This is a genomic window from Pseudomonas sp. PSPC2-3, from assembly GCF_049898265.1.
Taxonomy (GTDB): domain Bacteria; phylum Pseudomonadota; class Gammaproteobacteria; order Pseudomonadales; family Pseudomonadaceae; genus Aquipseudomonas; species Aquipseudomonas veronii.
The window spans coordinates 510,503-551,028 of the sequence record NZ_JAFCXJ010000004.1 but is presented as its reverse complement, the minus strand read 5'-3'; the positions used below and the strand labels follow the sequence as shown (position 1 = coordinate 551,028).

Below are 40,526 nucleotides of genomic sequence, written 5' to 3'. Positions count from 1 at the left end.
GGGACGACTAACCCGTTCCCATGGATGAGCGAGATCATGGACTTGAAGAAAGAGAAGAATTTCTTTGAGACCCGTGTGATCGAGTACCAGACTGGCGGTGCGTTGAGCTGGGATTGATTTTAACGGACGGTACAAAGGAGCTGCCCATTGGCAGCTCTTTTTTTTGTAAAAAACTCAGTGATTTGGAACAGCAGATGGATTACCTGTAATCCGGCCAAATCCCCATCAGAACGCCAGCATCAAGGGTGACGGTGCCCGCGTATTTGTGCCAACGAAGCCTCTATGCCACCCCCTTTGGCCCTCGCACTTAAACCAAGTCCGCAGGCTGCATCGTCAGGATGATTTTTCCAACGTTTTCAGACGACTCCATTCGGCGATGGGCATCGGCCGCGTGTGACAGCGGGAAAGTACTGTCGACGACCGGCTCCAAACTTCCAGCGCCATCGAAGCCCTCGGGAATAGCCGCGGCATGCATGATCAGTTTTTCTCCGGTTCGGTAAACGTGGCATTAGCGATAGCAGAGGCGGTAATGGCGCCTGGAAAGCCTACGTAGAACGCCAGGTGAGTGATCGCGGCGGCGATTTCGTCATGGGTCACCCCGTTGCTCAGCGCCCGTCGCAGATGCGCGGGCAACTCTTCAGAGTGACCACCGGCAATCAATGCGGCCACTGTGATCAGACTGCGGTCGCGTGGGGACAATGCCGGATCGCTCCAGATCTGCGGATACAGCGTCGAATCAACGAATTGCGACAGCTTTGGGGTAAACGCCCGGGCCGCTTCACGAGGACTGCTGAAGTTGAGATTGGACATGATGCTGTCTCCTTAAACCTGGCTGATGAATTTGTGGGTGAGGTAGTGCTCGATGCCTTCAATGCCACCTTCCGAACCGTGGCCGCTTTCTTTCATGCCGCCGAAGGGAAGCTCTGTGGCGACGATGCGGTATTGGTTGATCCCGATCATCCCGGCCTCTAACCCGTCAGCGACGTCAATGGCCGTTCGAGCACTCGACGTGAACGCGTAGGCTGAAAGCCCGTAAGGCAGACGATTGGCCTCCTTCAAACCATCAGCCAAGTGATCGAATGGCATCAGCACGGCGATAGGCCCGAACGGTTCTTCATGCATGACTCGGGCATGCATAGGCACATCCGCCAACACGGTGGGCTCAAAAAAGTAGCCGCTGCATTCCAGGCGTTTACCACCGGCCAACACGCGTGCGCCTTTGGCAACGGCATCTGCCACCAGCTCTTCCATCTTGGCCAACTGCCGTGGATTGGCGAGCGGCCCAACCTGGGTGCCGGGCGTCAGGCCATCGCCAATGTTCAACGCGAGGGTGGCCGTCACAAAGTGCTCAACAAACGTTTCATAGACGCCACGCTGAATCAGAAAGCGCGTTGACGAGATGCAGACTTGGCCAGTCCCGCGGAACCGATTGGCAACGCCTTCGACGGCTGCTTTTTCGATTTCTGCGTCATCGAATACCAGCACCGGCCCGTGTCCTCCCAGTTCAAGGGTGATGGGCTTGACGCCCTCGGCAGCACGAGCGGATAGCAGCCGACCGATGGGGACCGAACCGGTAAAGGTCACCTTGCGAATGATGGGAGAAGCGATCAGGTGGCTGGAAACTTGGTCCGGCACACCAAAGACCACTTGCAACACGCCTTTAGGCAATCCTGCATCGTCGAGAGCACGCGCCAGGGCCAGCGCGGTGGAGGGGCTTTCTTCCCCTGGCTTGAGGATGACACTGCAACCTGCGGCCAAGGCTGCCGAGAGCTTGCGGGCGGGTGTAATGGCCGGGAAATTCCAGGGCGTGAACGCAGCGACAGGGCCGATGGCTTGGCGTTTTACCATTTGCAGCACACCGGGACGATTGGCCGGAACTACACGCCCATCGATACGGCGCGCGCTTTCGGCAAACCACTCGAAGTACTCAGCCGCACGCGTGACCTCATCCAGGCTTTCCGCAAGCGGTTTGCCTTCTTCCAGCGTCATTTGCTCGGCGATGTGTGGGGCCCGTTCCAGGATGAGATCGGCAGCGCGTTTGAGAATTTTTGCGCGCTTGTCGGGTACGGTCTGGCGCCATTGTTCAAAGCTCTGTTGAGTCACTTCGAGCGCGTGATTGAGGTCGCCTGCGGTGGCGAGTGGAACACGCCCGATCTCACGTGCGGTTGCGGGGTTGACGACAGCGGCGGTCGCGCGTCCTTCGGCACTGATCCATTCACCACCGATAAAGAGATAAAGCGGGTCGTAAGACGTGTTCATGAGGTTGCCCTTCGGTTGGTTTATCAACAAGTTCGTACAAGACTCAGCGCCTGGGTTGCCGTGTTCAGGTGCCCTGTGCAACCAAGTCTATGGAGTACGAACCGTTTGATTTAGCCGACCAGAAGGGAATCATTGTTGTGCCTGGAGGTAATATCGAGCACCGCCAGGAGCGTGTAGCATCTGCAAATACCGCCCACGTCATGCGGCAATGACAGCCTGGCTCGTCGTTCCAGGCTTGATTGTTTTTTGGGGTGGGGACTTCTGCAGTGAAGAACGTTTGCAATCAGATCGACAGGTAGAGTTGGATGGATAAGCTTACGAACATGTCCGTGTACGTCAAAGTTGTTGAGATGGGCAGTTTTACTGCGGTGGCTAACCATCTGGACTCTACGGTCGGCAATGTCTCGCGTGCGGTTTCCGCGCTTGAAAACGTGCTCGACGCCCGCCTGTTACAGCGCTCGACCCGCCGCCTTTCGGTGACAGACGCTGGCCGGCGCTTTTATGAGCGCTGTACCAAAATTCTGGCAGACCTTGAAAATGCAGAAGCCGAAGCGAGCAACGCCGCGTTGAAACCCAGGGGGACGTTGCGTGTGCATTGTGTGCCGGGGCTAGCACGGCAGTTGGTTACTTCGGCCGTGCTGGATTACCGCCGGGAATTCCCCGATGTCACCGTGGACTTAATGCTTTCTCAGCGAATGCCTAACCTCCTGGAAGACCAACTGGACGTCTCGATTCTGATTGCCCGAACGCTGCCAGATTCAGCGTATGTCAGCCAAAAGATCGGCATCAGCCATTGTGTGCTGGTGGCGTCTCCAGCATATCTGGAGCAACACGCTGCCCCTGTAACGCCAGAAGATCTCAGCGATCATCAGTGTTTGCTGTTGGGCACCGTCGATTATGTGCGGGATGAATGGCAATTAAAGAGCAAGACCGGGGATGCGCTATTTACCCCCAAGGGCCCGAGTTTCAGCGTCAATGATATGGACGCAATGGCAGTCGCCATTCGAGAGGGAGCAGGCATAGGTTTGCTGGCCGGTTTTTCAGCCATTGAGGACTTGCGTTCAGGCCGGCTCGTGCGTGTTTTGCCCGAGTACCATACCTACGAGCGTAATGTTTACGCCGTCTACACATCACGTCAGTTCATCGATGCAAAAGTTACTCGATTCATCGATACGTTAAAAAATCGGGTCGGTACTGAGCTGATGATGACCGCTCAGGAGCTCATCGCTTGAAGGACGCCAACCAAGGCCCGACGGGGAGGCAGTATCAGGATGGGTGTCTTCCTCATTTCGAGGCATTTCGAAACAGAAGACGCTAAAGACAATCAGGCGGGCTAAGGTTCGGTCATACCACTTGAAGTGTTTGTTTTGCCATTTTTTGCAGTCCATCACGAAGGGTTCGGATCGCATCACCAATGCTGTAGCCTTGTCCGCCAATTGCTATCAGCACTGTCACCGCTCGAACGACCGGGATGAATTCACCGCCGGGCTCTACTCGACAATCGGCCGATTGATACAGGAGTAAACTCTTGCGGTCACAGCTGATGCATTCTCAATCAATACTAGCCAGGACCGAGGCCACCCCGTGAACCCAGATATGCTCGAAGCCGGCCCCGTGGATGCCAAAGTACTTTCCGTCTTTGACTTCGACGGCACCCTGACCCATCACGACAGTTTCGTGCCCTTCCTCAAGTTTGCCTTTGGCGCCGGCGAGTTCTATGGCCGGATGGTCAAGCTGGCGGTGCCTGGGCTGCGGTTTCTGGTGCGGCAGATCAGCCGGGACGAGTTGAAGGCGCAGTTGATCCGCACCTTTATGACCGGGGTGGAGAAGGCGTGGGTGCAGCAGAAGGCCGAGGAGTACTGCCAGCGCAGTTGGGCGCGGTTGATGCGGCCGGCGGGGGTGTTGTCGGTGGAGCAGGAGCTGGGCTCGGGGGCGGTGGTGACGTTGTGTTCGGCGTCGCCGGCGTTGGTGTTGCAGCCGTTTGCCGATCGGCTTGGGATCAAGTTGATCGGGACCGAGCTTGAGGTGGTCGACGGCGTGTTGACCGGCAAGCTCACCGGGAACAACTGCCGGTGCGAGAACAAGGTGCTGCGGCTTGAAGCGGTGTATGGCGACCTGGGGGAGTATCGGCTCAGGGCCTGGGGCGATACGCGTGGGGACCGGGAGTTGTTGGCGGCGGCGCAGGACGCGCATTTTCGGCATTTTCATGGGAAGAAGCAGCAGGCCAGGTTGCAGCGCTGATAGGGGCGGTGGGGGATGCCATCGCAGCCTCGCTGGGATACGCGAGGTTGCGGTTTCCTAGCGACATCTGCGTAATATCCGGCTATCAATAGCCAAACCTCTCACGGACCCGAGCCCATGAAATTCGACACGGCCTACAGCCTGAGTCTCGACGACAAGCTGTCGATCTACGACGTGCGAGAGTTGAATTTCGACGAAACCGACGCCTACGACTCCGACACGGACCGTTTCCTCTGCCCCAACGAAACATGCCGCGCGGCCTTTGACGCAGGCAATGTGCTGAGCACATTCAACGCAAAAAACGTCAACTACCGACGCACCCCGCATTTCAAGAACACCCCAGGCACCCGGCACATCGAGGGTTGCCGTTACGCCAGCAGCCACAAGCCTGCCACGGGCGAAAGTGAGGACGAGCGCGAGGAACACTTCCCATCGGAATTCGTCCTGACCCGCCGCACCTACCCGCGTAAAACCCCGCAGGCCGGCACTGACGGGCAAGTCCCACAAGCCCCGGCGAAGCCCCCTTCAACCCGCACCAGCGCGTCTGTCGGCGCCAACGACACCACCCCGGATAAAACCAGCGTGTTCGCACACCCGGTGGAATGTTATGTGTCGAACCTCGACGACAAGGACAAGCTCAAGGCGATGCCCTTGAAGATCGGCGACCATACCGCGACGTACTGGACGTTTTTCAAGAAGATCGAGTACCTGCAGGACAATCAGGGCCTGATCTACTGGGGCCGGATCAAAGCGATCAAGGACTACACCAGCAGCTTTCGCATCGACTTCGAAAAGAAGGTATGGCTCGACAAGAAGCCCTATTCGGTCAACGTCTACCTGAGCAAGAAACTCATCGAGAATTACCGCAAGCGCACAGCGTTCCTCGAGCAGATCAAGGCCGCGGCCAGCAGCGCACGGCCGTTATATTGCTTCTTTTACGGGGTGACGCCGGCACTTAGACAGGTGCCCAGCAAGAAAAACCCCGAGCAGACGTTTGGGGTGTTCAGCGCCGACATCGAGAATCTGGATCATTTGATTATTCGCGAAGTGCCGGCGGCTGAGGCGGGTTAGCCGAGACCGTGCCCGACCTCGCACACGAATACCCTCGTGCAAGCCTCAAAATAGAACGGTGTCGGCGCCGGAGAACATTCCAGTTGATGAGCGGTCAAAACAACTGTACAAAAACACAGTATAGTTTGTCCTCCCCGTCGAACCCTGGAGACACCCCATGTCCTCTCTGGCAATGAGCTCTTTCGTAGAACAGCAGATCGTCCTGCATCAATTCACCGCCAAGCACAGCGTGCAGGCCCGCGTCATGCTCGGCTGGAGCCGCGAAGAGCTGTCGCGCCAGGCCGGTGTGACGGTGGATGCGATTCAACGGTTTGAAACCCAGGGCACCGTGGAGGACGACGTGCGCCTGACCCTGGCGTTTCGCCTGGAAGCCGAGGGGTTGGCGTTTTTCCCAGGGTTTGCGCCTGGCTGGGGGATGCGTGCGCGCAAGTTGGGAGCCGCCGCAACGGAACCCGCTGCACAAAACATCCTGTCTCGATTGATGGGTTCAACAGCGACGTCAATTGATTCACCAACCCCGCAGGCGCAGTAAGGCGCTGAGTGCGAACCCCAACGTTGGCCACGCCAGGGTGTGAACATTGCCTGACGGCTTAGAGGCTGGGCTTGGCGACCTTCTGTGCCGCCTGCTCATAGCCATGGCCCACAGCAAGCAGTGTGGGTTCAGACCCACGGGCACCAAAGAAGTACGCACTGGTCGGCACGCCGTCCTCATTCTTCCCGGATGGCACGCTGATCCCTGGGTAGCCGGCCACCGCAACCGCGAAGTAGCTGTTCGTATCAAAGTCCGACACCATGACGTCGAGGTTTTCCTGCGTGATCAGTTCATCCACCGTGCCACGAAAATCCTCGATCATTGCGTCCCATAACGGCTGGCGCTCATCGGCTGTGAGGGTGGACGCGTTGATCTCCTTGAGTGTCGGTTGGTGATCGGTGTCGGTGCCATCGCGCTTTTCATTGAATGCGATCAACTCGGACACCGACTTGACCGGCAACCCCTCGCGCTTGGCCAGGTAGTCGTTCAATTCATCCTTCACATCGGCGTACAAGAGTTCGCCATAGCGTGATGCGTCGGCCAAGCGCATATCGACCGGCACCAGAACCGCGCCTTGCGCGCGAAGCACTTCAAGCGTCTTGCGAAATTGCGGACTGTTGTCCACCGGTAAGCTTTCGCCATTCGCGGAAAAGGTCACGGGATAGCCGATACGTTTGTCCTGCAACGCACCGGGCTTGAGCAACGCGGTGTAATCAATCCCTTGGGGCGCATCCACACTGGCGGCATCATGAGGGTCCCTGCCCGACATCGCGTTAAGCATCAACGCAGCATCAAACACCGAACGCGTCATCGGGCCCGGCGTGTCCTGCCGATGGCTGGCTGGAATGATGCCGCTGCGGCTCAACAAACCCACGCCGGGCTTGAAACCGACCACCCCGTTGAACGCCGCCGGCACGATGATCGAGCCATTGGTCTCGGTGCCCACCGCCAAGGGGGCGAAGCCTGCGGCGACCGCGGCGGCCGACCCCGAACTCGAACCACCCACCTCTGCGCCCGCTTGATGCGGGTTACGCGTCTGCCCGCCCCGCCCACTCGAACCATCGGGGCCACCGCGAAAGCCCGCCAGTTCAGTCAAGTTGGTTTTACCCAGGATCACGGCCCCCTGCTCGCGCAAGCGCTCGACGATGAAGGCATCCTTGGGCGCCGCACTGCCCACCAAGCCAAAGGCGCCAGCGCTGGTTTGCTGGGTATCTCCCGTCTCGATAGTGTCCTTGAGTAACACGGGAATGCCATGCAGCGGGCCACGCACCTTGCCATTGGCGCGCTCCAGATCGAGCTCGCGGGCGATCTGCAAGGCCTCGGGGTTCAGTTCAATGATCGAACTCAATTTGGGGTCCAGCTTATGAATGCGCTCCTGCAGGTAACTGACCAGATTCGCCGAAGTGAGCCCACCCGGTCGGGCCATTTGCTCGCCGAGCTCACGCACACTGGCGTATTCCGTTCCCGGGGGAACCGGCGCTGAAGCCCCCGATGAAGACTGCGCAGGCAGCACTCGCTGCACCTGGTGAACAAACACACCCATGCCATAACCAATACCCAACATGAAGCACCTCCCGGAAGGCGTAAGAAGTGATGAAGGACCCACATTGATCCGTACACCAGTCTAAAAACCCCCCTCCTTCCAGGCTGCGCGACGCAGGTTGTTCAAACCGTGGGATTGTTCAGCGCAGTTGGTAGCTTTGCCTACCCATTAGTCAGGCCACGGGCGTTGCGATAGCCCTGCACCAGCACCTTCAGCGAGTCTTTCGACCACTGCGCGCCATAGAACCACAGCGTCACCCCGTCCCCCAGCGGCTCACCAAGGCTCGGGTAGCCACTCCAGCACGCGGCATGGAATGCAGCGCTATGGCTCTCGGACACCAGCGCATCCAGCCGATACTCACTCACACGCTCATCGATTTCATTGCGCGAATGCAGGGTGAAGCGCAGGCCGTCATCAGCCCGCTCTGCTGGCACCGCCACCAGTTGGGCACCGGCCTGACGCAGGAAGCCCAACGCTTCCAGGAAGGATGCGCTGTGTTCAATCGGCTCCTGATCATTGCCACGCACAAGGCGGTCGGCGAACCCCACGCGAGTGCCCGCCAACGTGTAGGGGACGGCGCAATTGCTGGAGTGTTGCACCAAGGCAGCTTCCACCTTGCCCGATTCAGTGGGCTCGACACCACTCAAGGCGATCAATGACAGCGCGGGGTCGCGCACAGGTTTCAGAGGCAGGGCCGGCACGTTATAGCCAGGGATTACAACGCCGGCACCAAGATGTGCATCGGGGACGTAGCCGATACCCAGTGCCGTCGTGGTCCCCGTTTCGATGTGAGCGTTGGAGGGCGCCTGCGCCAAACAAACCGGTTCCGCAGAGGGGGGTAAAAACGCTTCCCGCCGACAAGACATAGGCGATAGCAAAGACTTCCCACATTTATTGTCCATCAGAGCCGACTCCCGGAAATTGACCTTCCCGAGATCATCGCACTCTCATCTGGCGTTTGTCGTAGGCCTGCAACACCTTGAAAATTCCTTTTTTTCCGTTTTTCCCAACCGTCAGTTCACAAGCGCTTCCTTACCGCTCTGAACCTCCACCTCCAACCACCACGCGACACCTCGCGCGGGCTGGCTCAAACTGAACGCCTGCCCCATGGCCGGTGTGGTAATCGACACGTTACGCTCCCACGCCAACGCCATGATACGGTCGAAAGGCTCGTGCCAGGCATGGAAGGCCAGGTCGAAGGTGCCATTGTGAATCGGCAGCAGCCAGCGACCTTTGAGGTCGATGTGCGCCTGCAGGGTTTGCTCCGGTTGCATGTGTACATGGGGCCAGTCGACGTTGTAAGCACCGGTTTCCATCAGCGTCAGATCAAACGGCCCGTACTGTTCGCCGATGCGTTTGAAACCGTCGAAATAACCGGTGTCGCCGCTGAAAAATACGCGACGCGCGCCATCGATCATCACCCAGGAACACCACAGCGTCTGGTTGCTATCAAACAAACCACGCCCGGAAAAATGCTGCGCGGGAGTGGCGACAAAATGAATGCCATCGACTTCGCTGCCCTGCCACCAATCCAACTGCCGCACTTGGCCGGCGTCCACACCCCACTTCACCAGGATGTCGCCGACGCCCAGCGGCGCAAGGAAGTAGCGGGTCTTGTCGGCCAGTTGGATGACGGCCTTGCGGTCGAGATGGTCGTAATGGTTGTGGGAAAGAATCACCGCTTCCAACGGCGGCAGGTCTTCGAGACTGATCGGCGGGGCATGGAATCGCTTGGGGCCGGCCCAACTGAACGGCGAAGCGCGCTCGGCGAATACCGGGTCGGTCAGCCAGAATTTGCCGCGCATTTTCAGCAGCACGGTGGAATGCCCCAGGCGGAACACACTGTGGTCGGGGGCGGCCGACAGCTGTTCGCGGGTCAGCGAATGTACCGGAATCTCCCCCACCGGCCGCGTGCTGCGCGGCTTGTGAAACAGCATCTTCCAGAAAATGCGCAAGGTTCTGCCGAAGCCGGCGCGCTGTACGGCAGCATGGTTACTGAAGGTGCCTTGCTCCTGTTCAGCAGCTTTGCGTACCACAGGCGAGGGATCGAGACGGGTTGAAATCGTGGCCATTACAAGGTGACTCCTACGGACCGCTCATGGAATTACACTGCACAGTGTAGTTTCAAGATTGCAACAAAACCCGGAGCAAGTAAACTACCGAGTGTAATTTTCCTTTTAGAGTCGATCACTGTTCATGACTGCGCCTCAACGCCTCACCCAACGCAAACGCGAAGCCATCCTGGCCGCCGCCATCGCAGAGTTTCGGGTCAATGGGTTCGAGGTCACCAGCATGGACAGGATCGCCGCCACCGCCGGCGTTTCCAAGCGCACGGTGTACAACCACTTCCCCAGCAAAGAAGAGTTGTTCGCCGAAATTCTCAACCAACTCTGGGCCAGCAGCGTCGCGCAACTCGACGTGAGCTACGCCGGCGACCGCCCGTTGCGTGAACAACTGCGCGGGTTGCTGGAAGCGAAGATGAAGATGATGTCGGACGTTAACTTCCTCGACCTGGCCCGGGTCGCCATCGCCGCCACCATTCACTCGCCGGAACGCGCCCAGGACATGGTCAACCGCTTGAGCATGCGCGAAGAAGGTTTCACTCAATGGGTGCGCGCCGCCCAGGAAGACGGCCGGCTCACGTGTGCCGACCCGGCCTTCGCCGCGCACCAGATTCAAAGCCTGCTCAAGGCGTTCGCCTTCTGGCCGCAGATCACCCTCGGCCAACCCACCCTCGACGCCGCCGACCAAGCCCGCGTGATCGAGTCGGCAATCGATATGTTTCTGGCCTGCTACGACGCCGATACTCGCCGCCCGCAGTAAACGACCGTTGCAGACGCGACATACCTGGTCGTTTTTGGCCTATTTGCCCTCTGTTTTGCGCGAATGGCCTGGAAGGACACTGATTATTCCTACATGAATAATCGACAATATTCACACACATTATCCGATCAACGGTTATCCCTGCACACGCGCGCGGCTGAATCTGTGAAAAAGAGCTGACCTGGGAATCTATGGAAAACAGACGAGGCAAAGGGCTTTCATTTGCCAGGCGTATTTACAAGCCAAGGATCATCGGCCTGGGTATCGGCTGCATCAGTGTCATCGGCGGCTTGTACCCGCTCGCGATGCCGGGCTGGGTGTGGGCGTTCCTGCTGTTCAATGGGTTGGCGTGGGCACATGTGGCGTACCAACTGTCAATCCGCTCACCCTTCCCCTACCACGCCGAACAGCGCAACATTTTGTATGACTCGTTGTGCGGTGGTTTCTGGGCCGCCGCTGCCCAGTTCACGCCGCTGACGGCCGTGACCATCCTCTCGATGATGACCATGAACAACTTCGCCGCCGGCGGCAAGCGCCTGTTCCTGCGCGGTTTGCTCGCGCAAGGGGTGGGGATCGGGGTGGCATGGGCGCTGTTCGGCGTGCGGTTCAACCCCGACGTCAGCCTGCTGCAGGTCTACACCTGCCTGCCGATGTTGACGTTGTACCCCATGGCCATCGGCATGGTCTGCTACGAGTTGGCGATCAAACTGTCGGAACACAAACGCGCCCTCAGCGCCCTGAGCCGCACCGACAGCCTCACCGGCCTGCTCAACCACGGTTCCTGGAAAGATCTGCTGCACCTCAAGTTCCACAAGTGCCGGCAACAGCAAAGCCACGCCACCATCGCGCTGATCGATATCGATCACTTCAAACAAATCAATGACACTCACGGCCATATCGTCGGCGATGCCGTACTGCGCCAACTGAGCCTGGAGATACGGCGCAACCTGCGCGAAAACGATCTGGCCGGACGCTACGGGGGCGATGAGTTCTGTGTGATTCTTCCGCAAATGCCCTTGGAAGAAGCAGCACGGGTGATGGAGCGTATCCGCGAAAACTTCAGTAATTATCGCAACCCGCAGATCCCCGAGTTGCGCGTGAGCCTGAGCATCGGCCTCGCCGATTTCCAACGGATCTTCACCGATGCCGCCACCTGGCTGAACGCGGCGGATCGCGCGCTGTACGCCGCCAAGGACACCGGGCGCAACCGGGTCAATGCGAGTAACTACGCGGTCGCCCATTCCGCCTGAGGCGGTCATACGGCATCTCGTAGGCCCCCCAGGTCGTCCTCGGGTTATTCATGCGTAAGACAGGTCGCCAAGGCTATAGTGGCCGCCTGTCTTAAACATTGATGACCCGAGTTTGCCATGAGCCCAACCCCCGACAACCCCAAAGCCGTCCCCGTCGATCATCTACGTTTCCATCGACGCCACGCGCACCTGGCGCCGACCTTTGGCAACGACACCTTCGCCCTCAAGGCCGAGGCTTTCGCACGCTTCTTCGGCACGCCGATGTTCCTCGGTGCGCAAACCTTGATCGTGGCCGTGTGGATTGCGCTCAACGTCAGCGGCATCACGCACTTCGACGTCTACCCGTTCATCCTGCTCAACCTGGCCTTCAGCCTGCAAGCGGCCTACGCGGCGCCGCTGATTCTGCTGGCCCAGACACGCCAGGCCGCGCGCGACAAAGCCCAGTCCGACGCCGACGCGCAGCACCGTGAAGCGCTGGCCGTCGCCAATGCCGAGCGCCAGGCCGAGGCGCAGAACACCAGCAAACAGCTGCTGGAACTGCTGGAGCAGAACACTCGGCTGACGGAAATGACCAAGCAACTGACCGAGCGTATCGAGACCCTGACGTGTGAAATGCATGCGCAGTTTGTGCGAAAACCTTAAGCACCCCATGCCCGCCGGTCTCAGGGGCTCAGTCGGACATGCCGCCCCAGTTGATCAAACAGCGTCACCACCGAGCGCAATGCCCGGCAATCGGGGCGCGTCAGCAGCCATAGCGCCGTGTCATGCCCCGCCAACGCGGGGCCCAGCGGTTGCAGGTGTTCATCCAACAGGAAATCCGGCAGCGCCGCCACGCCCAGCCCTGCCCGCACCAGTTCGGTGACCGACAACATGCTGTTGCAGCGATAGCCGGGACGCACACCCGGCAGCTGCGCGCGGCGCCAGACGACGGTGGGATGATCGGGCAGGAAATCATCCGGTGCGATCCAGGCCAGCTCCGCCAGCTCGCGTCCTGCGTGCTGCCGCGCAAAATCTGTGCTCGCGCACACCTGATACCTCACGGTGCCGAGGCAACGTCCGACCAGATGCTGCGGCGGTGTCCGGGTCAGGCGCAAGGCGATGTCGGCATCGCGGCGGCTGAGGTTGGCGAAGTCATTGGAGGTGCTCAGCTCCAGGGTCAGCGCCGGGTAATCCGGCATGAACTGCGCCAGCGCCGGCAACAATAAGCCTTGCAGTACCGAGTCGGTGCAGGTCAGGCGCACGGTGCCGCTGATCACTTCACCGCCTTGCTCGACGCCGACCCGCGCCGCTTCCAGGGCTTGTTCGGCGCGTTCGGCCTGTTGCGCCAGATGACTGGCCAGGCCGGTGGGCAGGTAACCGGCGCGGCTTTTTTCAAACAACGTCTGGCCCAGCGCGGCCTCCAGGCGCCGCACGGCGCGGAACACCGTCGACACATCCACCCGCAACAACGCGGCGGCCCGCGCCAGGGTGCCACCGCGCACCAGGGCGAGGATCAGCGACAGGTCGGGGTAATCGATTCGATAGTGCGTGAGTGCATTGAGCATGTGGGTAAACGCCAATATTGATTGCGTGAACGCCAATCTATAGTGCGCGCCAGGACACAACAAGCCAGGGGATGCCTAAGATGAACGCCAGCACGCTGCACCTCGCCCTGATCGGCGATTACAACCCCGATGTCATTGCACACCAGGCCATTCCCGTGGCGCTGCAACAGGCCGCCGACGCCTTGGGCCTGACGGTTCGCACGCAATGGCTGGAGACCGACACCCTCAACACCACCTCCGCGCTGCAGGGTTTCGATGGCTTTTGGTGCGTGCCCGCCAGCCCGTACCGCGACATCGACGGCGCACTGCGTGCGATCCGTTTTGCCCGCGAGCAGCGGCGCCCTTTCCTCGGCACCTGCGGCGGTTTTCAACACGCGGTGTTGGAATATGCCCGCAATGTGTTGGGCTGGGCCGATGCCGAACATGGCGAACTGGCCCCCAACGCCCCACGTGCGGTGATCGCGCCACTGAGCTGTTCTCTGGTGGAAGCCACCGACACCGTGCGCCTGGCCGCCTACACGCGCATCGCCGACGCCTACGGCACACGCGATATCCACGAAGGTTATCGCTGCCGCTACGGCATCAACCCCGACTTCGCCAGCGCGCTGCTGGACGGTGCTCTGATCCCCTGCGGCCACGACTCGGCCGGCGACCTGCGCGCGGTGGAGTTGCTGGACCATCCGTTCTTTGTCGCCACGCTGTTCCAACCCGAACGCGCCGCCCTCAGGGGCGTCACGCCGCCGCTGGTGATCGCTCTGCTCAAAGCCTGCCAGGAGACCTCGGTATGATTGCCCACACCCCCGCTCCGCCTTACTACGCAGTGATCTTCAGCTCACTGCGCACCGCCGGTGACCACGGTTACGCTGAGGCTGCCACGCGCATGCTGGAACTGGCGCGCGAGCAGCCGGGCTTTCTCGGGGTTGAGTCGGCGCGGGAGGATGGCCTGGGGATCACCGTATCGTACTGGCGCAGCGAAGCCGACATCCTCGCCTGGAAACAACAGGCCGAGCATCGGGCGGTGCGCGAGCAGGGGCGTTCCACTTGGTACTCGGCGTTTCACACCCGCGTATGCAAGGTGGAGCGGGCCTACACATTCCAGAACTGAACGGCAGCCAGAAGCCCTCCCGCCGTTGATCTTCATCGATGCCAAAACGCCGCTCAGGCTAGCTGACGAGACTGCGCAACGCACTGATCTGCGGGATCTCCACACGCCGCATGTACACGCGCAGCGGCTCCGTGATGTTGATGCGGTCGTCGATGTTCTGATCGAGCAGCAGCTGCAGACGCTCACGGGACAACGTCATGACGTGCTCGGGGGCCGGCAGCCAGACAAATTCGGCAGTGGGGATGATGCCGTCATCGGCGACATCCATACCGAAGGAGTCCTCGCTGAAACGCACGATGTACTGGCCGGTCTTGCGGTTGAGGCCGACAAAACCGTGAAGCTGGTCGGCGGCCTGGCAGATAAGCTCGGAGGTGATTCGCATGGTAAACCTCACTGAAAAGTCCCACAGGGACTGGAAAGATGGTTTACACGCGTGGCGGAAAGTACTGCCCTCTTACGGGGCGGTTCGCGGCAAGAGTACTGCAAAGCCACGCAAAAAAAACCCAGAAAATTGGCGCGCACACACGTTAATGTCGGTTTGGTGATAGCGCCTTTCGTTATCAATTGTTAAAAAGGAAGCCTTCTCAAAGCTCCCTCCACGAAAGGACTCCACATATGCCTGTCACGTTCACCAAGAGTGCCTTGCTGCTCGCCCTGATGCTTGGCCTTGGCCAGGCGCAGGCTGCCGACCCGATCAGCCCGGCTGAATTGGCAACTAACGAAGGCATTCCCTACCCTGCGGTGATCGCCCACCGCGGTGCGTCCTACGACGCCCCCGAGTCCACTGCCGCAGCCTACAAGGTCGCGCGCGACCTGGGCGCCGACTACCTGGAGTTGGACCTGCAGCGCAGCAAGGACGGCGTGCTGTTCGCCCTGCACGACAACAACCTGCAACGCACCACCGACGTGGCCACCAAGTTCCCCGAGCGCAAAGACGCCCCGGCCAACGAGTTCACCTGGAAAGAACTGCAAACCCTCGACGCCGGCAGTTGGTTCAACGCCGCCTACCCGGACCGCGCCCGCCCGGGCTTCGTCGGCCTGAAAATCCTCAGCCTGGACGACATCATCAAGATCGCCGAAGGCAACCCGCAGCACAAACCGGGCCTGTACATCGAAACCAAAGAACCCAAGCAATTCCCGGGCATCGAAGCCGACCTGAAAAACAAGCTGCTGGACAAAGGCTGGTTGAGCTCCGCCGGCTCCAAGCTGGGCAAGAGCAACACCGGTGTCGGCCAGGGCAAAGGGCGCGTGGTGCTGCAGACCTTCGAAACGGCCAGCCTGAAAGAGCTGCAGAAAGAAATGCCCAACACCCCGAAAATCCTGCTGCTGTGGGTGGGTGAAGGCAGCATCGAGCCGAAATCCAAGCAAACCTTCGCCGAATCCGGCGAAGCGACCAAGGCCGCTTACTACGCCAAGCAAGAGCCCAAGGACGCCGCCGAGTTCGAAAAGTGGGTCGACGAAGCCAAGAGCCTCGGCGCCATCGGCACGGGCCCGTCGGCGGAGCTGACCGCCCTTGGCGACCAGAGCTACACCGACCTGGTGAAGCCTGGAATGAACAAGCTGACCCACGACAAGGGCCTGCTGGTACACGTCTACACCGTGGATGAACCTGTGGACTTCGAGAAAGTGATGAACGCCGGCGTCGACGGTATCTTCACCAACCGCGCCGCCGAACTGCTGAAGTTCTACAAGCGCTGGCCGTCGTCCAGCGTGCAGGACCTGCTGAACGACCACAAATACTGAGCGAGTCAGTGTGCCATTAAGGATGAATTAAGTTGCGCCGGTTAATCTGGCGCCACTTAAACAGCTCACCGAAAAAGGATACACACCATGAAAACCTTGACTGCTCTGTTTGCCGCGACCGCCCTGACCCTGGCCGCCGGCCTGGCCCAGGCCGATGTCCGCCCGGATCATATCGAAGGTCTGCTCAAATCCGGTGCCGTGATGCCTTTCGACAAGCTCAACGCCGCCGCCGTGGCCAAACACGCCGGCGCCCAGATTACCGACACCGAGCTGGACCACAACAACAGCGGCGTCCTGGTCTACGAAGTTGAACTGACCGACACCGCCGGCAAGCGCTTTGAAGTGAAACTCGACGCCAAGACCGGCACCGTGCTCGAAGACAAGCAAGACACCTGAGTCAAACCCATAAAAAACCGCGCCACCTTCGGGTGGCGCGGTTTTTTATGGGCGCTTGATCAAGCGCTCAGTCGCGCCGTCACCTCGTTCAATTCGCCGGACAAACCACGCAGATTCTGGCTCGCCGCTTCGGTGCGCTTCACGTTGTCGAGGTTGGCGGTGGCCACGGTGGTGATCTGGGTGATATTGCGCGAAATATCCTCGGCCACCGACGTCTGCTCCTCGGCCGCCGTGGCGATCTGGCGGTTCATGTCGCGAATCGCTTCGACGGCCTGGGTGATGTGAGCCAGCATCGCGCCGGCCTGAGTGACTTTTTCCACGCTGTCATCGCTGCACGACTGGCCAGTGACAATCGCCTCGGCCGCGTCGACCGCGCCGGTTTGCACCGCCTGGATAATCTGATTGATCTCGATGATCGACGCCGCCGTGCGTTGCGCCAGGCTGCGCACTTCATCGGCCACCACCGCAAACCCGCGCCCCGCCTCGCCCGCCCGTGCCGCCTCGATCGCGGCGTTGAGCGCCAGCAGGTTGGTCTGCTCGGCGATCCCGCGAATCACTTCGAGCACCTTGCCGATCCGCACGCTGTCGGTTTCCAGGCGGCGGATGATGGTGCCGGTGTTGAGGATTTCAGTACGCATCTGGCCGATGGTGGCAATGGTGACTTTCATCACTTCGCCGCCCTCGCGGGCCGATTGGTCTGCATCATCGGCCGCGCGGGACGCACTGGCGGCGTGGTGCGCCACTTCCTGGGCGGTGGCCGACATTTCGGTCATGGCCGTGGCCACCTGGTCGGTACGGTTGAATTGTTCGTGGGTACCAGTCGCCATTTGCCCGGCGATCGAATTCAACTCACCGCTGGCGTGGACCAGATCGGTGGCACTGCGCTGCAGGCGGCTGAAGGTTTCGGCCAAGAAGTCGCGCAAGGTGTTCGCGGCCTCCGCCAGATGCCCCAGTTCGTCCTGGCGACGACTGGCGACACGCTCGGCAAAACGGCCGTGACTCAGCTGGCTCACATAGTCGATCAAGCCACGGATCGGCAGGATCAGGTTGCGGTTGATCAACCACAGGCTGAACAGGCCGATCAATACGCCGGACAGCAACATGATCGCCAGCCCCACCATCACCGTGCGCTCGGCATGGGCGCTGATGACCTGGGATTGCTGGGTGCTTTGGGCACGCAGGTCGCTGACCAGCGCGCTCATCTGTTCACTGGCGGCGCGGTCCACGCCCTTGACCGCGGTGTCTCCGGCGCTCGGGTCGGCGCCGGCGGCCAAGTAGGCATCACGGCCCTTCTGGTAGGCAACGCCGAGCTGCTGGTGTTCCTGACGCAGGTTCTGGATACGCTGGCTCAGCGCCGGGTCACCGGCGGTCTGGGTGACCAGCCGCGAGAGAATGCCTTGTACATCGCGCTGCCGATCCTGGAACTGGCCCCAATATTTCTCCAGGTCCTGCGGCTGCTTGCCGCGCAACAACACGTTTTTCCATTCTTGCACCTGCACCTTGAATTGCAGGTTGGCCTCATCGATCAACTGTGAAGTGAGCAACGGCCCGTCGAGCAAACTGCGGTAACTCTGCACCCCGTTGGAAAGGAAGTTGAAACAGGCCAGGGCTATCAACAGCATCGCCAGCAGGCTGCCGCCGAGCAGCGACAAAATCTGTGCCCGCAGGGATGTTCGCAAAAAAGTCATCGGGAAAAGCCTCGAAACAAGGAAAAGGTGCAAATACGTCATGACATCCCTGTCGTCGAAGGCGCCGTCATCCGCAGCGGTTCTTGCGCCCTGAATCGGCCGATCTAGACACTTCTTGAGCTCATTTCGATAGCCGGTCAATAAAATGTCATCAAGGCGAAATAAGTCGAAAACTGTCACAAAACTGTCAAGCATCCTTGCAATGATTCGCTCACGCGAACCTGTGAAACGTCCTACAGGTCCTTTCTCTGCGAGACTCCATGAACCACAGCATCGACCACAGCCACCAGGACTCCGATCTGTTTGGCTTGCTTTACGGTTTCCGTTTCCGCCCAGGCGAAAAGGGTGAGCAGATTGATTCAGCCACCGCTCTCCAGGCCTTGCAGCAACCGCAAGACCCGCAGGAGTTTCTATGGCTGCACCTGAACCTGGCGCATGCCGGATGCGAGCGCTGGATGCTGGCGCATCTGCAATTGCCGGAAGAATTCTTCGAAGCCTTGCACGAAGGCTCGCGCTCCACCCGTATCGAACACGTCGACTCTGCCTTGCTCGCGGTGGTCAACGACGTGGTGTTCAACTTCAGCAGCATGGTCTCGTCGGATATTTCCACATTGTGGGTCTGCGCCCGCAGTCACTTGCTGATCAGCGCGCGCCTGCAACCGCTGCACTCGGTGGACAAGTTGCGTTCGTCGGTCAAGGCCGGTGAGCACTTCCGCTCGCCGCTGGAGCTACTGGTCCACTTGCTGCGCGACCAGGGCGAGGTGCTGACGCAGATCGTGCGCAAGACCAGCATCAGCGTCGACCACATCGAAGACCAATTGCTCTCCTCGCACCTGTCCACCAACCGCGCCGAGCTGGGCGCCATGCGCCGGGTGCTGGTGCGCCTGCAACGCCTGCTGGCGCTGGAGCCCGGCTCGTTGCTGCGGCTGCTCAACCGCCCGCCGCAGTGGCTGCAAAAGGAAGACGTCAAGGAGCTGCGCAAATCCACCGAGGAGTTTGCGCTGATCATCAACGACCTGACGGCCCTGGGCGAACGCATCAAATTGTTGCAGGAAGAAATCGCCGCCAACCTCAACGAACAAAGCAACCGCACGCTGTTTACGCTGACGGTGGTCACGGTGCTGGCGTTGCCGATCAATATCATTGCCGGCTTTTTCGGCATGAACGTAGGCGGCGTGCCGCTTTCCCAAGACCCGGAAGGCTTCTGGATTCTGGTGGCGTTGGTCGCGACCTTTACCTTGATTGCCGGGCGCTGGGCCTTCAGGAAACGCAACGACTACTGACCCTCACATGCGCTCAAAAAATCTGTGCGTTTGTAGACCAACGGCCGATCCAATCCGCTAAACACTGATCTATCGCAGCATCTCTGTAATATTCTGCAATGATCATGGGCGACATCCTTTCCGACACTGGATGTTACTGCATGGCCACCCCTTCCCTGACAGCTTCAACGCATACGTCATCCGTTGATACCCGACCCAGGCTGGACAAAAAACCCGGCCTGCTGACGGTGATCATGTTCTTTGCCGTGCTCGCGATGGGCCTGTTGTTCACTGCCTACAGCCTGATGCGCGACATGCACGAACTGGGCACGCTGGTCACCACCTGGACGCCGTTCCTGCTGCTGGGCGTGGCACTGCTGATCGCCCTGGGTTTCGAATTCGTCAACGGTTTCCACGACACCGCCAACGCCGTGGCGACGGTGATCTACACCAACTCGCTGCCGCCGCAGTTCGCGGTGGTGTGGTCGGGCTTTTTCAACTTCCTCGGGGTGCTGCTCTCCAGCGGCGCAGTGGCGTTCGGCATCATTGCCCTGCTGCCGGTCGAGCTGATTTTGCAGGTGGGTTCCTCGGCCGGTTTCGCGATGATCTTCGCCCTGCTGATCGCGGCGATCCTATGGAACCTCGGCACCTGGTGGTTGGGCCTGCCGGCCTCGTCCTCCCATACTCTGATCGGTTCGATCATCGGCGTCGGCGTGGCCAATGCCCTGATGCACGGACGTGATGGCACCAGCGGCGTGGACTGGAGCCAGGCGATCAAGATCGGTTACGCCCTGCTGCTCTCGCCGCTGATCGGTTTCGCTTTCGCCGCCCTGCTGTTGCTGGCCCTGCGCGCCTTCGTGAAAAACCGCGCGCTGTACAAGGCGCCCAAAGGCGACACCCCACCGCCATGGTGGATTCGCGGCATGCTGATCCTCACCTGCACCGGTGTATCGTTCGCCCACGGCTCCAACGACGGGCAAAAAGGCATGGGCCTGATCATGCTGATCCTGGTCGGCACCCTGCCGATGGCGTATGCGCTGAACCGCGCCATGCCCGCCGAACAATCGCTGCAGTTTGCCGCGGTGGCCGAAGTGACCCAGGTCGCGCTGATGAAAAGCGCGCCGCAAGCGCTGCCGGGCGACCCGCGCCCCATCCTCTCGACCTACGTGCGGACCAAGGACGCCACACCCGAACTGATCCCGGCCCTCGCCGCCCTCGCCGGCCAGATCGGCGATGAAGTCAAAGGCTACGGCTCTTTGGCTAAAGTCCCCGCCGAAGCCGTAGGCAACGTGCGTAACGACATGTACCTGACCAGCGAAACCATTCGGTTGATGGACAAGGCCAAGATCGGCAACTTCGACGCCGACACCCAAGGCAAGCTGCAACTGTTCAAGCAACAGATCGACAACTCCACGCGCTTCATTCCGCTGTGGGTGAAGATCGCCGTGGCCATCGCCCTGGGGCTCGGGACCATGGTCGGCTGGAAGCGCATCGTGGTGACCGTGGGCGAGAAAATCGGCAAGACGCACATGACTTACGCCCAAGGCGCCTCGGCCGAGACCGTGGCGATGCTGACCATCGGCGCTGCGGATATGTTCGGCTTGCCGGTGTCGACCACCCATGTGTTGTCGTCCGGCGTGGCGGGGACCATGGTGGCGAACGGCGGCGGCTTGCAGATGAAGACCATCCGCAATTTGCTGATGGCCTGGGTGCTGACCTTGCCGGCAGCGATTCTACTGTCGGGTAGCCTGTACTGGTTATTCACCAAACTCTTCTGACCCAGCGCCGGTCAACAATGTGGGAGGGGGCTTGCTCGCTCCCACATTGTTGGTCGGTGTGGCAGTGACCAGGGTGGCGATGCTGCTCTACTGGCTGTTCACCAAACTCTGCTGACCCACTACATTTTGCTGGGTGGTGTTTCAGGTATTGAAGAGCCCGGTCATTGCCTTCAGACGCTTCTTGTACACCCGCCGCGCCTCCAACGCCTGCTCCAGGCTGACCGCCACAAACCCCGCCCGCTGGTTCGGCTGCATCTGCCCGATCAAGTCCAGGTCGGCACTGATCACCGTGCCGATCATCGCGTAGCCGCCGCCCGACACCGCGTCCCGATGCAGCACGATCGGCTCCAGCCCGGCCGGCACCTGGATCGAGCCGATCGGGTAGCAACTGTCGACGATGTTCGACGGATCGGACCCCGCGCCAAACGGCTGCTCCCGTGGCTGAAAGCTCAACGCACTACCGCCCTTGAAGCGATAGCCGATACGATCCGCCTCGGACCCCACCGTCCACGGCTCGGCAAAAAAGCTGCTTTTCGCCGCCGCCGTCAGGCGTTCGTAATACAGGCCGGGCACCACGCGCAAGGTCACATCGCCACCGACTGCCCGGCGCAAGGCCATCGGCAAGCTGTTGCCCGCCCGCCCCTGCCCACTGGGCTCGCCGATGGGCAACTCATCCCCCGCCTGCAATCGCCGCCCGTGAAAGCCACCGAGTGCGCCGAGGGTGTAGGTCGAGCGACTGCCGAGCACCAACGGCACGTCGATGCCGCCGGCGACCGCCAGATAGGTACGCGCACCGGCCAGGGGAAATTCGAAGCGCAACACCTGCCCGGCGCGGACCTGGAACGCGGTGTCCTGGTGGACCACTTCACCGTCCAGGCGCGGCGCCATCAAGGCGCCGCTGAGGGCGACCAAGGCGTCCCGGCGAAACTCCAGCTCGGGACCGATCAGCGTGCATTCCAGGCCGGCCGCGCCCGGCGGGTTGCCCACCAAATGGTTGGCCGCGCTCAGCGCGTACTGGTCCAGCGCGCCCGACGGCGGAATACCCAGGTGGTAATAACCTTCGCGGCCCAGGTCCTGTACCGAGGTCGCCAGGCCGGGTTTGAGCACCTTGATCATGCCAGCGCCTCCTGCAGGGTTTTCGGATAACCGATGGGGTCGGCGAGAAACGCATCCAAGGAAAATTCCAGGGGGCGGATGCGCAGGTCGAAACGTCCTGCGTCCACCTCGGCGACGGCCAGGTCGTAGGCCTCGCGGTCGATCGGTTTGAACTGCACGATGTCGCCCGGCCGGAAGAACACCATGTGGTCCTTGAGGTAGGCCAACTGCTGCGCCGGGTCGTAGATCGGTGCCGGAGTGACGCCGAACATCTGGTAGCCGCCGGCTCCGCGCACCGAGTAGATGCAGCCAAAGCAGCCGCCATGGCCGAGGGTCAGTTTCGGCGTGTCGGTGCGCGGGCGCAGGTACTTGGGCACCTGCAACTGCCGCTCGCGCTCGACCATCTGGAACATGAACGGCAAGCCCGCGACAAAGCCGACCATCGACACAAACCACGGCGCGCCACTGTGGGCCGCGATGAAAGCGTCGACATCGGCCAGGCCGTTGATCCGCGCCGCATATTCCAGGTCGGTGCCGCTGGGGTCTTGATGGCGATCGCGAAAGCGCATCAGGGTTTCGTGGGTCCAGGGGTCGTTGTAGAGCACCGGGATTTCGATGATGCGCGTGTGCAAGGTGCGTTCGGCCACGGCCTGGGCTTCGGCGCTTTGCACCGCGTCGAGCAGCACATGGGGCGCAATGCGGTCCGGGTCGAAGCGGATCTGGAAGGAGGCGTTGGCCAGGCACACATCCAGCACACCGTCCAACGCCAGGCGTTCCACGGCGCGGGTCACGGCCATGCCTTTGAAGAAAGCCTCCAGGGACATGCTGTCACTGACCTCGGCGAACAGGTGTTCATCGGCGCCGAAGCTGTAGCGGATGGGGGACGTTTCAGCCATGTCTGTTCCTCTTGGAATCGTTATAGAAAGGCAGGCAAAAAAGTATGGGGTCGATCTTATTCGGGTGTTCTGACCGCAATGCCTGCTTGGTCCAGGGCTTCACGGGTGGCTTCGACCAATTCCAGGGCGCCGGGGGTGTCGCTGTGCAGGCAGATGGAATCGAATTCGATAAACAGGTCTTCGCCTTCTACGGTGCGTACAAGACCCGTCTGACAAGCCCGTAGGACCCGCGCCGCGACGGTGGCAGGGTCGAGGGCGCGCACCGTGCGGGTGAACACGATGGAGCCGCTCAGGTCGTACTCGCGGTCGGCGTAGAACTCACGCACCACCGGCTGCCCCAGTTCCTTGGCTATGCGCCAGATCACTGAATTCGGCATGCAGTACAGCAACAGTGTCGGCTCAATCAGTTGCAGGTTTTGCACCAACAACCGCGCGGCGTCTTCATCGCGGGCCAGGTGCATGTAGAGCGCGCCGTGGGGCTTGATGTGTTGCACGGGCACACCCTGGGCGCGGGCGATTTCACGCAGGGCGCCGAGCTGGTAGAGCATGTCGTCCACCAACTCCTGGGCCGGCGCGTGGATATGGCGGCGACCGAAGCCCACCAGGTCGCGAAAGCCCGGATGGGCACCGATGGCGACCCCCAGTTGCTTGGCGCGTGCGACGGTGCGGCGCATGGTGCCGGGGTCGCCGGCGTGGAAGCCGGTGGCGATATTGGCCGAGCTGATGTAGGCCATCAGCTCGGCATCGACGCCATCGCCGATCGTCCAGGGGCCGAAGCCTTCGCCCATGTCTGAATTGAAATCCACTGCCTGCATGAAAAGTCGCTCCGCCAAAGGTGATGCTGAAAAGTAGGCTGCGGCTTGACCCCTTGGGAAGATCTATTATCAGATGGCCTATCTTCTGAAAAACAGATATCGCCATGTCGCTGACCTTGCGCCAAATCCGCTACTTCGTCGCCACCGCCGAGATCGGCCAGATTTCCCAGGCGGCGATTCACCTGAACATCTCCCAATCGGCCGTGACCACGGCGATCAAGGAACTGGAGGCGATGCTCGGCGTGCAATTGTTTGTGCGTTCGGCCCAGGGCATGAACCTGACCGACGCCGGGCGGCACTTTCTCAACCGTGCCTATGTGATCGTGCGCAGTGTCGACGACGCGTTGAACAGCCCATTGCCCGACTACCGCGCCAGCGGCGTGCTAAGGGTCGCCGCCAGTTACACGGTGCTCGGTTACTTCCTGCCGCACCATCTGCAGCGCATGGAACACTGGCACCCGGACGTGACCATCGAGGTGTTCGAGCAGGAGCGCCAGGCCATCGAACACGGCCTGCTCGACGGCCAGTTCGACATGGCCGTGGTGCTCACCGCCAACCTCACCCACGCGGATATCGTGTCGGAAATCCTCTTCAACTCCGAACGCCGCCTGTGGCTGCCCAGCCATCACCCGTTGTGCGAACGCGGCGCCGTCAGCCTGGCGGATGTGGCCCGCGAGCCCTACATCCTGCTGACCGTCGACGAGGCCGAACACAGTGCCATGCGCTACTGGGAACAGGCCGGGCAAACGCCCAAGGTGCGGCTGCGCACCAGTTCGGTGGAAGCAGTGCGCAGCATGGTCGCCAATGGCAGCGGCGTGGCGATCCTGTCGGACCTGGTGCATCGGCCCTGGTCCCTGGAAGGCAAGCGCATCGAAACCCTGACCGTGACCGACCCGGTGACGCCCATGAGCGTCGGCCTGGCCTGGCACCGCGAGCGCGCATTTACCCCGGCGATGCAGGCGTTCCGGGACTACTTCCACGACGCCTTCCTGGCCCCGCAGCAGTTGTCGGCGCGGCGTTAGAGTTGGGCTTGCAGCGTCGCCGCCAACCAGTCCATGAACACCCGCACCCGCAGCGGTAAATGCCGCTGCCCGGCATAGAGCAGGGACACGTCCAACGGCGGCGCCGGGTATTCCGGCAAAACCGCCACCAGTTCGCCACTGGCCAACTGATCGCCAATGCCCAGGGCCGGCACTTGGATAATCCCGAAACCGCCCAGGCAAGCCGACTTGTAGGCATCGGTGCTGTTGACCGTGACCCGCCCGGCCATGGGCAGGCGCTGCACCTTGTTGCCCTGCAGGTATTCGAACCCCGCCGAGCGCGAACCCAGCGGGCGCACGTAATGCACCAAGTGGTGGTCGGCCAGGTCGGCCAGCGTCCGCGGCACGCCATAGCGTTGCAGGTAGCCTGCGCTCACGCAGTTGATCATCGGCATGCTGCACAACAACCGGGCGACCACCGACTGGTCCGGCTGCGCACCGACGCGCAGCACGCAATCGAACCCCTCGGCCAGCAGGTCGACCTGACGGTCGGTGGCGCTGATTTCCAGCTCGATCAACGGGTGCGCGTCCATGAAATGCGGCAGGCGCGGCAGGATCAAATCCCGCGCCATCATGGTCGGCAGGTCCACCCGAATGCGTCCGGTCAGTTGTGTTTCGTCCTGGCGAAACAAGCCCTCCAGTTCCTCCATGTGCGCAAGCAAGTCCTTGCTGCGTTCATACAGCACGCGGCCGTCCTGGGTCGCCTGCACCTTGCGCGTGGTGCGCTGCAGCAGGCGCGCGCCGAGCAGTTCTTCCAGTGCCTGCACATGCTCGGACACCGTGGAGCGCGGCAGGCCCAGGCTCTCGCCGGCGCCGGTGAAACTCGACAGTTCGGTGACGCGCACGAAGGTGCGCAGCAATTCCAGTTTGTTCATGGGATTGTTCGCCTTTTCCGGCCAGTGATTTCGCTTTACCGCTGTTTATCACGTTACAGGCGGACAAATACACTCATTCCCACGATCACCTCAGAGGACTGCACCATGACCCGCAAAATCGCACTGATCACCGGCGCCAGCCGCGGCTTGGGTAGAAGCGCCGCGTTGCGCCTGGCCGCACAAGGCGTGGATATCATCGGCACTTACCACAGCCAGGCGGATGAAGCCCAGGCAGTGGTCGAGCAGATCGAACAATGGGGTGGCCGCGCCGCCATGCTGAAACTGGATGTGAGCCAGAGCGCCACCTTCGACGCGTTCGTCGAAGCCGTCGGCGGCGTGCTCAAGCGTGTTTTCGCACGGGATGATTTCGACTTTCTGATCAACAACGCCGGTATCGGCATCCACGCCAGCTTTGCCGAGACCAGCGAAGCGCAGTTCGACCAACTGGTCGCGATTCAATTCAAAGGCCCGTTTTTCCTGACCCAGAAACTGCTGCCGCTGATCCGTGACGGTGGCCGCATCCTCAATATCTCCAGCGGCCTCGCCCGTTTCAGCCTGCCCGGCTATGCCGCGTATGCGGCGATGAAAGGCGCCATGGAAGTGCTGACCCGCTACCAGGCCAAAGAGCTCGGCGCGCGCGGTATCAGCGTCAATATCCTCGCGCCGGGCGCCATCGAAACCGACTTCGGCGGCGGCGCCGTGCGCGACAACGCCAACCTCAACGCGATGGTCGCCAATAACACCGCCCTGGGCCGCGCCGGGTTACCGGATGATATCGGCGGGGCCATTGCCAGCCTGCTGGCGGACGGTAGCCACTGGATCACCGGCCAGCGGATCGAGGCTTCGGGCGGCATGTTTCTGTAAGAGCTTTTCGCGCATCACGTCGTAGCCCCAGTGGTACACGTAGGTGTACGGCAGAAAAAACAGCAACACGCCGATATCGAGGATAAACGCCTGCAGCAGGCTGATGTTCAGCCACGCGGCAATCAACGGCACGCACATCAGGACCAGCCCGCCTTCAAACAGCAAGGCGTGCAGCACCCGGGTCCAGCCGTTGTTGGCCAGTTGCAGGCGTGCCTTGAGGCGGTCGAACAGGCCGTTGAAAATCACGTTCCAGGTCAGCGCCATCAGGCTGATTGCCAGGGTGACCATGCCCATTTCCACCGCGGGCTTGTCCATGATCCACGCCAGCAACGGCGTGCAGATCAACAACGCCAGGGCCTCGAAACCGATGGCCTGGCACACACGTTCAGTAATCGACTTGGTAGGGTTCATGCCCCGGCTCCGTGAGTGACTGTGTTGCCATCATTGCGTTTTGTATCGATACTTCATAACCAATAACCATCGATAAAGGCGATAGTCATGGCCTCCCATGAAGTGCTCCAGGCCTTTGTTCAGGCCGCGACCCAAGGCTCGTTTTCTGCGGCGGCACGCAAGCTGGGCAAGAGCCAGTCCACCGTCAGCGCGGCGGTGGCGAGCCTGGAGATTGACCTCGATGTGCTGCTGTTCGACCGCAGCAGCCGCAAGCCGACGCTGACCGCCGCTGGCCATGTGCTGCTGCAACGCGCCGAGCAGGTGCTGGAGGCGAGCAGTCGGCTGGCGTTGGCGGCAAGTCAGCTATCCCAGGGGTTGGAGGCGAAAGTGACGATTGCGATGTCCGACACCTACCAGTCGGAGCGCTTCGAGCTTGCGCTCAAGGCCTTTGAGCAACGCTACCCCGACCTGGAACTGGAATGGCTGATCGCCGAGTGCGAAGACCTGATAGCCCTGGTGCAAAGTGGCCGGGCCCAGATTGCCCTGGTCGAGGCCCAGGAGGTTTACCCACCCGACCTGAGCCGTTCGCCGGTGGAGGAGCGCACGGAAATTGCCCTGTTCGTCGCGCCCACGCACCCCTTGGCCAGCCTGGAAAGCGTCAACCAACAGGTGTTGCAGCAACACCGTGAGCTGCGCCTGGCGAGCATCATCAACCCGAATGAAACCCGCCCCATGGGCCGCGTCTGGTCGGCGCCGAGTTTTCTGATGCTGATGGAAATGGCCCAGCTCGGTTTTGGCTGGGCCGCACTGCCGCGCTGGTTGGTGGAACGCTTTGGCAATGCCGGGCTGATTGAACTGAGCGTGCGCAGTTGGCCGCGCTCGGTGGCGGTGGATGCGCTGTGGTCGCGGCAATATCCGCCGGGGCCTGCGGGGAGTTGGTTGTTGGGGCAGATGCTCGATTGAGTTCGTCCAGAGCAGGCAGCGCTTGGTGGTCCCACAGTGGAAATGCGTTGGACGCTAGATCGGGGTCAGGCTGGCCAGGCGGCGCTCGAGGAAGTGCTTTTCCGGGGTTTGCCGGGTCAGAGACAGGGCTTTTTCATACGCCAGCCGCGCCTCGTCCAGCCGCCCCAATTGTCGGCAGAATTCGCCACGCGCCGAATGCGCCAGGTGATAGTCCAGCAATTCGCCCCGCGCCAGAATCGCCTCCACCTGTTGCAACCCGGCCAACGGCCCATCGCGCATGGCCAGCGCCACTGCGCGGTTCAGTTCGATCACGGGCGACGGCACGGTGCGGAGCAACACATCGTATAGCCCGACAATCTGCGGCCAGTCGGTGTGCTCGGCACTCGGCGCTTCGGCATGTACCGCCGCAATCGCCGCCTGTAAGCCATAGGGCCCAAAGCGCCGGGTCGTCAGCGCTTGCTCCACCAGCGCACAGCCTTCGGCAATCAGGGACGCATCCCACAATGCTCGGTCCTGTTCGTCCAAGAGCACCAATTCGCCGCCGGCCGAGGTCCGCGCCGGGCGGCGCGACTCGTGCAGCAGCATCAATGCCAGCAAGCCCATGACTTCCGGCTCCGGCAGCAACTCCAGCAACAAACGGCCGAGGCGGATGGCTTCACGGGTCAGGTCGTCGCGCGTGAGATCCGCGCCCATCGACGCCGAGTAGCCTTCGTTGAACACCAGGTAAATCACACGCAGCACGCTGTCGAGGCGCTCGGGCAATTCGGCCAGCGACGGCACCTGATAGGGAATCTTCGCCTCGCGGATCTTGCCCTTGGCCCGCACGATCCGCTGGGCGATGGTGGCCGGCGGGACCAGAAAGGCGCGGGCGATTTCTTCGGTGGTCAGGTCGCAGATTTCACGCAGGGTCAACGGCACTTGGGCGTCAGCCGCCAGCGCCGGGTGGCAGCAGGTGAAGATCAGGCGCAGGCGGTCGTCTTCCACGTCTTCGTCGTCCCAATCGGCCGCTGCCAGCGCATCGGCTTGCGCCTGCAATAAGGGGGTGAAACGGGCCTGGCGGCGCAGGCGATCGATGGCCTTGAAGCGCCCGGTCGAGACCAGCCACGCCCGTGGATTGCTCGGCACGCCGTCGTGCTCCCAGCGCTGCATGGCGACCAGGAACGCCTCGTGCAGCGCTTCCTCGGCCAGGTCGAAATCGCCGAGCAAGCGAATCAGCGTCGCCAGCACGCGCCGTGATTCGCGGCGGTAAATCGTCTCGATCGGAGGGGTCAATCGGGCAGATCCTGGGTCACCGGGCGATTGGGCGCGTCGCCCCCAGGTTTGATGGACCTTTCACATTCGGCAGGTTGAGTGTTCATGGGTAAACCTCCTGTTTATGAGTGTTTTGTGTTCAGAGATTCAATTGGCGCACGGGGCGTACTTCCACACTGCCGACCCGGGCCGCCGGAATGCCGCCGGCGACCTGGAGCGCTTCGTTCAAGTCCCGGGCTTCGATCAGGTAAAACCCCGCGAGCTGCTCCTTGGTTTCGGCAAACGGCCCGTCGGTGATCGACAGCTTGCCATTGCGCATACGCACAGTGGTGGCGGTGCTCACCGACTCCAGCGGCTCGGCGGCGAGCATGCGCCCGCTCTTTTGGACGGACTGCGCGTAGGCGAAGCACTCCGGGTCGGCCGGGCTGTCCGGCGCGGTGTGCAGCACCTGTTCGTTGCTGTAGATCAGGCACAGGTATTTCATGGCGTTCTCCGTTTTCGGACTACTGACTATAGTTCGCGGGGCTCAAGGTTTCAGGTCGAACAGCGCGACGCCGGTGGCCATGTCGAAGGGGGCCGACCAATGCTCATGCACCACCTTCCATTGGCCGTCGACACGCTGGTAACCGACGGTGACGCGCATCCAGCAGGTCTTGAGCACGCCGTCCGGGCCGGTGCCACCGCAGTGAGCCAGCCAATGGGCAAAGGCGCTGTTGTCGGCGGCGACGATATGCAACTCATGGAAGTCGAACACACCGGGGCCGGGGCAGACTTCCATGCACGCCTGCCAGTGCGCGCGGTAGGCCGCCTTGCCCTTGAACTGCAGGGCGCTAACCGCGTCGAACGCGATGATATCGTCGGCGTAAAAGCTGACAATCTTATCGATGTCCTTGGCGACGACGGCTTGTTTCCATTGTTTGATCAGGGTGTGGATTGCAGTGTTCATGGCGATACTCCTGGGGGGTGAAAATCTTCAGAGACACCCTTAGTCGAATGGCCCGCCGCCCGATCGACAGCGCGCTGAAAAAAAATCTCGCAGCGTGCAAACCCGATAGACTGCGCCCTTCTTTGCAGCCGTTCGGACGCCCCGATGCAAACCCGCCTTGTCGCCTACGAGGCGCTGAACGCTGTGCAAACACAGCAAGTCGGCGCGATCGAAGTTCACCCTGAGCAGTTGCCGTTTTGCGGCGACATGTATTGCGCACTCAACACCCTGCTGGTCAACCCCAGCCCCGGCATCAAAGGCTTTGCGCTGCTGGCCGACGATGTGCCCGTGGCCTTCCTCCTGCTCAAATGCCCGCCATGCCTGCCCCATTGGGCCGATGCCCACAGCGCCACGCTGCACGCGTTACAGGTGGATCGCAGCCAACAGGGCCGGGGATTTGGCAAAGCCTGCCTGCAGGCGCTACCCGCGGCGGCGCTTCAGGCCTGGCCGCAGATCAAGGCGCTGGAGTTGTCGGTGGACACGCACAATGTCGCGGCGATGGGCTTGTACCTGGGGCTGGGCTGGGTGGATCGCGGGGAGGCGTACAAAGGGCGGGTCGGGTATGAGCGCCGTTTGAGTCGGGGCTTGGAGCCGCAGTAGATGTCACGTTGAGATGACAGCGACCAACGCTTGAGGGGACGCTGGATCATGAGCATTCCCGCGCAGGAAAAACGGCCGAAGAGTCGCCATCATCTTCGGCCGGCGCTTCAGGCCTTTGCTTCCACAGGCAGCCAGACCTCCACGGTGCCGAGGCCCTTTCTCACATCAAAATCCGCGCTGTACCGCTCGAAATCCACGCCGGCAACCTTGTACCCGGAATGCGGCAACCATTCGAACATGATCCGCTCGTAGGTCTGCGGCAACGCGTGCACCTCGCCGTAGTGCGCGAACACGGCATAGTGATGCGGCGGGATTTCGATGAACTCGAAATTGCTCGGCACATCACCCTTGGCGGGGACTTCAACCCCTGCGATGTAGTCGAACTCATCGTGTCTGGGGTTATGACAAACCCCGTAGGTAAAGCCGCCCAAACGCTTTTTGATGTATTTGACGCTCTCGTCAAACACGCCCCACAACTTGGGAATATCCCCGGTGGTGGCCTTCGAATAATGCCCTTGCACCCCGGCGATCACCAGGGCCTTGCCCTCTTCCATGCGCGGCTCTAACGGTTGTTGCGTCTGCTGATCCATCTGAACAGTCTCCTTCTTATGAGAGAACAAACCCGTATTGAGTATAGGGGTATATCCGGATTGCACTGCATGTAGAAATTTTTCCTACACATCTGGACAACTGGCCATCATCAACCGTATTGTCTGCCCCGCAGGCCACCGCAGTGGCCGACGTCGCTCGGACGGTTCCGGGCGCTTACGTACTTTCGAGGCAACAATGGCCGACCAAGGTTTGCCGCGCCGCTTTGCGCGCATAGATCGACTCCCCCCCTACGTTTTCAATATCACTGCCGAGCTGAAGATGGCTGCGCGTCGGCGCGGCGAAGACATCATCGACTTGAGCATGGGCAACCCTGACGGCCCGACCCCACCACATATCGTGGAAAAAATGGTCACCGTCGCCCAGCGTGAAGACACCCACGGCTACTCCACCTCCAAAGGCATTCCGCGCCTGCGCCGGGCGATTTCGCGCTGGTACAAGGACCGTTATGAAGTGGATATCGACCCCGAGTCGGAAGCCATCGTCACCATCGGTTCCAAGGAAGGCCTGGCGCACTTGATGCTGGCCACCCTGGACCAGGGCGACACCGTACTGGTGCCCAACCCGAGCTACCCGATTCATATCTACGGTGCCGTGATTGCCGGCGCCCAGGTGCGTTCGGTGCCGTTGATTCCGGGCGTGGACTTTTTCGCCGAGCTTGAACGGGCGATTCGCGGTTCGATTCCCAAGCCGAAGATGATGATCCTGGGGTTCCCGTCCAACCCGACCGCGCAGTGCGTGGAGCTGGATTTCTTCGAGCGGGTGATCGCCCTGGCCAAGCAGTACGACGTGCTGGTGGTGCATGACCTGGCCTACGCCGACATCGTCTACGACGGCTGGAAAGCCCCGTCGATCATGCAGGTGCCGGGCGCCAAGGACATTGCGGTGGAGTTTTTCACCCTGTCCAAGAGCTACAACATGGCCGGCTGGCGCATTGGTTTCATGGTGGGCAACGCAGAACTGGTCAACGCCCTGGCGCGGATCAAGAGCTACCACGACTACGGCACCTTCACCCCGCTGCAAGTGGCGGCGATTGCCGCGCTGGAAGGCGACCAACAGTGCGTGAAAGACATCGCCGAGCAGTACCGCCAGCGCCGCAATGTACTGGTCAAAGGCCTGCATGAGTTGGGCTGGATGGTGGAGAATCCCAAGGCGTCGATGTACGTCTGGGCCAAGATCCCCGAAGCGTATGCCGCCATGGGCTCGCTGGAATTTGCCAAGAAGCTGCTGCTGGAAGCCAAGGTGTGCGTGTCGCCGGGGATTGGCTTTGGTGAATATGGCGACGACCATGTGCGCTTTGCGCTGATCGAGAACCAGGACCGGATTCGCCAGGCGGTACGCGGGATTCGCGGGATGTTCAGGGCGGATGGCTTGGTGCCCAGGACTGGAGTCTGACTGCGAACTGTAATGGGGCATTCATGCCCCATTATCTTGAAAGACTACTTCACGACAAATTTTCGCTCGGTACTACCTGAAACCACCGGAAAAGAAACATAAGCCGAGATGTGGTGGGCGCCCGGAGTCATAACGACGGTGAGCGACCAATTATGTCCGATAGCAACGGCAACTCCCAACTTACCAGTCGAGTCCTCCACTGTTACCGTGGCACCTTCCAGGGGTACTAACCCGGAGATGGTGACAGGGCTAGGGACAGTCGTATTGGCTGCCGGCGCCTGGATTTGAGGCGGCAGTGCCTGCGTGGGTTCATTTTCCTTGGTCATGGCCATTTCCTTTTCTGAATTACATTTGGGGTTTCATTCCCTCATATTCAGAAAAAACCCGGACCTGTGAAAAGTACCAGTTACGACAAGCGGTATTCGCGGTCGCTGTCACACCACCAACGACAGCAACATGATGAAAATCAGTGCCACCACCGACAAGATGGTCTCCATCGCCGTCCAGGTCTTGAACGTCTCGGCCACGGTCATGTTGAAGTACTGCTTCACCAGCCAGAACCCCGCATCGTTGACGTGAGACAGGATCAACGAACCCGCCCCCGTCGCCAACACCAGTAGCTCGCGGTTAACCCCCGGAATCATGCCGACCACCGGCACCACGATGCCTGCGCCAGTGATGGTCGCGACTGTCGCCGAACCGGTCGCCACCCGAATCACCGCCGCCACCAGCCACGCCAGCAGGATCGGGTTGATCTGCGCGTTCACCGCCATATGGCCGATCACGTCGCCCACGCCGCTGGTCACCAGCATCTGTTTGAAACCACCACCGGCACCGATGATCAGGATGATCGCGGCGGTCGGCGCCAGGCTGGCGTCGAGCAGCTTGAGGATCTGCTTGGAGTGGATGCCCTGGCGATGACCGAAGGTGTACAGCGACAGCAGCAACGCCAGCAGCAAGGCACTGATCGGGTGACCGATCATGTCCATCCAGTTGCGCACCACATGACCGTCGGCCAAGGCGATGTCGGCGAAGGTTTTCAGCAGCATCAGGAACACCGGCAGCAGCACGGTGATCAGGGTGATGCTGAAGCTCGGCAGCGTCTTGTGCTCCGACTCGCGAGCCAGTTGGTCGATCAGTTCCTGGGACGGGTTGCCCGGGATGTACTTGGCGATAAACGTACCGAAGATCGGGCCGGCGATGATGGCAGTCGGCAGTGCGACGATCAGGCCGTACAGAATGGTCTTGCCGATGTCCGCGCCAAACACGCCGATGGCCAGCAGCGGGCCCGGGTGCGGTGGCACCAGGCCATGGACCGCCGACAGGCCGGCGAGCAGCGGGATGCCGATCTTGATCAGCGACACGCCAGTACGGCGCGCGACGATAAACACCAGCGGGATCAGCAACACAAAACCGATCTCGAAGAACAGCGGGATACCCACCAGGAACGCGGCGAACATCATCGCCCACTGGACCTTTTCCTTGCCGAAGGCGCGGATCAGGGTCTGGGCGATCTGATCGGCACCGCCGGATTCGGCCATCATCTTGCCGAGCATCGTACCCAGCGCGAGGATAATGCCGACAAAGCCGAGCACCCCGCCGAAGCCGTCCTGGAAGGCCTTGATGATCTTGTCCACGGGCATGCCCGAGGTCAGGCCAAGGAAGCCGGCGGCGATGATCAACGCGATAAACGGGTGAACCTTGAACTTGGTGATCAAGAAGATCAGACCAATGATAGTGACCACTGCATCAAGCAGCAGGTAGGACTCGTGGGACATGCCAAACATGGGGGTCTCTCCTGTTTGTTGTTGTTATTAAAGCGGGTGTTGAATTTGTTGTCGGAGATAGCGCTATCTTTTCCGACACAAAAATTAATGAGCCGGTTCAAAACCGTGTTTGCACCACCACGCATGGGTTTGCTCGGCCAACGCCTCGACGCTGTCTTCGCTGGCGTTGAGAGCCAGGGTCAGCGGCTCGCCGATGGGCGACTCAAGGGTGGCGAACTGGCTGTCGATCAGGCTTGCCGGCATGAAATGCCCGGGCCGATGGGACACGCGGTCGGCGGCGACTTCGCGGTTCAGTTCCAGAAACACAAAGCCCAGGCCCGGCGCGGCTTCGCGCAGGTGGTCGCGGTATTTCTTTTTCAGCGCGGAACAGGTGAGGACCGGGTGTTCGCCGGCCTTGAGCGAACGGCGTAACTCATCGCACAGGATGTCGAGCCAGCCGGCGCGGTCGTTGTCGTCGAGGGGGTGGCCGGCGCTCATTTTTTCGATGTTCGCGGCGGGGTGAAAGCTGTCGCCTTCAATGGCGGTGGCACCGTTCAGGCGGCACACGGCCTCGCTGACGCTGGTCTTGCCGCAGCCGGCGACACCCATGATGACCAGGGCGGTAACAGGTTGACTCATGAAACACCTCAGGACGCAGATAGCGCTACCTTTGCACGCTGTAAGGCTAGTGCAAAAACAGGCTTTTCCCGCGCCGTCTTGTCTTTTTTTATGGAGTGACGCGTGCATCCGCTCCAAGCATTTGAACTGGATCAGGCAACCCAGCATTCAAGCATTTGCAGCCGTTTGGAGACAGCGCTACCTTAGTGCCTCGATTTTTGTTTGGCAAGCCGCCTGATGACCTCCAAGAACGATAAAAATACGCGCACCACGGGTCGCCCGACCCTCAATGAAGTCGCCCGCCTGGCCGGCGTCAGCCCGATTACCGCTTCCCGCGCCTTGCGTGGCATCAGCACCGTGGCCACCGAACTGGTGGAAAAAGTGCAACGGGCCGCCGCCGAGTTGAACTACGTGGTCAACCCCGCCGCCCGCGCCCTGGCCTCGGCCCAGAGCCATTCGGTGGTGGTGCTGGTGCCCTCGCTGTCCAACCTGCTGTTTATCGAAACCCTCGAAGCGATCCACCAGGTGCTGCGGCCCAAGGGCTTTGAAGTGCTGATCGGCAACTCCCACTATTCCCGCGACGAAGAAGAGACTTTGCTGCGCAACTACATGGCCTACCAGCCGCGGGGTTTGCTGCTGACCGGGTTCGATCGGACCGAAAGCGCGCGACGGATGGTCGAGGCCAGCAATGTGCCGTGCGTGTACATGATGGATCTGGACCCCAACGCTGGCGTGAACTGCGTGGGCTTTTCGCAGTTGGCGGCGGGTGAGACGGCGGCGGCGCATTTGCTGTCCCGTGGGCGCAAGCGCCTGGCGTATATCGGCGCGCAACTGGACCAACGCACCTTGCTGCGCGGCGAAGGCTTCCGCCGTGCGTTGCAACAGGCCGGGCTGTACGACCCGGCGCTGGAACTGTTGACGCCACGCCCCTCCTCCGTGGGCCTGGGCGGCGAGTTGTTCTTGCAGTTGCTGGCGGCCCATCCGGATGTGGATGCGATCTTCTTCGGCAACGACGACCTGGCCCAGGGCGCGCTGCTCGAAGCCCTGCGTCACGGCATCAACGTCCCGGGGCGCGTGGCCGTGCTGGGTTTCAACGACCTGCCCGCCTCCTCCTTCATGGTGCCGCGCCTGAGCAGCATCAGCACGCCGCGCGAGGCCATCGGTCGGCGCGCGGCGGAGCATCTGCTGACGGTCATGGCGGGGAACAAGATCGCCAAGCCGGTGGTGGACATGGGGTTTGAGTTGCAGGTGCGGGAGAGCACGTAGGACGCGGCTGACATTGCGATGTTGCCTTGGCAATTCGTCAGTTGAGGGAGCTGAGCGTATTGCCAGTGGGCAAAGCCATGGCCCCACACACATTTTTAACCGTGCCCGCTTGAAGGCATCGCCGTAATGTCCGCCCCCTGCTAGATTGAGCGTTCTCCACTGTCAGGGAAGCACCATGGGACACTCACTGAAAATCTTGGGTCGCGCTTCGTCCATCAACGTGCGCAAAGTGCTCTGGACCTGCCAGGAACTGGGCATCGACTATGTGCGCGAAGACTGGGGCATCGGCTTCAAGCCGACCCAATCCGCCGAATTCCTTGCCCTGAACCCCAACGCCCAAGTGCCGGTGCTGATCGACGACCACGGTGTGCTGTGGGAGTCCAACACCATCTGTCGCTATCTGGTGAACCTCTACCAACGCCACGACCTGCTGCCTCTCGAGCCCGCCCCCCGCGCCCGGGTCGAGCAGTGGATGGACTGGCAAGCCACCGAACTCAACCCGTCCTGGGGTTATGCCTTCCAGGCCTTGGTGCGCAACAGCCCCGCCCATCAGGACCCGCAGCGCATCAAGGCGGGCGTGCAAGCCTGGCACGACAAGATGGGCCTGCTGGAACAACAATTGGCAAAGACCGGTGCCTACGTGGCTGGCGACGAATTCACCCTGGCTGACATCCTCATCGGCCTCTCGGTTCACCGCTGGCAGATGACGCCGATGGAGCGCCCGTCCTACCCGGCAGTTGCCGCGTATTACCAGCGCCTTGGCCAGCATGCCGGCTTTAAGACCTTCGCCCTCGACGGCCATGACTAAGCCCAAGGACAACAACGTAAAAGAACTCAACGTACTGCGCCGCACCGGGGCCTGCGACAGCAAAACGCTCGCTTCGTACCACCCATCGGATACTGCGGCCTACCTGTCAACATTGACAGTAGACGCTACCCGTTACCGACGTTTGACTGACAGCGAAGTGATTGGGCGCTCCCAATTCCTATAACCTCTCGGAGGCATCCGCTCATGGATAACGATCGGTCACGGGCCCTGAAATCGCAGCCTGCAGATGGCTTGGTAACAGCGAACATCAACGATCCCATTGGAAACTTCACATCCGAAGACATCCAATTTCACGAGTTTCCTGAAGCTAATTTTATAGACGCCAAGAGCAATCAAGGCCAGCGGCTGATGAGCTTTCAATTGGCTAAAGATATCCAGCCTGGCTCATATGATGTTGCCCAAGAAAAAGGCAAGGTTCAGGTCTATTACTACCATGCGCTTGGACCGAACCCATGGACTTACCAGCCCAGCAGCGGGAAATTCCACCTCACGAAGATCGATCTGGAACTTCGGCACCTCACTGCGACATTCTCTTTCACCTCTCATAAGGTGCCCAAGGGCGAAGAACCACTGAAGGTCACCCAGGGTGAGTTGAATCTTACGGGCGCTTAACCCCATCATCGACTGAGCCCTTGTGCGATTAATCAGCGAATGTCCAGGGGTGCCATATGCCACCAGGCGTTGGAAAACATCGCCCATTGACGGCAACGCTTGGCCGTCGACGGGACAATGTTTGCCGCGATGGCCGCGCCAGCGCCCATAAAACCTTGGGATTAGCACCCGGCACGCTATTTGCTCCAGCTGACGCATCGAACATTTGCATAGGTGACCGATCATGCTGATTAACAACAACACTCAAGCCTTGTCGACCGTCGAAAAGCTCAAGCGCCCCGACATGGACCCCGCCAACGCGGCCGCCAGCACGCTGTACAGCGGTGCCCTGCAAACGGCGCAGCAAAGTGTGAGCGTACCCGCCGCGCAGACCCAACTGGACAAGGCCGCCGACCGCATCGACGAAGCCTTCGCCAAGACCCGCGTGCAGTTGCAGGCCTCAACGGCCGCCACCCCGGCGACCACGGATGTGCCCGCAGCCGGTTCTACCACGAGTGCGGCGCGCGCAGACTTCACCGATTACATGAGCAAAACCCCGGCCGAACGCATTCGCGAACAGTTGCTCAAGGAGCAGGGGTTGACCGAGGCGGAGGTGCAGACAATGCCGCAGGAAAAACAGGATGCAATCGCCAAGCAAGTGGCTGATCGTCTGAAGCAACAGCAAGAGCAGCAGGTAGCCGTGAAAACGGCAGAGCCACAAGCGCAATCGGTGAAAGAGACCTTGGCCGCGATCTAAGCGACCCGGCCAATGGGGCCATTCGGTCGCGCAGTAACGCCGTGTGCCAGGACGTTGATTTCCCGGCACTGGGTGCCATCACGCTAGTTGGGCATCGACAGCTCAGAGCAGGTGTGTCCTGCTCTGTGCGGTAAGGCGGGAACATCTTGCAGATCGTAGGCTTCTACACGTTCAACTCAGTGACCGAACAGCCCTGTCTCGGATTTCTTGGCTTTCTTGTCAGCGCGTTTTTCATCGGCGGTCTTTGCCGGTTTCTTCTTCGCGGCTTTCTTTGAATCCATACCTTTGGCCATGATGCATGCTCCACTTACAGGGGATGTAACAATGGGTATACCACCTATTGCCGCACATTAGGCGCTTATAATCCCCGGCCCTGGATAACGCCTGCCTGAACACCATGCCCGAATTGCACATCGAACCGCTGGCAGAGCCCCTGTGGCCGCTGCTGAACAAGTTTTATCGTCACCACGATTCGCCGATGAAGGCACTCAAGGGCGGACGTCTGTGGGTGGCGCGGGACCGCGAGATCGTCGCCGGCTTATGCCTGACGCCGGTGGTGGGCGGGCAATGGCTGACCGGGGTGTTTGTCGACCCGGCCTATCGCGGTCAGGGGCTGGCGGCGCGCTTGATTCGTCAAGCGGTGGCCGATGGGGAGGGTACGGTCTGGCTGATGTGTCATCCGGACCTGGAAGGCTGGTATCAACGCATGGGTTTCACCCAGGATACCGTGCTGCCGCAGTCCCTCAGCGAACGGTTGGTGCGCTACAAGCGCAACAAGCCGATGATCGCGATGGGCATGGAACGCGCCTTGTAACCTCCCGTGGGAGCTGAGGTTGGCGTTGCGTTGTGTCAGGAGGCTACTCGTCGGCCGTCGGGTCCATGTCGGGGAACATCACCTCGATGAACCCGAACTTGCTGAAATCGGTAATCCGCGACGGGTACAAGCGGCCGATCAGGTGATCGCACTCGTGCTGCACCACCCGCGCATGGAAGCCATCGGCAATGCGGATGATCGGTTCGCCCTTGGGGTCGAAACCTTCGTAGCGGATCTGCTGGTAACGGTCCACCGCGCCGCGCAGGCCGGGCACGGACAGGCAGCCTTCGAAGCCCTCTTCCATGATCGGACTGAGCGGCGTGATCAGTGGGTTGATCAAAATCGTCTGCGGTACGGCCGGCGCCTCCGGGTAGCGTTCGCTGCTCTCGAAACCAAAGATCACCAATTGCAGGTCAACACCGATCTGCGGCGCGGCCAGGCCGACACCGCCGACGTGCTCCATGGTCTGGAACATGTCATCGATCAGTTGCCACAGTTCGGGGCTGTCGAACATTTCCGGCGGGACCGGCGGAGCGATACGCAGCAGGCGCTCATCGCCCATTTTCAGGATTTCACGGATCATCAATCAGACTTCATCGGGAGTGGGCTTGGAATGGTCTCGGCCAAGACCGGAGACGTGCTTTTTTTCACCGGCATGGGTGTTTTCATCGAATGTCTTTTCTCCCGGGTCCTTGCCTTCGGCCGACATGTGCTCGATCACGGCATTCATCTCCGCCCCCAGCAACAACACGGCGGCGGAAATATAGAAGTACAGGAGCAGAACAATGATCGCGCCGATGCTGCCATACATGGCGTTGTAGTCGGCGAAGGTTTTGACGTAGTAGCCAAAGCCCAGGGACGCGACGATCCAC

The 40,526-nt window shown here is 60.9% G+C and carries 46 protein-coding genes and 2 pseudogenes (1 of these 48 cut by a window edge); 24 read left to right on the top strand and 24 right to left on the bottom strand.

What is annotated here, in order from left to right; all coding sequences use genetic code 11:
* The coding region (locus ACP7E3_RS12630) for a hypothetical protein (RefSeq protein ID WP_235369420.1) at positions 1-117 on the top strand (117 nt) is incomplete at its 5' end.
* A 190-nt stretch (positions 118-307) separates the two neighbouring features.
* On the opposite strand, the pseudogene ACP7E3_RS12625 reads toward ACP7E3_RS12630, so the two are convergent.
* From ACP7E3_RS12625 to ACP7E3_RS12615, 3 genes and pseudogenes are all read right to left on the bottom strand, one after another.
* A pseudogene (locus tag ACP7E3_RS12625) lies at positions 308-448 on the bottom strand (zinc-binding dehydrogenase); the annotation flags it as partial.
* Between the two features lie 29 nt (positions 449-477).
* Positions 478-810 (bottom strand): carboxymuconolactone decarboxylase family protein, encoded by a 333-nt coding sequence (locus ACP7E3_RS12620; RefSeq protein ID WP_017847243.1) that lies wholly within the window; start codon positions 808-810, stop codon positions 478-480.
* A gap of 12 nt (positions 811-822) precedes the next feature.
* Positions 823-2,259 carry an NAD-dependent succinate-semialdehyde dehydrogenase gene (locus ACP7E3_RS12615; RefSeq protein WP_057004493.1) on the bottom strand — a complete coding sequence of 479 codons (1,437 nt, stop codon included), beginning with the start codon at positions 2,257-2,259 and terminating at the stop codon, positions 823-825.
* Positions 2,260-2,564: 305 nt separating this feature from the next.
* On the opposite strand from ACP7E3_RS12615, the gene ACP7E3_RS12610 reads away from it, so the two are divergent.
* From ACP7E3_RS12610 to ACP7E3_RS12595, 4 genes are all read left to right on the top strand, one after another.
* Positions 2,565-3,491, top strand: a complete 927-nt coding sequence (locus ACP7E3_RS12610; protein WP_046382319.1) for a LysR family transcriptional regulator — start codon at positions 2,565-2,567, stop codon at positions 3,489-3,491.
* A 364-nt stretch (positions 3,492-3,855) separates the two neighbouring features.
* Entirely contained in the window at positions 3,856-4,500 is a 645-nt protein-coding gene (locus ACP7E3_RS12605; protein ID WP_017847240.1) for an HAD-IB family hydrolase, read from the top strand.
* Positions 4,501-4,617: 117 nt separating this feature from the next.
* Positions 4,618-5,571 (top strand): hypothetical protein, encoded by a 954-nt coding sequence (locus ACP7E3_RS12600; RefSeq protein ID WP_177032884.1) that lies wholly within the window; start codon positions 4,618-4,620, stop codon positions 5,569-5,571.
* Between the two features lie 157 nt (positions 5,572-5,728).
* Positions 5,729-6,103, top strand: coding sequence for a helix-turn-helix transcriptional regulator (locus ACP7E3_RS12595; protein WP_057004494.1), 375 nt, complete (start codon positions 5,729-5,731; stop codon positions 6,101-6,103).
* Positions 6,104-6,161: 58 nt separating this feature from the next.
* Here ACP7E3_RS12595 and ACP7E3_RS12590 read toward each other — a convergent pair whose 3' ends face one another.
* From ACP7E3_RS12590 to ACP7E3_RS12580, 3 genes are all read right to left on the bottom strand, one after another.
* Positions 6,162-7,667 (bottom strand): amidase family protein, encoded by a 1,506-nt coding sequence (locus ACP7E3_RS12590; RefSeq protein WP_108524460.1) that lies wholly within the window; start codon positions 7,665-7,667, stop codon positions 6,162-6,164.
* Between the two features lie 140 nt (positions 7,668-7,807).
* Complete coding sequence (locus ACP7E3_RS12585; RefSeq protein ID WP_201021462.1) at positions 7,808-8,461, bottom strand: hypothetical protein; 654 nt, start codon at positions 8,459-8,461, stop codon at positions 7,808-7,810.
* A 198-nt stretch (positions 8,462-8,659) separates the two neighbouring features.
* Entirely contained in the window at positions 8,660-9,718 is a 1,059-nt protein-coding gene (locus ACP7E3_RS12580; protein WP_046382316.1) for an MBL fold metallo-hydrolase, read from the bottom strand.
* A gap of 124 nt (positions 9,719-9,842) precedes the next feature.
* Here ACP7E3_RS12580 and ACP7E3_RS12575 point away from each other — a divergent pair, with 124 nt between their 5' ends.
* From ACP7E3_RS12575 to ACP7E3_RS12565, 3 genes are all read left to right on the top strand, one after another.
* Positions 9,843-10,469, top strand: coding sequence for a TetR/AcrR family transcriptional regulator (locus tag ACP7E3_RS12575; RefSeq protein ID WP_108524462.1), 627 nt, complete (start codon positions 9,843-9,845; stop codon positions 10,467-10,469).
* Between the two features lie 191 nt (positions 10,470-10,660).
* Positions 10,661-11,719: a diguanylate cyclase gene (locus tag ACP7E3_RS12570; RefSeq protein ID WP_046382314.1), complete on the top strand. Its 1,059-nt coding sequence runs from the start codon at positions 10,661-10,663 to the stop codon at positions 11,717-11,719.
* A gap of 117 nt (positions 11,720-11,836) precedes the next feature.
* Positions 11,837-12,361: a DUF1003 domain-containing protein gene (locus ACP7E3_RS12565; RefSeq protein WP_046382313.1), complete on the top strand. Its 525-nt coding sequence runs from the start codon at positions 11,837-11,839 to the stop codon at positions 12,359-12,361.
* 20 nt (positions 12,362-12,381) lie between these two features.
* Here ACP7E3_RS12565 and ACP7E3_RS12560 read toward each other — a convergent pair whose 3' ends face one another.
* Positions 12,382-13,263 (bottom strand): LysR family transcriptional regulator, encoded by an 882-nt coding sequence (locus ACP7E3_RS12560; protein ID WP_057004496.1) that lies wholly within the window; start codon positions 13,261-13,263, stop codon positions 12,382-12,384.
* A gap of 80 nt (positions 13,264-13,343) precedes the next feature.
* Between ACP7E3_RS12560 and ACP7E3_RS12555 the strand changes: the two genes are divergently transcribed.
* A complete protein-coding gene (locus ACP7E3_RS12555) occupies positions 13,344-14,051 on the top strand; it encodes a CTP synthase C-terminal region-related (seleno)protein (protein ID WP_126589222.1) in 708 nt (235 codons plus the stop codon).
* Positions 14,048-14,368 carry an antibiotic biosynthesis monooxygenase family protein gene (locus ACP7E3_RS12550; protein WP_017847229.1) on the top strand — a complete coding sequence of 107 codons (321 nt, stop codon included), beginning with the start codon at positions 14,048-14,050 and terminating at the stop codon, positions 14,366-14,368. Before ACP7E3_RS12555 ends, ACP7E3_RS12550 begins: the two co-directional genes overlap by 4 nt.
* A 58-nt stretch (positions 14,369-14,426) precedes the next feature.
* On the opposite strand, the gene ACP7E3_RS12545 is transcribed toward ACP7E3_RS12550, so the two are convergent.
* Complete coding sequence (locus tag ACP7E3_RS12545; protein ID WP_017847228.1) at positions 14,427-14,750, bottom strand: DUF2025 family protein; 324 nt, start codon at positions 14,748-14,750, stop codon at positions 14,427-14,429.
* Between the two features lie 233 nt (positions 14,751-14,983).
* On the opposite strand from ACP7E3_RS12545, the gene ACP7E3_RS12540 reads away from it, so the two are divergent.
* Together ACP7E3_RS12540 and ACP7E3_RS12535 are read left to right on the top strand one after the other, a co-directional pair.
* The gene (locus tag ACP7E3_RS12540; RefSeq protein WP_017847227.1) at positions 14,984-16,111 is read left to right on the top strand and encodes a glycerophosphodiester phosphodiesterase family protein; all 1,128 of its coding nucleotides are present in this window, start codon (positions 14,984-14,986) and stop codon (positions 16,109-16,111) included.
* 87 nt (positions 16,112-16,198) lie between these two features.
* On the top strand, positions 16,199-16,507 hold the full coding sequence (locus tag ACP7E3_RS12535; RefSeq protein ID WP_017847226.1) for a PepSY domain-containing protein: 309 nt from the start codon (positions 16,199-16,201) through the stop codon (positions 16,505-16,507).
* Between the two features lie 59 nt (positions 16,508-16,566).
* On the opposite strand, the gene ACP7E3_RS12530 is transcribed toward ACP7E3_RS12535, so the two are convergent.
* Together ACP7E3_RS12530 and ACP7E3_RS12525 are read right to left on the bottom strand one after the other, a co-directional pair.
* Positions 16,567-17,271 (bottom strand): methyl-accepting chemotaxis protein, encoded by a 705-nt coding sequence (locus ACP7E3_RS12530; RefSeq protein ID WP_371918780.1) that lies wholly within the window; start codon positions 17,269-17,271, stop codon positions 16,567-16,569.
* Positions 17,272-17,499: 228 nt separating this feature from the next.
* A pseudogene (locus tag ACP7E3_RS12525) lies at positions 17,500-17,610 on the bottom strand (hypothetical protein); the annotation flags it as partial.
* An 845-nt stretch (positions 17,611-18,455) separates the two neighbouring features.
* On the opposite strand from ACP7E3_RS12525, the gene ACP7E3_RS12520 reads away from it, so the two are divergent.
* Entirely contained in the window at positions 18,456-19,478 is a 1,023-nt protein-coding gene (locus ACP7E3_RS12520; protein ID WP_017847224.1) for a transporter, read from the top strand.
* Between the two features lie 140 nt (positions 19,479-19,618).
* Positions 19,619-21,235, top strand: coding sequence for an inorganic phosphate transporter (locus ACP7E3_RS12515; protein ID WP_046382307.1), 1,617 nt, complete (start codon positions 19,619-19,621; stop codon positions 21,233-21,235).
* A gap of 141 nt (positions 21,236-21,376) precedes the next feature.
* On the opposite strand, the gene ACP7E3_RS12510 is transcribed toward ACP7E3_RS12515, so the two are convergent.
* From ACP7E3_RS12510 to ACP7E3_RS12500, 3 genes are read right to left on the bottom strand one after another with little or no spacing between them, the layout of a single operon-like run.
* Positions 21,377-22,351, bottom strand: coding sequence for a biotin-dependent carboxyltransferase family protein (locus ACP7E3_RS12510; RefSeq protein ID WP_057004499.1), 975 nt, complete (start codon positions 22,349-22,351; stop codon positions 21,377-21,379).
* Positions 22,348-23,226 (bottom strand): 5-oxoprolinase subunit B family protein, encoded by an 879-nt coding sequence (locus ACP7E3_RS12505; RefSeq protein WP_017847221.1) that lies wholly within the window; start codon positions 23,224-23,226, stop codon positions 22,348-22,350. Before ACP7E3_RS12505 ends, ACP7E3_RS12510 begins: the two co-directional genes overlap by 4 nt.
* 56 nt (positions 23,227-23,282) lie before the next feature.
* Complete coding sequence (locus ACP7E3_RS12500) at positions 23,283-24,041, bottom strand: 5-oxoprolinase subunit PxpA (RefSeq protein ID WP_108524465.1); 759 nt, start codon at positions 24,039-24,041, stop codon at positions 23,283-23,285.
* 104 nt (positions 24,042-24,145) lie between these two features.
* Between ACP7E3_RS12500 and ACP7E3_RS12495 the strand changes: the two genes are divergently transcribed.
* On the top strand, positions 24,146-25,063 hold the full coding sequence (locus ACP7E3_RS12495) for a LysR family transcriptional regulator (protein WP_017847219.1): 918 nt from the start codon (positions 24,146-24,148) through the stop codon (positions 25,061-25,063).
* Here the strand turns inward: ACP7E3_RS12495 and ACP7E3_RS12490 are convergent.
* Positions 25,060-25,956 carry a LysR family transcriptional regulator gene (locus ACP7E3_RS12490; RefSeq protein WP_017847218.1) on the bottom strand — a complete coding sequence of 299 codons (897 nt, stop codon included), beginning with the start codon at positions 25,954-25,956 and terminating at the stop codon, positions 25,060-25,062. The genes ACP7E3_RS12495 and ACP7E3_RS12490 overlap by 4 nt on opposite strands.
* Positions 25,957-26,061: 105 nt before the next feature.
* On the opposite strand from ACP7E3_RS12490, the gene ACP7E3_RS12485 reads away from it, so the two are divergent.
* A complete protein-coding gene (locus tag ACP7E3_RS12485; protein ID WP_046382305.1) occupies positions 26,062-26,820 on the top strand; it encodes an SDR family NAD(P)-dependent oxidoreductase in 759 nt (252 codons plus the stop codon).
* Here the strand turns inward: ACP7E3_RS12485 and ACP7E3_RS12480 are convergent.
* A complete protein-coding gene (locus ACP7E3_RS12480; RefSeq protein WP_046382304.1) occupies positions 26,719-27,231 on the bottom strand; it encodes a multidrug/biocide efflux PACE transporter in 513 nt (170 codons plus the stop codon). The two genes, ACP7E3_RS12485 and ACP7E3_RS12480, sit on opposite strands and share 102 nt — an antisense overlap.
* 87 nt (positions 27,232-27,318) lie before the next feature.
* Between ACP7E3_RS12480 and ACP7E3_RS12475 the strand changes: the two genes are divergently transcribed.
* Positions 27,319-28,173: a LysR family transcriptional regulator gene (locus ACP7E3_RS12475; protein ID WP_017847215.1), complete on the top strand. Its 855-nt coding sequence runs from the start codon at positions 27,319-27,321 to the stop codon at positions 28,171-28,173.
* Between the two features lie 54 nt (positions 28,174-28,227).
* Here ACP7E3_RS12475 and ACP7E3_RS12470 read toward each other — a convergent pair whose 3' ends face one another.
* From ACP7E3_RS12470 to ACP7E3_RS12460, 3 genes are all read right to left on the bottom strand, one after another.
* On the bottom strand, positions 28,228-29,445 hold the full coding sequence (locus ACP7E3_RS12470; RefSeq protein WP_426123222.1) for an RNA polymerase sigma factor: 1,218 nt from the start codon (positions 29,443-29,445) through the stop codon (positions 28,228-28,230).
* 118 nt (positions 29,446-29,563) lie between these two features.
* The gene (locus ACP7E3_RS12465; protein ID WP_017847213.1) at positions 29,564-29,908 is read right to left on the bottom strand and encodes a YciI family protein; all 345 of its coding nucleotides are present in this window, start codon (positions 29,906-29,908) and stop codon (positions 29,564-29,566) included.
* Between the two features lie 42 nt (positions 29,909-29,950).
* Positions 29,951-30,370, bottom strand: coding sequence for a YybH family protein (locus ACP7E3_RS12460; RefSeq protein WP_046382301.1), 420 nt, complete (start codon positions 30,368-30,370; stop codon positions 29,951-29,953).
* Between the two features lie 144 nt (positions 30,371-30,514).
* Between ACP7E3_RS12460 and ACP7E3_RS12455 the strand changes: the two genes are divergently transcribed.
* Positions 30,515-31,009, top strand: coding sequence for a GNAT family N-acetyltransferase (locus tag ACP7E3_RS12455; RefSeq protein WP_017847211.1), 495 nt, complete (start codon positions 30,515-30,517; stop codon positions 31,007-31,009).
* Between the two features lie 107 nt (positions 31,010-31,116).
* Here ACP7E3_RS12455 and ACP7E3_RS12450 read toward each other — a convergent pair whose 3' ends face one another.
* Entirely contained in the window at positions 31,117-31,599 is a 483-nt protein-coding gene (locus ACP7E3_RS12450; protein WP_017847210.1) for a GyrI-like domain-containing protein, read from the bottom strand.
* Positions 31,600-31,795: 196 nt separating this feature from the next.
* Between ACP7E3_RS12450 and alaC the strand changes: the two genes are divergently transcribed.
* Positions 31,796-33,013 carry an alanine transaminase gene (gene alaC / locus ACP7E3_RS12445; RefSeq protein ID WP_057004502.1) on the top strand — a complete coding sequence of 406 codons (1,218 nt, stop codon included), beginning with the start codon at positions 31,796-31,798 and terminating at the stop codon, positions 33,011-33,013.
* Between the two features lie 44 nt (positions 33,014-33,057).
* Here alaC and ACP7E3_RS12440 read toward each other — a convergent pair whose 3' ends face one another.
* The 3 genes from ACP7E3_RS12440 to ACP7E3_RS12430 all read right to left on the bottom strand — a co-directional run bounded on the left by ACP7E3_RS12440 (position 33,058) and on the right by ACP7E3_RS12430 (position 35,418).
* Positions 33,058-33,339, bottom strand: a complete 282-nt coding sequence (locus ACP7E3_RS12440; protein ID WP_046382298.1) for a hypothetical protein — start codon at positions 33,337-33,339, stop codon at positions 33,058-33,060.
* Positions 33,340-33,447: 108 nt separating this feature from the next.
* The gene (locus ACP7E3_RS12435; RefSeq protein ID WP_057004503.1) at positions 33,448-34,800 is read right to left on the bottom strand and encodes a GntP family permease; all 1,353 of its coding nucleotides are present in this window, start codon (positions 34,798-34,800) and stop codon (positions 33,448-33,450) included.
* An 84-nt stretch (positions 34,801-34,884) separates the two neighbouring features.
* A complete protein-coding gene (locus ACP7E3_RS12430; protein WP_046382296.1) occupies positions 34,885-35,418 on the bottom strand; it encodes a gluconokinase in 534 nt (177 codons plus the stop codon).
* Between the two features lie 213 nt (positions 35,419-35,631).
* Here ACP7E3_RS12430 and ACP7E3_RS12425 point away from each other — a divergent pair, with 213 nt between their 5' ends.
* From ACP7E3_RS12425 to ACP7E3_RS12405, 5 genes are all read left to right on the top strand, one after another.
* Entirely contained in the window at positions 35,632-36,663 is a 1,032-nt protein-coding gene (locus tag ACP7E3_RS12425; RefSeq protein WP_162231529.1) for a LacI family DNA-binding transcriptional regulator, read from the top strand.
* A 175-nt stretch (positions 36,664-36,838) separates the two neighbouring features.
* Positions 36,839-37,471: a glutathione S-transferase family protein gene (locus ACP7E3_RS12420; protein WP_046382295.1), complete on the top strand. Its 633-nt coding sequence runs from the start codon at positions 36,839-36,841 to the stop codon at positions 37,469-37,471.
* Between the two features lie 204 nt (positions 37,472-37,675).
* Positions 37,676-38,104: a hypothetical protein gene (locus tag ACP7E3_RS12415; RefSeq protein ID WP_108524467.1), complete on the top strand. Its 429-nt coding sequence runs from the start codon at positions 37,676-37,678 to the stop codon at positions 38,102-38,104.
* A gap of 223 nt (positions 38,105-38,327) precedes the next feature.
* Complete coding sequence (locus tag ACP7E3_RS12410) at positions 38,328-38,840, top strand: hypothetical protein (protein WP_057004505.1); 513 nt, start codon at positions 38,328-38,330, stop codon at positions 38,838-38,840.
* 397 nt (positions 38,841-39,237) lie between these two features.
* A complete protein-coding gene (locus ACP7E3_RS12405) occupies positions 39,238-39,654 on the top strand; it encodes a GNAT family N-acetyltransferase (protein ID WP_046382292.1) in 417 nt (138 codons plus the stop codon).
* A 43-nt stretch (positions 39,655-39,697) separates the two neighbouring features.
* On the opposite strand, the gene def is transcribed toward ACP7E3_RS12405, so the two are convergent.
* Complete coding sequence (gene def / locus ACP7E3_RS12400; RefSeq protein ID WP_026140057.1) at positions 39,698-40,237, bottom strand: peptide deformylase; 540 nt, start codon at positions 40,235-40,237, stop codon at positions 39,698-39,700.
* A 3-nt stretch (positions 40,238-40,240) separates the two neighbouring features.
* Positions 40,241-40,526, bottom strand: partial view of a YihY/virulence factor BrkB family protein gene (locus ACP7E3_RS12395; protein WP_046382291.1) — the 3' portion only. 665 nt of this gene lie beyond the right edge of the window; 286 of the gene's 951 nt are visible here — the last part of the coding sequence; its start codon lies beyond the right edge, outside the window; the stop codon is at positions 40,241-40,243.

What these genes read in the sequence shown, in the direction of transcription:
- ACP7E3_RS12620 (WP_017847243.1), bottom strand. Translation starts at nt 810, where the DNA reads ATGTCCAATCTCAACTTCAGCAGTCCTCGTGAAGCGGCCCGGGCGTTT.
- ACP7E3_RS12615 (WP_057004493.1), bottom strand. Translation starts at nt 2,259, where the DNA reads ATGAACACGTCTTACGACCCGCTTTATCTCTTTATCGGTGGTGAATGG.
- ACP7E3_RS12610 (WP_046382319.1), top strand. Translation starts at nt 2,565, where the DNA reads ATGGATAAGCTTACGAACATGTCCGTGTACGTCAAAGTTGTTGAGATG.
- ACP7E3_RS12605 (WP_017847240.1), top strand. Translation starts at nt 3,856, where the DNA reads ATGCTCGAAGCCGGCCCCGTGGATGCCAAAGTACTTTCCGTCTTTGAC.
- ACP7E3_RS12600 (WP_177032884.1), top strand. Translation starts at nt 4,618, where the DNA reads ATGAAATTCGACACGGCCTACAGCCTGAGTCTCGACGACAAGCTGTCG.
- ACP7E3_RS12595 (WP_057004494.1), top strand. Translation starts at nt 5,729, where the DNA reads ATGTCCTCTCTGGCAATGAGCTCTTTCGTAGAACAGCAGATCGTCCTG.
- ACP7E3_RS12590 (WP_108524460.1), bottom strand. Translation starts at nt 7,667, where the DNA reads ATGTTGGGTATTGGTTATGGCATGGGTGTGTTTGTTCACCAGGTGCAG.
- ACP7E3_RS12580 (WP_046382316.1), bottom strand. Translation starts at nt 9,718, where the DNA reads ATGGCCACGATTTCAACCCGTCTCGATCCCTCGCCTGTGGTACGCAAA.
- ACP7E3_RS12575 (WP_108524462.1), top strand. Translation starts at nt 9,843, where the DNA reads ATGACTGCGCCTCAACGCCTCACCCAACGCAAACGCGAAGCCATCCTG.
- ACP7E3_RS12570 (WP_046382314.1), top strand. Translation starts at nt 10,661, where the DNA reads ATGGAAAACAGACGAGGCAAAGGGCTTTCATTTGCCAGGCGTATTTAC.
- ACP7E3_RS12565 (WP_046382313.1), top strand. Translation starts at nt 11,837, where the DNA reads ATGAGCCCAACCCCCGACAACCCCAAAGCCGTCCCCGTCGATCATCTA.
- ACP7E3_RS12560 (WP_057004496.1), bottom strand. Translation starts at nt 13,263, where the DNA reads ATGCTCAATGCACTCACGCACTATCGAATCGATTACCCCGACCTGTCG.
- ACP7E3_RS12555 (WP_126589222.1), top strand. Translation starts at nt 13,344, where the DNA reads ATGAACGCCAGCACGCTGCACCTCGCCCTGATCGGCGATTACAACCCC.
- ACP7E3_RS12550 (WP_017847229.1), top strand. Translation starts at nt 14,048, where the DNA reads ATGATTGCCCACACCCCCGCTCCGCCTTACTACGCAGTGATCTTCAGC.
- ACP7E3_RS12545 (WP_017847228.1), bottom strand. Translation starts at nt 14,750, where the DNA reads ATGCGAATCACCTCCGAGCTTATCTGCCAGGCCGCCGACCAGCTTCAC.
- ACP7E3_RS12540 (WP_017847227.1), top strand. Translation starts at nt 14,984, where the DNA reads ATGCCTGTCACGTTCACCAAGAGTGCCTTGCTGCTCGCCCTGATGCTT.
- ACP7E3_RS12535 (WP_017847226.1), top strand. Translation starts at nt 16,199, where the DNA reads ATGAAAACCTTGACTGCTCTGTTTGCCGCGACCGCCCTGACCCTGGCC.
- ACP7E3_RS12530 (WP_371918780.1), bottom strand. Translation starts at nt 17,271, where the DNA reads ATGTCGGCCACCGCCCAGGAAGTGGCGCACCACGCCGCCAGTGCGTCC.
- ACP7E3_RS12520 (WP_017847224.1), top strand. Translation starts at nt 18,456, where the DNA reads ATGAACCACAGCATCGACCACAGCCACCAGGACTCCGATCTGTTTGGC.
- ACP7E3_RS12515 (WP_046382307.1), top strand. Translation starts at nt 19,619, where the DNA reads ATGGCCACCCCTTCCCTGACAGCTTCAACGCATACGTCATCCGTTGAT.
- ACP7E3_RS12510 (WP_057004499.1), bottom strand. Translation starts at nt 22,351, where the DNA reads ATGATCAAGGTGCTCAAACCCGGCCTGGCGACCTCGGTACAGGACCTG.
- ACP7E3_RS12505 (WP_017847221.1), bottom strand. Translation starts at nt 23,226, where the DNA reads ATGGCTGAAACGTCCCCCATCCGCTACAGCTTCGGCGCCGATGAACAC.
- ACP7E3_RS12500 (WP_108524465.1), bottom strand. Translation starts at nt 24,041, where the DNA reads ATGCAGGCAGTGGATTTCAATTCAGACATGGGCGAAGGCTTCGGCCCC.
- ACP7E3_RS12495 (WP_017847219.1), top strand. Translation starts at nt 24,146, where the DNA reads ATGTCGCTGACCTTGCGCCAAATCCGCTACTTCGTCGCCACCGCCGAG.
- ACP7E3_RS12490 (WP_017847218.1), bottom strand. Translation starts at nt 25,956, where the DNA reads ATGAACAAACTGGAATTGCTGCGCACCTTCGTGCGCGTCACCGAACTG.
- ACP7E3_RS12485 (WP_046382305.1), top strand. Translation starts at nt 26,062, where the DNA reads ATGACCCGCAAAATCGCACTGATCACCGGCGCCAGCCGCGGCTTGGGT.
- ACP7E3_RS12480 (WP_046382304.1), bottom strand. Translation starts at nt 27,231, where the DNA reads ATGAACCCTACCAAGTCGATTACTGAACGTGTGTGCCAGGCCATCGGT.
- ACP7E3_RS12475 (WP_017847215.1), top strand. Translation starts at nt 27,319, where the DNA reads ATGGCCTCCCATGAAGTGCTCCAGGCCTTTGTTCAGGCCGCGACCCAA.
- ACP7E3_RS12465 (WP_017847213.1), bottom strand. Translation starts at nt 29,908, where the DNA reads ATGAAATACCTGTGCCTGATCTACAGCAACGAACAGGTGCTGCACACC.
- ACP7E3_RS12460 (WP_046382301.1), bottom strand. Translation starts at nt 30,370, where the DNA reads ATGAACACTGCAATCCACACCCTGATCAAACAATGGAAACAAGCCGTC.
- ACP7E3_RS12455 (WP_017847211.1), top strand. Translation starts at nt 30,515, where the DNA reads ATGCAAACCCGCCTTGTCGCCTACGAGGCGCTGAACGCTGTGCAAACA.
- ACP7E3_RS12450 (WP_017847210.1), bottom strand. Translation starts at nt 31,599, where the DNA reads ATGGATCAGCAGACGCAACAACCGTTAGAGCCGCGCATGGAAGAGGGC.
- alaC (WP_057004502.1), top strand. Translation starts at nt 31,796, where the DNA reads ATGGCCGACCAAGGTTTGCCGCGCCGCTTTGCGCGCATAGATCGACTC.
- ACP7E3_RS12440 (WP_046382298.1), bottom strand. Translation starts at nt 33,339, where the DNA reads ATGACCAAGGAAAATGAACCCACGCAGGCACTGCCGCCTCAAATCCAG.
- ACP7E3_RS12435 (WP_057004503.1), bottom strand. Translation starts at nt 34,800, where the DNA reads ATGTTTGGCATGTCCCACGAGTCCTACCTGCTGCTTGATGCAGTGGTC.
- ACP7E3_RS12430 (WP_046382296.1), bottom strand. Translation starts at nt 35,418, where the DNA reads ATGAGTCAACCTGTTACCGCCCTGGTCATCATGGGTGTCGCCGGCTGC.
- ACP7E3_RS12420 (WP_046382295.1), top strand. Translation starts at nt 36,839, where the DNA reads ATGGGACACTCACTGAAAATCTTGGGTCGCGCTTCGTCCATCAACGTG.
- ACP7E3_RS12415 (WP_108524467.1), top strand. Translation starts at nt 37,676, where the DNA reads ATGGATAACGATCGGTCACGGGCCCTGAAATCGCAGCCTGCAGATGGC.
- ACP7E3_RS12410 (WP_057004505.1), top strand. Translation starts at nt 38,328, where the DNA reads ATGCTGATTAACAACAACACTCAAGCCTTGTCGACCGTCGAAAAGCTC.
- ACP7E3_RS12405 (WP_046382292.1), top strand. Translation starts at nt 39,238, where the DNA reads ATGCCCGAATTGCACATCGAACCGCTGGCAGAGCCCCTGTGGCCGCTG.
- def (WP_026140057.1), bottom strand. Translation starts at nt 40,237, where the DNA reads ATGATCCGTGAAATCCTGAAAATGGGCGATGAGCGCCTGCTGCGTATC.